Here is a 57,671-nt window from a genome sequence, read left to right on the forward strand (position 1 = left end):
AATACCCTCTGCGCCATCCGTAAAAATCAATTTAGCCAAGGCAGCCTTTAGCTGTGCCCTGCGGGTTTCCAGGTTGTTTAAACCCGGAACATCTTTAGGTAATGCCTGAAAAATGACTTTCGCTCCGTTACCGGCCAATTTAATCATTTGATCCAGCGTTTCCGGGCGCATCATTTCGCATTGCGGAACAATCAACACCTTGTACGGCGCAGCAGTCGCGTTAGTACTGATCAATGCCTTGTTAACCGTTGATTGTTTTAACAGTCGATCGGATGCAAAATCAAAAGAGTAACCCGATTTGGAAAGCGCTTTCGATAATTTATAAAAAGCCGTTGGATGTAACCACTCGTCAACATCATGTACTTTTAAGGCCATATCTAAACCTTTAGCCTTGTTCCATACATCATATATTGGCCAGTAGATTAAAAGTTCGTTGTCTGACTTTCCTGATTGAAGAATAGATTGACAACGGGCGATGTAATTATTCAATCCCTGAGCCTGCGGCCATAAACTGTTGTTCGGATTCATTTCTACCGAGGCATAAAACAGCCATCCCGGCCAGGATACATTTGCTGGCGAATTGGTGGTGCCGTGATAAAAAATATGGTTTATGCCTGCCAGAAACAACTGTTCTGCTTCTGGTTTACATTGCGAAAACGATGTTTTAAAATGCTCGGTTAGCCAGGTAAACGTTTCGGAAGACACCAGTTTTTTGCCACCTGTATGTGCTGCAGATGATGCAAATTTGCTCATTATCGGATCGGGATCTACGTTACGGATATCTCCTGCATCGCGCCTAAGGCCTGGAATCGGGAAATAACTCGAACCAAAGGTTTCCGTTTCAGGAATATCAACCGCTCCATAAAGATCGAGCAGATTGCCTGGCGAACCATGCGACTGGTTTTTGGTCACCGATTTAAGCTGATGTGCCCAATTACTCCAGTTTTGCGTAAAATTATGGAGCAAAAGTTCATCCATGGTTTCGCGGTAATCAGATTTTAAACGGGCAATATTTGCATTCGTAGAATCTTTACCGGTTAATTCTTTAATATGAGTGGCCAGATCATAGCCCCTGTTTTTCTTAAATTCCTGAAAAAAAGTTGGCGTCCATGTTGCGCCATAAACTTCATAACTATCATTAAAAAACGAGCGAACACCTTGGGGTTTACCTCCAAAAGCGTCCGAAAATCTTTTAAGATAAACATCTACTGCATTTTTATCGAGGTGATCCAAAGTAAAACCTTCGCCGCCAGGTGCTGCACGTTTAACCATTTGTCTGGTTTTACCTGCAAAAGCAGCATAAATATCCCAGCTGCCGCTTCCAGGCGACCAATTTAAAAATCCATCAGTCTGAACTTTAGAAAGCAGGTTGAGCACCTCACCATTATTACCATATGCGGTTAAAGCCTGTAACTGCGCGAAATCCTGTTTGGCTTCTTTAACCTTAACGGCTTCAGTCAACTTCTCGCCACCTTTGAGCGTGTATTGCTGGGTAATCAGTTTGGTTGCTGCATGCTCTGGTTTAATCTGCGGACCGCCAAATGGCCATCCTGTGCCAGTGTTCATATCTACACCCAAGCCTAAAGTATTGGCTTTATTTATCGTGTAGTGTAGTATATTCATCCACTCTGGCGATAAAAACTGTAAATATTGCTTTTCAAAGCCCTTAGCACCATAAATTGGCGTAATTTCTACACCGCCAAGACCAGCATCTGCGTATTTTTTTAAAACCAGGTTCAAGTTCTGTTCGTCTACAGCATTTCCCATCCACCACCAGCGGGTCCAGGGTTTCATCTGCTTTTCGATAACAGGCCAATTGCCTGTATTTTTAACAGGCTTTTGTGCTTTAGCCAAACTAAAAGCTAATGTGCTTAACAGCAGAACAGAACAGAATCTTTGTAATTGCATAAGTTTAATCTAAATGGAATACCATTTCTAAAGGGAATGTTTTTGGGGAATTATCGGCATTGGTTTCCATAATATCGGCCATGTATGCCCACCATTTTTGCACAATCTGGGTGCTGCCCAAATCTTGTGAGGAGCTTCCGTTTTGTTGTTGCACAGCGAAAAGTGTGTTTGTTTCTTCATCTAAAAAGATAGAATAATCGCTGATCCCATTTTCTTTTAACAAAGTGGATAGTTCTGGCCAGATCTCATCATGACGCTTTTTGTATTCTGTTTCAAAACCGGGTTTAAGTTTCATCTTAAATGCAATTTTCATGTGATCATTTTATTATTTAATCGGGTTAAAACTTATATGTACTCATTAATACTCTATTATCTCAACAAAATGTTTGTCAGTCTGAGCGTAGTCGAAGACCCTTACGTTAAATAATTAAAAAAAGATTGTCCTTCCCTCGCCGTGGTTCGTGTCCGCACGAACCGCTAATATTATTTATTTTATACTCAAACTGAAATCGTTCAGTTTCGGTCTGTGAGGACACAGACCGAGGAACTAACCCACCATTAATTCACTACAAAGCTTCCGCCATGGTTCGTGTCCCCACGAACCGCTAATATTATTTATTTTATACTCAAACTGAAATCGTTCAGTTTCGGTCTGTGAGGACACAGACCGAGGAAAACTACCCCACCATTAATTCACTACAAAACTCAAATCTGCACTGTTATCTCCGGCTGATTTAATCCAAAGTATCTATTTTTTATATCATAAAACCAGCCTTCAGTTTTATCCAATTGATCTCCTCGCCGTGGTTCGTGTCCGCACGAACCGCTAATATTATTTATTTTTACTCAAACTGAAATCGTTCAGTTTCGGTCTGTGAGGACACAGACCGATGAACTACCCCACCATTAATTCACTACAAAACTCAAATCTGCACTGTTATCTCCGGCCGATTTAATCCATAATATTTTATTCTTGGTATCATAAAACCAGCCCTCAGTTTTATCTAAACGATCTGGTGTTTTTAAAACTTTTAGTTTTTGCCCATTCTCCGAAACCGTTGTAGGATCAGCTTTTTCTGTCCAATGTATTTTAGCCAGATATTTATGCTTAGCAGACTGAAAACTACCTGCTGGTTTAGTTACTTTCAGCGTTAAAGTCGACGCTGTTAATGAGGAAGTGACCTTGGTTAACGCAAAGTTTCCTGTTTTGTAGGCAGCACTTAAATTATCGTCTTCGTACATATCACATTTAGAAGTTCCATAAGGAAAAACGTCAAGCGTAATCACATCAACAGGTTTTTCACCACTGTAGGCCATTTCTGGCTGCATCGGAATAATACTTCCTGCCTTAACAAATAAAGGAATGGTATCCAAAGGTGCTACCACATGGTGATAACTTTTACCTTCGTATTTTTCATTTGTCCAATAGTTAAACCAGGTACCTTCTGGTAGATAAACCGAACGGGTAATGGCACCTTTGGTGGTTACCGGAGCAACCATTAAGTTATCTCCAAACATATACTGATCACCAATTTCGTATACATTTTCGTCATCCTGATGGTTAAGTACCAAAGCCCTCATCATTGGCAAACCGGTTTCGTATTGCTGATGCATACTGGTGTACATATAAGGGAACAAACGGTAACGCAAGAGATCGTATTTCTTGAAATTACGTAAAGCGTCATCACCATATTTCCAGGGTTCTTTATAACCGGGGTGATCCATTCCAAAAACGAGTGCAATCGGGCTGAACATCCCAAACTGGACCCAACGGATATACAGCTCCGGATCTGCCTGATGCTCGAAACCGCCCATACAATGTGCCCAGGAACCTACACCCGAAAGACCAACATTTAGTCCGGCTTTAATTACCGGAGCAAAGTATTGCCATTCGCTTGGCCAATCGCCTGCAAAAATATACGGATAACGTTGAATGCCCGAATAACCCTCTCTGGTTTGATTTAATCCCCTAAAACCATTAAACTTTTCGAACTCCAAAAACGGTGCTTTGGCATAAGCTATTGGAAAAAGATTGTGCAAACGTTCTGCATCTTTCCCTGTTGGGCCAACCTTCTCACTTTCGTTGGCTAAAGATCCAAACGCACTACCTTCATCCGTTTTCAGAAATTTAGCACCTAATTTTGCTACGCGCATTACGCCGTTATCCCACCACCATTGCGTTGCCTTTTCATCAAAAAAGTTTACAAATTCGCCGGGTTTACCGTTTTCGGGATAAGTATAGCCCTGCGCCCTGGCCTGATCTAACAGGTTTAATTTTTTGGCATTATCAAACCGTGGACGCAGGTGCAATCCAACCATTTTATAATTCAAGGCGTAAATGCTATCGAACATCGATTTTGGATCTTTAAAGGTTTCTCTCCATTCGAAAGAAGTTGCACCTTTACCTCCATTTTCGCCGAATAAGCGCCAGGTAGAATCTAACCAAAGCAGATCAACCGGGATACCTAACGACCTGTATTTCTTTGCAAGCTCAACCACATAATGATCGGAACTTTTTGCCTCATAACCCCATGTACCTCCACTATATGTACCGGCATGTAAGCCCAAGGCAAACTGCGGCAACATGGGCGATTTGCCAGTAATATTTGTATAATGATCTAAAATAGCCGGGAAAGTTGGCCCATATATGAAATAATAATCCAATTCACCATCAGCTGCTTTAAAACTGTACTGATCTTTTTTAGAAGCGCCCATGTCCCATTCGGTAGCAAAAGAATTATGCAAGAAAATACCATAACCTTTTGTACTCATAAAAAACGGAACCGGACAATAATTGGCTTCCAATATATTATAAGCGCCAATGGCGTGCGGCAAACCTTTACCACGCCCAACATTTAAGGTTACTTTTTTAAAGCGGCGATCCATAAAATCCATGCGCTCGCCAAAACCAAAGAAATGCTCGTCGGCCTGCAGTTTTTTGCTTACCCCAACCTGTGTATTTTCTTTAACTACCGCTCCATTCACTTCGCTGCTCAGCAATTTACCCTTGGCATCAAAAACATCAATCCTGAAAGGGGCTTTGTATAATTTAACCACCAATTTTGAGGTGGCAAGCAAGAAATGATCCTTTTTATCAGAAACTTTAACCACTACATTAGCCCAGTTGTAATGAATCACCATCAGGTTTTCGTTGGCTTCGAATTTTCCGTTCCAGCTGGTTCTGATCCTGAAAATTTCTGGTGTACAGAACTCCAATTTCACTTCTCCCTTTGTGGTTAAAAATGAAATGGTATTACCCGTTTTTTTAAAACCAGATTTATAATCGCCAATACTTTGCGCCCTGGCGATGACAAGCATAAAAATTAAGGATAGGGCAAAAGCTAAAAATTTCTTCATCATATTTATTGTATTTCCAACTGGTTAATTACCAAGCCTGGATCGAGCATATAAATTTTCACAGTCGATTTACCTGTTTTATTAATCTCGTGTTTGGTTATGCCTGAAGCGTAACCCTGTAACACATTCTGTTTCCAGATATTATTTTCTGAAGCCGGAGAAATATTAATTACCTGCGGCTTGTCGTTATTTACAGAAACAGCATAACGCACTTTAATACCATTATTAACGCCCTGGGTAGGTAAACATTTCACTTCGATCTGGTGTTCGCCTTGTGTTTTGAAATCAACTTCGTAAATAGTAAAGGCGGCATTTTGAAGCGCTGTTTCCCCGAATGGCTTAAAAGTAAAAGGATAAAGAGAAATACCATCACCACCTAAACCAAGTCCTTTTAGGGTTTGTAAAGATAGTCCCTTCGGCACTGATTTCTCGGCATATTTAGCCGCACCTACAATAATCTTATTTTCAGATTTCGCGCTAATGTCTGATGATTTCGCAGCTACAGAATCGGCCACTTTTGGCATTCTAAAAACGGCTAAATCACGTGGCTTCCAGCTCATCATTCCGTTCCATTTGCCACCAGCAATTTCTTCATTGTATTTTTTGGTAATCAACTGAATCTGCTCAAAAGCAGCTTTTGATTTTTTCGAATAAGTTAAGGCCGATTGATCGCCGTTTGCCGCTAAAACCAGACTTTTCTTTGCATATAAAATCTTCTGGTTCATCAGCATGGCGCCTTCAACCGGGTATAAAATTAATTCAAAATAAGCATCTTTTAAGCGCGCTGGCATCTGATTATTTAAACTTTTGGCCTGATCATAAATCTTTTGATATGCAGCCAAACGTTCTTCGGCCTGGGCATCGGTAAAATTAACACTGGCCATATGCTCTGGCTTAGCAGCGTGCGCCAAGCGGTAATAAACAGCTTTTATTTCGGCAATGGGTTTTGCAAATTCAGCTCCGAAAGTCTCTGAAGCCCAGCTTTCAGCATATTGATCTGCGTTTTCGGGTTTCCACTGGTTTACATTCCAGGCCAAATCCATGGCAAACTGCATTTCCATTTCTGCAGGTTTAATATCGCCTACATTTACAACCCAAAGTCGGTCGGCTTTATACTGGTAAGCTTTGCTTAACTCATAAGAAATCAACGATGGAGAAATAGACGAAAGCCAGAGGTAATCTTGTGGCGCACCCCAGTAAGAAATATGGTAATACACCCCGCTTCCACCCGAGCGTTTTTGCTCTTCAGGGTTCGAAAGCTGACGGATATAACCATGGTTATCATCAGCCCAAACAATCGTTACATCATCAGGCAGTTTTAAACCAGCCTGATACAAAGAAAGCACCTCTTTGTAAGGGCAAAAAATCTGCGGAATGGAACTTACTGGTTTAGTAATATTCTTACTGAGAATAGTTCGTTGATCGGCAATTACCTCACCCAACAATTTCACTTTTTCATTTTTATCTTTCGGGCCTGGCATGCTGCCATCGTGGATACCGCGCATCCCCACAGTATAAACCGATTCGTAATTTTTTGCCTGTTTTACACGGTCGGTCCAATAGTTTTCAATTTCATTTTTATTCAGATCGTAACGCCACTCACCCGGTTTTTTTCCGTATTCGTGCTCAAAATTTTCAGCCCATTCGAAAACATTGTTCCGTAACATGGGCTCACAATGACTTGAGCCTAAAACAATGGCATATTTATCGGCCATTACGGGATTATTGGCATAATGATAAAATGCTTTGGTTGAAGGATGCATACCCGGCCAGATGTAGTTAGCTTTTAGCCTGAGTAGCAGTTCGAATATTTTAGTATAAGTTTTTGGGCCGATATCTTTCACATCGGTATCCATCATTTTAGCTGCCCAGGGCTGGATTCCCCAATCTTCATCATTGATAAAAATACCACGGTATTTAACTGAAGGCGATTCTACCAAAGGCTGACCAGCTTTTACGTATAACGATTTTTTTATTGCAGGTTTCACATCGGCCCACCAGCTCAGTGGAGATACACCAAGCATCCTCGACAGTTGAAAAACACCAAAAGCCGTTCCCCGCCTATCGCTACCGGCAATCACCAAAGCTTTTTTTACTCCTTTTAAAGGATTTTCAATCACTGAAATAGAAAAGGTTTCCCATTTGCCGTATAAAGCGGCTCTGTTTACTTTTCCAGTTTTAACCAATTGATCTATGTAAAGCGAATGCCCCATGGTACCAATAATGATGGGGTAAGCACTTAAAACAGGATTATTTCTCAAAACCGAAGTCATTGTTCCGGTTAATAAGTGAATATCGTCTTTAAACGCTTCGGCAGCGATACCAACAACTTCTGCATCTTTTTCATCGATATAAATAGAGGCTGCTTTTCCTCTATCCACAATGGGGAAAGATGAAATACTATTAATTTCAGAAACGGCAATGCCTATCCTTTGCGCCATATTTTGTTTAGGCAGAAAGAATAATAATAACATCAATACCGATAAGCCAGCTAGATTTCTGAAATTCATCTTAATTATTTTTTAAGCTTGTAAACCTCAGTTCCGGCCAATAAGAAACAACCCAAACCATAATCTTCAAAATCAGGTACACTGGTATAACTTACGGGCTGTCCATCTTTTGGTTCCTTACCTGTCCCTTGCATAAAACCGATAAAACCATTTTTTTGAACAGCATCTTTCGTCATGGCGTTCCATGCTTTGGTGATGACAGGCAGATAAGTAGCTTTATCTAAAATACCCTGATTTACACCCCAGGCCATACCATATACAAACAAAGCAGTACCTGAAGTTTCTTTACCGCCAAAATGTGTCGCATCGTGTAAGCTTACATTCCAGAAACCGTCAGCACGTTGAATCGGCACCAAAGCTTTAATCATTTCGTTATAGGTTTTTAAATATTCATTGCGGTGAGCTTCATTTTCAGGGATAATTTCTAATACGCGTACCAGCGCAGCAACTACCCATCCGTTTCCTCTAGACCAATAACAATCCTCGCCATTTGGTTCTTTATAAGGGGGTACAAAATCTTTATCGCGCCACCAAAGGCCATCTTTAGCATTGTACAAACCACCACCTTCAGTATTTTTGGAATGCATATACATTTTGTACATGTAATTGTAGTAAGTGGTATCGCTATATAATTTACCCAGTCTGGCAAAAACCGGCATCCCCATTTGGATGGCATCAATCCATGTCCAATCGTTTACCTTGCCTGATTTGATTACCAGATCAATAGAAGCTTTAATGTCTTTAATGCGTTCTGGTTGTTTATCAATCAGATAAAGATCGATATAGGTCTGCCCACAGGCCTGATCATCAGCATTTTTTGTTGTGATGCCATTTCTTAAACCCCAATTGTGTTTTTCACCCCATTGAACGGCATAATCGTAATATTCTTTCTCAGGATGGATTTTATAAAGATTCATCAATCCTTCGTAATACACGGCTCTTGTCCAGATATTGCTTGGCCGCTCCCTGTTGGTTATAATCGATTTCCCGGCATCAGGCCACTTATTCATAAAATAAGCATTTGTTACTTTTAATGCCTTTAAAACCTCTTTTTTATTAGGTATTTTCTGTGCCAAAAGTAGCTGGATAGATATACTGAATATTATTGCAGCGCTGAATATAAATTTCTTCATGGTGATATTTCGCTTATCTTAATTGGTTTTTGGTTTTACTTTTAACTCATCCGGACTATCTTTTGTAAAGGTATCGAACTGAATTTTCGACGGGCTTTCGAAGATATCTTTCACGGTATTAAAAGCCACTTCATATTTTGGATTAAACCCGGCAGACATCATATATTGCTGTAAACTGAAATAAAGTTGCTGCGCGGCAGGTGCATCTTTTAAATCAGGTGATAGATTGGCACTCGAAACCACTAATTTCCCCTTACCTACTTTTGCTTCGAAAACCAGTGCCAAACGGCGATTCAAAAACCAGGTATCAATTGGTTGAATAATTGGCTTAAATCCCGAAGGGAAATCTTCAAGGTTCATTACCTGCGATTTGTTTACGATTTCCCACCACTGCATATCGCTGTGGAAATCGGTCGGAAAATTATTAAAAGCGGCGTGTTTTGGATCACATAAAATACCTAAAGTGTGTGGCGGGCGCATTTTGAACCACGAGGTATTCCAAAAAACAGGTAGGAAAGTTTGCACCACTTCTTTTCCTTTCACTACTTTGCCTGCTGCATTGAGAAAGACATTGCCTCCCTCGGCCAAAACGGATTGGGCTTTGTCATCTAAACTGGTGCAGTAATACACATTGCTTTTAACCTGTTGCAATTGTGCAGGGTAAACCCAGAAACTCCAATCGTTGGCAAATTCAGTTCCATCAATGGTAATCTCCAGTTTTAGTTTTGTTGCTTTTGTAATATTATTTAACGGAAATTTAATTTCTCCGATGGTAATACAATTGGTAACTGCTAAGGTTTTAGGACTGAAACTGCCTTTTGCCACATTTGTGCCACTGTCATCTTTGAGTGTCCAAGAGAGTTTTGCATTTTCAATTGGTGCCTTTCCAAAATGTGCCACTTCTACTGCAGCTGCTAAGGTTTCGTTATTCGTAAAAACAAATTTTGAAACTTTTAGCAAAGGCACTGTACTGTTAGCAAAACGCTTGAATTCTTTAGCTGTGATATAACCCTTTTCATCCCAAAACGCATCTAAAACACCAACAAGTGCTGTTCCCTGTCCTGGGTAATCATTTAGCGACAATAACTGGTAACCATTGTAATTCGGCGTTCTCAATGCTTTTTCGATTTCATTTTTATAACAAAGGGCCTGTAATTTACCCGAAGCCATTAAAAAGTCATGCCCTTGATCGGCCATATCGTGGTCTTTAAGATCTTCCTGAAACATTTCGAAGTTTTTCGCACGATAAACACCTGTATATTTTTTTATTTCATCGAAATTAGGGAAAGCACAATACTGCCCCATTTCATGTGCTACAAAAGGCACGGTAAACTGTTCGATCTGTTTGGCATAGGTAGAAATACTTTCTGGTTTTCTACCCCAATCTAAACCCCTGGCACCTGCACGCACCATATATTCATTGTTTTGAATAACTGGCCAGCTGCCACCAACCGATGCCCCAGTGTACAATCTTCTAGAATCTTTAGCTTTCCAATAATTATTGAATTTAGTAAGGTACTCCACTTGCTTCCCCCGTGGTTCGTTGCCATAGGCCATCATGCAAAAGGATGCATAATTGCCATAGCTTTTAGCCATGCGATTGGTTTCGTCGTAGATAAACTGGTCGATTGGTTTTCCATCTCCGATAGATGTACCGTGATTGGCCCAGCTTGGTCCTTCTGGCTGAAGGTAAAAACCGACCTGATCGGCAGCAATAAAAGCTGCTTCTGGGGGGCAAAACGAATGAAAACGCATGTGGTTTAACCCGTGAGCCTTTGAAATTTTAAAAATGCGTCCCCATGCGGCAACATCCATTGATGGATAACCTGTTAACGGAAATTCGCAATTGTTAACGGTTCCGCGTAAAAAAACCGGACGGCCGTTAATTTCAAAAGTTCTGCCTACAGCTTTAAACTCACGCATACCGAATTGTAGCTTTTTCTCGTCTTTTTTGCCATCTTTCGACAATAAAGTAGCTGTTAAACGGTACAACGCCGGATCGAACTCATCCCAGGTGGCTATTTTATCGCCCATTGGCAAATTGATTTCCAAAGCACCGTCACCATTTGTAATTTGATAAACTGCGGTTACAGGCTTAACCTGAAGTGCATTTTTGGTATTGAAAGTTGTAGCAGCAAGCGTAATTTTTCCTGTGGAGGATTGCTTAGCATTGGCTTTAAGCTGGATTTTAACCTTGGCCGATTTGTTCTTTAAATCAGGGTAAACCTGAATATCTTCAAAATACACGGGAGAGCCGGCCACCAGTTCCATTTTTCCAACTACGCCATTCCAGTTTCCCTGTGTATGGTCGGTTAAACTATGTGAATCCTGCCCAACGTTTATGGTCTTGATGCGATTGTCTATTAAGAGCGTTATCGTATGTTTTCCTGCTTTTAAATTTGCCGGGAGTTCGAAATTTTGCGCAACTACAAAGGTATACTGTGTTCCAATTTCGATATCATCTATCCAAACCTTTGTTTCTGAATGGGGATATTCTAAAGATAACACCAGTCTTTTACCCTTCCAATTGGCAGGAATTTCGATATCTTTTTGATACCATGCTGCGCCTGTATAATGTTTGGCGGGAGTTAACCAGAAAGGTATTTTCAGGTTACCTGGTTTACGGTATTTTTCCAAACGGGGATGAAAAAAGTACGAGCTATCGTAAATACTTCCAGTCCATTTTGTTTTGAGGGTAATGTCATCGCCCTTTAAGTTTTCGGCCATTGAGCCTGGCAAATTAACGGATTCGGGAAGAACGGTTGAGTACCATTTTCCTTTAACCCCTTCATCTTTAGCATCAATTTTGAAACGCCATTTGCCAGCTAGCGAAATGCTTTGGGCATGTATCTGCGTGATGCTTAAAAATATAAAAGCAATGCCGATCAGCACTTTGAAAACTCGGTTAACCTGTATATGCATAAAATTAGACGGTTTATCACCGCTGGTATTTGGTTAGGCGGTTAAAATAATATAATATTGGCAGGAAAGCATCCTGTAGTATCCTGCCCGTTGGTTTATTTCAGGTAGCTATTCAGTTTATTGTTTTTTAATTTCTTCAGGCCTTCTACAACAGCTGCTGCATTTAACTTCGCTCCTGCTTCGTTAGTATGCGTATGGTCTTTCTCGGTAAAAAAGGTCTTCACTTCAGTTGCGCTTAAAGTGGCATATTTATCTTTAATGATCTGGTTTAATGGAATAAAATCGACTTTTTCGGCCTTTGCGACTTCTTCGGCCCAACCTGCATAACTATCGTTGGCTAAAACTATAACATTATCTTTAACCGGATTGCGCGGAATCGGTGAACATATAATCGCTGTTGCGCCTTTAGCTTTAATATCGCTGATGAATTTGCGCAGGTACCAGCCATAAGTATAAACCACTTCTTGCTTTTTCTTAATCGGGTTATAAATTTCTTTACTTTCCGTTCCGATGCCTTTTATGGTACCACGGGCACGGGAAGTATCGTCTAATGGGCTGCTATCATTATGACCAAACTGCATGATCACGAAATCTCCTTTTTTCACTTTTGCCAAAACACCATCCCACAAGCCATTGGTTTGAAAAGTACGACTGCTGGTACCGCCAAGTGCATCGTTTTCGAGATTGATTTTCTCGGAATTAAATAAATTTCCGATAAAACTTCCCCAGCCCCATAAAGCGCCGTCGCCTTTGCCTTTTCCATTTTTAACGGTCGAATCGCCAATGAGGAATAAAGTGGGTTTCGCCTGCTGTTTTAAGATGATACAGGAAGAAAAAACAATAAAAGCAGTTAAGAGAACAATGCTTAAATATGTTGTTATTGGTTTCATGCTTAGTTTATTAAATTTATCGTTAGCGGTTTGATTAAACAGATTATTTTGGAATCGTCATTTCGAGCGGAGGGCAACGAAGTCGAGAACCTGAAGGCTCAGCGAAGCTAAATCTATCTAGATAGATCTCTCCATTCCGCTATGCTACAGTCGAGATGACGCATTTTTCGGTCATTGCCTTTGGTCTTTCAGCTTTAGTCTTTCTCCTTTATTAAAGCAGGTACTTTTTCAAATTACAGTCTTTCAATTCCCTGATTCCTTCTACAACAGATGCGGCGTTAACTTTTGCGCCTTCTAAATTTGTGTGGGTATGGTCGCCCGGGAAATACAGTTTTACTTTATCCGGACCAAGCGCATCATATTTATCAGCCGTTATTTTATTCAGGTCTACAAAATAGGCATTTTCTTCTTTGGCTACATCAGCGGCCCATTTCCCAAAATCGTTATTGGCTCGAACCACTTTACCATCTTTAAAAACATTCCTTGGGATCATCGAAAGTACAATCGGTGTAGCGCCTTTTGCTTTGGTTTCACGAACAAATTTGCGGATATACCAGCCGTAAGTATGTACAGTTTCTACCTTTCCATCGGGCCAGGTTAATACTTTGGTTTCTTCGCCAGTTCCTTTTAACACACCTCTTCTTCCTGCTTTTGTGGTATCAGGAACACTTCCATCGTTGTGACCGAATTGCATGGTAACAAAATCACCCGGTTTTAATGTTTCCAAAACTTTGTCCCATCGGCCTTCTGATAAAAAAGTGCGTGTACTTCTTCCGGCCATGGCATTATTCTCTACATGGATTTTTGTCGTATCAAATAAGGACGCAATCGGTGTTCCCCAGCCCCAGGTTTCTTTGTTTGAGTTGCGGACTGTAGAATCGCCAATGGTATGAAGAGCGGGTTTATGCTGCGCAATAAAGGCGAAAGATGAAATGATGATGATCATTCCCGCCAGGATAAAGTTATATTTTTTCATTCTTGTTTGGTTAAAATCTGTTTATGGTACTCAATTAGTTTAATGTTTGGCTTTGGTGGTTTATTCATATCGTCGCCCATATAAAAACTGGTATGTGGGGGCTGATTATAGCCCACATTTTGCCAGGCAATACTCAAACGGTATTGCGGATCGTGCATGAAGGTATAAAAACGGTGCGTTGTTGGAATGGTAGTGGTAAATATCCTCAATTCGCTGGCGTCGGCGGTGCGATAAATCACTTCTTCGCGCCAATCGCCTAAAATATCAGCCGATAAAGCCGGGGTTGATTTAGTGCCATTGTTTGATAAACAGTTATACATCCTTGCATTGAGCAACCTAACCGTTTTGGTATTTTCGTAATCCCATTTATCGATAGCCGTAGCATTTAGAATTTCACTCTGGCAATCCCCATCCCAAAAAATACCAAAGTTAACACTCGGGGTAATCGACGAAATTTTGTTTCCCTTAGCATCGAACATTCCGGTTATGCCTGCACCTGCAACCCAGCATTCTGAACCTCTATACCTTGGATCGATATTTAAAGCTAGTCCCCTACCAGGTCCTTCGCCATCTTCGCCGGCTTTTACAGATGCTTTCTTCCATAATATTTCTCCGGTTCTGGCATCCCTGAAGCTTGCTCCGGCATCAGAAAATTTTTCCTGAATATCAAAAACCTCCAATCCTGGTCGGTCCGGATCCAGATCGCCAACATGTAATGCATCTCCGTGCCCTAAACCAGTGGTGTACAAGCCCTTTCCATTATCATCAATGGTCATGGCACCATAAATAATTTCATCTTTGCCGTCATTATCTACATCTGTAATGCTTAAATTATGGTTTCCCTGCCCGCTATAGCCCTTATTTCCGGGTTCGCCACTGTCAAAAGCCCACCTTTTGTGCAGGTTTTTACCTTTAAAATCCCAAGCGGTAATAAAAGTTCGGGTATAGTAGCCCCTGCTCATAATTAAACTGGGATGTTTTCCATCGAGATAAGCTATTGCAGCCAAAAAACGGTCCATTCGGTTTCCATATCCATCACCCCAGATTTTTTTTAATTCTTCGGTTGAGGGTTCGAGATTTGGCGAACGTGGGGGATTAAACTGCGTGGTGGTAATTTCTGCTCCGGTTAAGCCATCAAAAACAGTTAAAAACTCCGGCCCTGCTAAAATGTATCCATTTTTGTTCCGCCAATCTTTAGTGGTATCGCCTATAAACTTCCCTCTTCCGTCCATAGTGCCATCAGCTGTTTTACAGGCAACTTCTGCTCTGCCATCTCCATCTAAATCGTACACCATAAATTGGGTATAATGCGCGCCCTCACGGATATTCTTTCCTAAATTAATGCGCCATAAAAACGTACCATCTAATTTATACGCCTCCAGTAAGGGATCTGTTGTGATACCCGCCTGCGAGTTATCTTTTCCTATGCCCACCTGGTGTAAAACAATTTCATATTCCCCGTCGCCATCTAAATCTCCGACCGAAATATCGTTTGGGGTATAACCTGCCTGTGTTTTTAAGGGAATAGATAAATAAGGTTTTGCCTCCGTATTTTGATGCAAGGTGAAAGCAGCACTTTCTGTGTTTTCTTTCCCATTGATAATGGGTTTTACAAACCATTGATTTTCAACAGTAAAATCTATCTTTTTATCTGTAAAAATTGTTGCTCCGGTTATTGGTGTTTTATTCAGTTTTACAGGATCTGAATGGTTTGTTTTCCTGTAGAGATTAAAAGCAATGTCATCGGGATCGGTACCTAAAACCCGCCAGCTGACAAAAACACTATCGCCAGGCATGTGTACGGCCACAACACCTCTGCCGAGCGTTTCCATTTCACGTTGAGCGAAAAGCTGAGTAGTACAGAATAAGCTAATAATGAAGCAGGATGCTATAATGGTTTTAATCATAAAGGCTTATAATTCTAATTAAAATATAGGGTTGATTCATAGCTTATCTAATTGGTTATTGAACTTTATAGACTGTTTTGGCCGATACAGCTACTCCTTTATCAGTAATTCCATCGGCTTTGATCAAAATATCGGCTTTGTTATCGCCATTGAAATAAGTAATAGTTGCTTCGCCGTTTTCGTTGGTTTTTACAGCTGGGGACCAAAAAATAGTGGTTCGTAAATCTTTATTTGGTGTTGCCGGACTGCTATAATTTGGTGAATAGAAAGTCCTTGCAGCATAATAACCATTTAAATTGAGGTTTAGCAAGTCTAAATTTGGTCCACGCAAGGCCTCATCTTTCAAATTTAGGCTAATCAGGTACACATCTTTTCCAGTACTATTTAATAAATGCTGAATTCGAACCTGGTTAATCTGATCCATAGTTAAACTGTAGTAATCTAAGCGTTCGGTAAAGAGCTCCTCTCGGTTATTTACCTTAATAACAGGCCTAACTTTTTTTCCGTTGGCAAGAAAAGTGACTCCTTCGTTGCCCAAACTATCGTTTTCTTCTGCCGGATAACTTCCTTTGGCTTTTGTTAACAGGAAATGTTCCAATCCCTTGTAAGAATAATCGGCTGCCGTAATGTTGAAAACTTCCTCGGGATACCCGAATGAGGTAAGTACATCCTGAAACAGCATCACCTTGTTATTTTGAGCGGCTTTAATCTCAATATCGTTTAAACTGATCGAATCGCCAAACTTGTAAGTACGGTTATAATCCATGCGTTTACCGATTTCTACGTTCAGGGTATTCGAAATTCCAGATGAAATCGTTTTTAATGGCGCTAAATTTAAAGGTTTAATCAGCGTATCAATCTGCAGCCAGCCACCTTTTTTCCCTTTATCATCTTTTGATGAAATTTTCACCGCTTGATTGCCATACCAGCTGAGCCCATCCAGAAAATATCGTCCGCTCTGATCGGTTTTCGTCGTAAAGATTTTATTGCCTGTAAAATTGGTGCCAAACAGGGTAATGTTCATATTCGGAATGGGCTTATCGGCCAGTTTCTCTCTTACCAATCCTTTAATTGTGATGCCAGGCTCAGGCAGATAACTTATTTTAATAGCCGAATCGGCCAGTTTTCGCCAGATATAATCTCTCCAGCCCTGGGTAAGCAACAATAAGTCGAGCTGTTTTAAACGAGATGGATTTTTAGCATCAAAATATTGTGCAGCGTTTTTAATATCTCCCTTAACCTCCGATTGCAGCATCAGATACGAAACAATATCATTTCCATCATCCGGAATAAGTCCATCAACAGCAGCTAAGGAAAATGCCGTTTTAGCTGGCTGACCAAGAAAATTGGTTGCTTTTACCTTAATAAACACTTTCTCTCTTGGCTTATAAGCTGTTTTGTTTGGGGTTATCGAGAAATTGACCTTATTTTCGTCTTGTATAAAAATAAGCCGTTCACAATGAGGTCTGTTCTGGTCATCTAGCAGCGTTATGCTTGCAATACCATTAGGAAAACCTTTTGTTGGGATAGATACCGATACCGTAGCTTTAGTTAATTTGATCGATCCGGAATAAATATTATCGCTGGCATGTTTAATTACAAGCGAAATGCTTTTATCCTTCAACTCGCCGAACATTAACGCGTTGGCACTAATACTTGCTTTGATATTTAAAGAATCGGCAGTAATATGTAATGAGAGGCCTTTTTTAAGGCTTAAGGGCATTTCAGACGAAAATTTTTCTTTGCCATAAAAGCCCTCAACCTTATATTTCTCATCCGCTTTGGGCGTAAAAGCAAAAATGCCCATGCCCGCATCGGTACTTTGAAAAGTAGTTACGGTATCGCCTTTCGACGAAATTATACTACCTGTAGCTTTAATCCCGTTCCCAGCATCATCATTGGTTTTAAAGGCCACAATACTGGTTAATCCTTCAACCAGCGAGCCGCCCTCCGGAAAAAATGCAATCGATTTTTTCGAATTGGAAACATCTGTTTTTTTGACCGGATTACGCGTAAAATAAGAAGCGTTTTCGACAATATTATTGCTAATGTGGATCCGTTTCTGGAAAACAAAATCATCACCAAAGTTTCGCATCCAATTGGTGTAAGCCCTAATGCCGTACCAACCAGAAGGAATAGAATCTTTCAGCTTAAAATCTCCCTTTCCCAGTCCACCATCCAACCTGATCATTTTCCGGTCTAAAACTTCCGATTTTGGCGAAAGCAGCTCCACATATAAATTATTGCTGGTAGCGGTTAAACTGCTGCTTTTTCCATTTACCAAATAGGCGCTAAACCAAACATCTTCTCCAGTGCTGTAATAACTGCGGTCTACCTGTAGGTACGATTTCTCAAAAAAGAGTTTAACCGATTGTTTATCTGCAGCTTTTTGTTGCGCCGAACCACAGAGGGTTGCTGCACTTAAAAAGCCAAGCAAAGTATATTTTTTAAGATTCATAGTCCTTTTATCAAGCATGTGAACCAGCTATTTTGCACATAGAAGCCCTGCTGATTAAAATAGTCAATATTTGAATACTGAAGAAAAGAAGGCTCATCATGTGTTATTGGTTAGTGGATCATACGGCCACTGGGTAGCAGCCATTAAATGATTCATGTCGAATGTAAATAGTATATCTTTAAGGTGCATCCTGTAGTATCCTGCTTTTTGATGATGACAATATGTTATAAGAAAGATTTTAAAGGTTTCGGCAAAATAAATTTTAAACATCAAGTAAAAAGTTACTTTACTAAACCCTTTTACTACCTCCATCACTATTTCTGTTGCTTAGATCATTTTCCCTAATGCTAAGATTGTAGAATTTATCGACAAAATCAGCAATGAAGAAAAAAATAAATGTTCAAATGACGTTTATTATTTTAAATATTTTACTTTTACCATTAGATCTTCCAAATATTAAACCGTATGAAATTAAATTACCCTGTAAAAAGTGTGTTTTCGGCATGCATAGCGTATGCTGCAATTGGAATTGGATATATCCCAGAAATGCAGGCGCAAACTGCAAAAGTAATCAAAGTTAAAACAGACCATTCTATTGCCAAGGTGCAGCCGAATATGTGGGGTGTTTTTTTTGAGGATATTAACTTTGGTGCTGATGGCGGCATTTACGCCGAACTGATCAAAAACCGCTCTTTTGAATTTGCAAAACCGCTGATGGGCTGGACCATCCAGCGAAAAAGACCACAGGAAGGTGAAATTTTGGTGGTAAACCGCAAGGAAGTAAACACTGCCAATCCAAGATACCTACAGGTAAAAAAACAAACTGACGATTTCGAACTCCTAAACGAGGGCTTTAAAGGTATCGGCGTAAAAAAAGGGCTTCGCTACGATTTTTCGATCATGTACCGTCAATCAAAGCCTGGGGTTAAACTCGTACTATTATTAAAAGATGCGAACAATAAAATTATCGGACAGGGAAGTTTAACACCGGACCAAACGGGTGGCGACTGGAAAAAACAATCAGCAAGTTTTACCGCTACTGAAACCGATCCGAAAGCTAAGTTCTCAATCTTATTTCAAGGAAATGGAAACATTGATCTGGATATGATTTCGCTGTTCCCTGGCGATACCTGGAAAAACCGTCCGCAAGGATTAAGGGCAGATATGGTGCAATTATTAGCCGATATGAAACCAGGTTTTATCCGTTTCCCAGGCGGCTGCATTGTGGAAGGAACCGATCTTGCCAATCGTTATCAATGGAAAAAAACCATTGGCCCGATCGAAAACAGGCAATTGATTATGAACCGCTGGAATACTGAATTTGCCCACCGCCCGGCACCAGATTATTACCAGAGTTTTGGTCTGGGGTTTTTCGAATATTTCCAACTGGCAGAAGATATAGGTTCGGATGCATTACCGATATTAAATTGCGGTATGGCCTGTCAGTTTAATTCAGCTGAAGTAGCGGCTCTTGACGAACTCGATCCTTATGTACAGGATGCTTTGGACCTGATCGAATTTGCCAATGGCGATGTAAGTACCAAGTGGGGGAAAATGAGGGCTGATCTTGGTCATCCAAAACCTTTTAACCTAAAAATGATGGGTGTTGGAAACGAAAACTGGGGGCCACAATATCTGGAAAGAGTAGCCATTTTCACTAAAGCCATAAAAGCTAAATATCCCGATTTTAAACTGATCAACAGCTCAGGTACCGATCCTGAAGGTGATCGTTTTAACTTACTAAATACCACTTTAAGAAATAACAACGCCGATTTTATAGACGAGCATTATTACCGCCCTGCCGATTGGTTTTTAAAAAATGCTGGGCGTTACGATAATTACCCAAGAAACGGAAGCAAGATTTTTGTTGGTGAATACGCCGTTCATGCGGATAAAAATTTTGTTGGCAGCAACAGAAACAACTGGCAAAGTGCGTTGGCGTCTGCTTCGTTAATGACAGGCTTGGAACGCAATGCCGATGTGGTACAAATGGCTTCATACGCGCCACTTTTTGCCCATATTGATGCCTGGCAATGGGCACCCGATATGATCTGGGTAGATAATTTAAAATCGTACGGAACACCTGATTATTATGTACAGAAACAGTTTTCTACCAATAAAGGAACCGATGTAGTTTCGATTACGCTTGATGAGAAGAACATTATCGGCCAGGATGGGCTTTACGCTTCTGCGGTAACCGATCAGCACAAAAAAGAACTGATCATTAAAATTGCCAACAACTCCGATCAGGCACAAAACATCGATTTCGACCTGGAAGGAAAAATGAAACTAAAAAGCAAGGCCACTAACGAAGAAATAGCAAACAGTAACCTAAATCAACTCAACTCTTTCGAAAATCCCGAAGCGGTTAGCCCCCAAAAAAACGCCATCAACCTAAAAGGTAAAAAACTCAACATCACTTTAAAACCTTATTCTTTTAACGTTATAAAAATTCCATTTAACCAATAGATTTAACGAGATCATGATGAAAAAACTTATCTTATCTGCTGCTGTATTCTGCAGTTCTATTTTAGTGCATGCACAAAGCGAGACCCAGCTAACCATTAAAGCTGCTGGTGATCAGATGGTGAGCAAACACATTTACGGTCATTTTTCCGAACATTTGGGCCGCTGCATTTATGATGGTTTTTGGGTGGATGAAAATTCGACTATTCCCAATAAAGGAAGAATCCGTTTAGATATTGTAGATGCTTTAAAGAAGATAAAAGTTCCTAACCTGCGCTGGCCAGGCGGCTGTTTTGCCGATGAATACCATTGGAGAGATGGCATAGGGCCGAGAAATCAACGTCCGAAAATGGTAAATACCAACTGGGGCGGCGTAACTGAAGACAATAGTTTTGGTACACACGAATTTCTAGACCTCTGTCAGATGCTCGATTGCGAACCTTACATTGCAGGTAATGTGGGCAGCGGAACCGTTGAAGAAATGGCCAAATGGGTAGAATACTTAAATTTTGATGGTGTAAGTCCGATGACGGCTATCCGCAGCCAAAATGGTAGAGAAAAACCATGGAAAGTTTCTTTCTGGGGTGTGGGTAACGAAAGCTGGGGTTGCGGAGGAAACATGACGCCTGCTTATTATTCCGATTTATACCGCAGGTATGCCACTTATGCACGTAATTATCCGGGCGCTCCACTAAAAAGAATTGCCAGCGGTGCAAATTCCGACGATTACAACTGGACAGAAACCTGCATGAAAAACATCGGCAACCAGATGTGGGGATTAACTTTACACTATTACACCATCCCAACCGGAAACTGGGGCAAAAAAGGATCAGCTACCAAATTTGATGAGGCACAATACTTTTCGACCATGAAAAACTGTTTAAAAATGGAAGAACTGGTAACCAAACACTCCGCAATAATGGATAAATATGATCCTAAAAAGAAAGTGGCCTTAGTGGTCGACGAATGGGGAATCTGGACGGATGTAGAACCTGGAACAAACCCTGGTTTCCTGTATCAACAGAACAGTTTACGCGATGCATTAATTGCTGGCACCACTTTGAATATCTTTAATAACCACTCCGATCGTGTTAAAGTAGCTAACCTAGCACAAACAATTAATGTGTTACAGGCCTTAATTTTAACCGAAAAGGATAAAATGATCTTAACCCCTACTTATCATGTTTTTGATCTGTACAAAGTGCATCAGGATGCCAAATATCTACCGATTGCCTTTACCAGTCCTGATTATACTGTAGGCGATCAAAAAATTCCGGCTTTAAATGTTTCTGCCTCTCAGGATGCAAGCGGCGCTATTCATATTTCGTTGGTAAACTTAGATCCAAACAAGAAAATTGCCTTAAGTACCGTTTTAGATGGTTTAAAATGGAGCTCCGTTACCGGACAGATTTTAACCTCAGCCAAACTTACTGATGTAAATACATTTAGCGATTCTAACAAAGTACACAATGCAAAATTTACAGGCGCAAAAAAATCAGGAAATTCGCTTAAAGTTGAGTTGCCTGCGCAATCGGTTGTGGTACTCGAATTAAAATAAAATGATGAAAAAACGCATATATCTTTTTATAATCTTACTATCGGCTTTTTTTAATGCCCAGGCACAGTCGAAAAAGGAGGTTTATCTCTTTGCATATTTTAAAGGTAACGGGGAAGACGGGTTGCACCTGGCCTATAGTAACGATGCATACAAATGGACCGCGCTTAAAAATGACCAATCATTCCTAACACCTAAGGTAAGCAAAGATAAATTGATGAGAGATCCTTGTATTATCCGAGGGGCTGATGGCTTATTTCACATGGTTTGGACAGTAAGCTGGAAAGATAAAGGTATTGGTTATGCCAGTTCGAAAGACCTGATTAACTGGAGCGAGCAGCAGTTTTTACCGGTAATGGCTAAAGAAGATGGTGCAAGAAATACCTGGGCACCTGAAATCACTTATGATAGCCGCACCAAAACTTATATGATTTATTGGGCTACAACGGTTACAGGCAAGTTTAATGAAACGGCCTCAACTGAAGAAAGCGGTTACAATCACAGAATGTATTACGTTACCACCAAAGATTTCAAAACCTATTCGGAAACCAAACTGCTTTACGACCCAGGTTTTAATGTAATTGATGCTACTATTGTAAAAAACGGGAAACAGTTTATTATGTTTTTAAAAGACGAGACCCGCGAGCCTGCTCAAAAGAATATCAAAATAGCATATGCCGATCAATTAATTGGTCCTTACAGCAAGGCGGGAAATCCAATTACAGGAAATTATTGGGCCGAAGGACCAACAACCTTAAAAATTGGCAATAACTGGATGGTGTATTTTGATAAATACCGCGACCATAAATATGGCGCAATCCAATCTGCAGATTTAAAAAACTGGACCGATGTTTCTGATAAAATCTCCTTACCAAAAGGTTTAAGGCACGGAACCATATTAACAATTAAGAAAAAAGAACTGGAAACCTTATTAAAGCAATAAAACATGCTAAAGAAGTATAAAACTTTCTCAAACAAGATCCTGAAACAAGTTCAGGAGGACGATCGCATTGGATAATCCACCCGTGATCTGTGTCCGCACAGACTACTTTGTTAAATCACATCAATTTACCTGCCACGCGTCATGCTGAACTTGTTTCAGCACCCCATCAAACTTGGTATAAAACTCCATAATAGATCCTGAAACAAGTTCAGGAGGACGGTCGCCTTTAATTCATCGTCATTTCGACCGCAGTGGAGAAATCTATCTTGATAAATCCCCTCCACACGTCATGCTGAACTCGTTTCAGCACCCCATCAAACTTGGTATAAAACTCCATCATAGATCCTAAAACAATTTCAGGAGGACGATCGCCTTTAATTCATCGTCATTTCGACCACAGTGGAGAAATCTACTTTGATAAATCTCCTCCACGCGTCATGCTGGGCTCGTTTCAGCATCTTTACATCTACACATATCCACTTCAAAAACCTTCCTCATAGATCCTAAAACAAGTTCAGGAGGACAGTCGGTCTGAATAATGCTAGTGGTCTGTGTCCCCACAGACCACGGAATAAGGCGAAATGACGCCAGCTATCTATCTCACCAACCTCACCTCATATATATTTGCAATAGCTGATCCCTGATCGGCAACAAATTTCAGTTCTAAATCTGCTTTTAATAGTTCTTTGGGGATTTGGTATTCCTGTGTATAAAAAATATCACCTTTGCTTCCATCCAGCTTTACATTTTCAGTTACAACGCCATTAATCAAAATAGAAAAGTTTTTATTCTTTTCTTTTCCGTAAAAAGTTAAGCTCAGCTTATTTGCCGATAAATCTTTGTTTTTAAGCACATAACTAAACCATGCTTTTCCATTTCTAAAATGCCTTTCCTGATACGTTCCGTTATCAGTTTGCTCACCCTTAAAATTGTGGTCTGATTCTGGCTGCTGTTCTCCAGTGTTGATCAGATCGACGGTACGCTGTTCCGTTTTCATTTTTTCTTCTTCTGCCAACTTAATCGCCTTTGCACGTTCCGGCAATGCTTCTGCGCTGCTGTAAGGGAAATAAACCACATACCGCTTTTCGGCCAGGGTGTAAAAAGGAACCAATTTTAAAGATTTGTATTTTGGCTGATAGATCGCATTTTGAGCACTGAAGGTTAAACTGTTTTTATCAGTCAAAGTAATTTCATTTGCTAAGGTATTTTTAGCGCCTGTAACGAGTGGTGCATCGCTAATCGGGAATAATGGCCCTGAAGCAATATGCCCCATCCTACTGCCATCGGCTAATAAATTAGGTTGATTTAATGTATCCATCGCCGCAGCGAGCACAACCGGGCCACGAAGAAAGGCCACCCAATCAGAACCATCGGGCATAAACTCAGTGGTGGTGTGCATGGGCAAGGAAATGTTAAGTACATCACCGGTAGCCCAAACACGATCGATACTGGCATAACCATTTGTTTCGCTTTTGAATGTTACTTTTTTCCCGTTGACGAGCACAGTCATTTTTCCATTTTCTACCCAAGCCGGCTGACGAAGATGTAGGGCAAAACGTTGCTTGTTCTTTAACTGAAGTTTGATCGTTGTATTTTCTGCATCAGGAAAAAGCGTTTGTTGTGTAAGCTGAATACCTTTTTCCTTCCAGTTTAAGGTAGAGGGAATGAAAAGATTTACATACACATCATTCTTGCCATGAGCATAAATCAACTCTCCATACTTACCATGGTTTTCCAATCCGGAGCCTACACAGCACCAAAAACTCTCCTGCGGGCTCGAATAAGTACGGTAATGCCCCGGCCGCATCGGCGTAAAATATACAAAACCACCTCCTGGTCTTTGAGAAGAAAGGATATGATTGTAAAGCGTACGTTCGTAATAATCGAGATATGTGTTAGAAGGCGCGGCCAAAAATAGCTGTTTGGTAAGCTTCAACATATTGTAGGAATTGCAGGTTTCTGGCCCTTCCCGCGATTCAGTCATCGAAGAAAAGTTATTGGCCGGATGAAAGTGCTCTCTAACACTATTTCCACCTATGGCCACCGTTCTATGTTCTACTACTGTTTTCCAAAAGAAAGCAGCCGCATTCGCCCAGGAAGGGTCTTTATCCAGCAAGGCGATCTGCTCAAAACCGATTACCTTAGGAATCTGTGTATTTGCGTGCAGACCATTAAGGGCATCCGTATTTTTTAGCAATGGATTTAGTATAGATTGATCCGAAAAGCGTTTCGCTAGTTGAAGATACTTTTGATTACCCGTTATCGCATAAACATGGGCGAAAGTTTCATTTAATCCACCATGTTCGCTTTTTAGAAGTTCTTGTACTTGCTGATCAGATAAATTCGAAACCAGATCTATACACCAATCGGTGAGTTTTAGGAGCATTTCCTTTGCTTTTGCATTACCCGCAACCGCATAAGCATCGTAAAGCCCAGCATAAATTTTGTGGATATTGTACAAAGGAACCCACTTTCCATTCAGCGAAAAACTCGACGACCTGATGTTGCCAGCTTTGATCTCCTTCCAGATTTCTTTCCCACCTGGAATGCCTGCCAAATAGCCATCACCATTTTTTACCTGGCATTTATCCAGTTCGGCAATCATGTATTCCATTCGGTCTTTAACCTTGGCATCACCAGTTGAGGCATACATTAAAGCCAGAGCGGATAAATAATGTCCGCCGATATGCCCGTCTAAACCTGTGTTTTCCCAGTTTCCGTAAGATACTGCTTTAGGTTTTAATCCTGCCTCCTTTAAATAAGGAGCCAAAAGCCTGTCCGCATCTAGCGAAAGCATGTATTTTTTATCGGTTTCCTGTGCCTGCTTAAACGGCCCTTCGAGCAAACGGACTTCCGATAAATTGAATGGTTGCAAGCTGCTTTGCGCAAAGGCAGCACTACAGGATATTATTAGCAGGAAAGCAGTGATTATCTTTTTCATTTATAACTTATTCTAATTCCCATCTGGTTTAACTACACTACTTTTGGGGCTCTCTGGCCAGTGCCAATCTGCAGGATTATCTGGTTTTGCCGGATCAAATTTTGGCAGATCATCAACCAGGTATTTCGCAATGCTTAATTTCTGTTCTTTAATCCCTAAGATAACACATTGTGCAATTTCATAAGCCCCATAAGGATTAAAGTGTGTGTTATCGGCCAGTGCCTTATCCTGGCCAGGATAACTGTTAGCAGGATAATGAACAAATGCTTTTTTTGATGGCTCCTCGCCCAAAGCATTAAACAAAGTCGATGTCATGGCATTCAGATCAATTAAAGCAACCTTCTCTTCGGCAGCTACTTTACGTGCAGCATCCGGAAAGTCGCCAAGAGTGTTTACGATTTTTCCATCCGGGCCAAAAGACCTTCTACTGGTTGAGGTAACCACAACAGGGATTCCTCCTTTTTTCTTTACTTCCGAAATGAATGTTTTTAACCTTTCGGTATACGATTTATAAGCACCATCATTGGGTCCTTTATCTTTTTGATCATTGTGTCCAAATTCAATAAAAAGGTAATCGCCAGGTTTCATTATACTTAAAACCTTCGTTAATCTTTTGCTCCCTAAAAATGAGCCCAATGTTAAGCCCGATTCTGCATGATTGGCAATGGCAACACCAGGTTTAAAAAAACGGGGAATCATCTGCCCCCACGATGCCCATGGTTCATCGTCCTGGTTCACCACGGTCGAATTTCCAGCCAGGAAAACAGTAACCTGATCTTCAACCTTCGTAATTTCGAGTGCCTGTAGTGCGGTTTGATGGTCGAATTCCAAAGTCAGTTTATCATCCCAATCGAGTTTGGTGAGTTCGCGCGGCTTCAGCGAAACCAATTGCCCATCAGCAATATGTTTATCTTTAACATTTACAATAAAAGTTTTGGTTAACGATTGTCCTGTGGTGGTTTTTACATCTTCCAGCATTAACCTTCTCGATTCAGCTTTTACTGTGCTTAATGCGGGGCCTTTCTGATCGCCAAGTGTAACTGTTATTTTGTAATTCCCTTCAGGAACGGCTACCGAAAAATAAAAAGGATTATCACTTTTTACCAGATCTGATGTTAAAAAATTCCCGCCATAATCTACCCCCTCAACTTTCGAATCAAAATCGAAACCATAACCCTTTTCTTTACTATAAACATCAGTTGGCAAAACTGGTGTATAACCTTTAGCAACCTTTCCGGTACCAAAATCAAATTTGTAATTGTTTTTTTCCTGGGCCTGGGATAGATTGACAATTAAACCAAGAAAAATGAATGGTTTAATAAACTTTTGAATGCTCATATGCTTAAGGTTTGGAAGAGCTGTTTGATGAATAAATCAATCATGATCGCTTTCCTATAAAATCTGGTTAAATAAACGTCTACCCGACATTTATAAACGAATATAAAAACAATTCTCAATTAAAATGAAAATGAATAGCGTTTTTAAAATTTAAGCATTTTTTTAATAAAAGTGTGCTGTCTACAAACACAAAAAATAACAAACATTTAATTACTGATACTAATTAATACTACAAAGATAAACAATTCAAAACGCAACATAAATTTCTTCAATTTTTAATTAAAAATTTACAAACACAAAAAATATGAAGTAGCAAGACTAAAAACTCTATTTCGCGAACTTAAATAAATAAAAATTCAATGATTTTCAGTAAAAAAAGTATAAAAATTAAACACAAAGCATAACAAATCAATCAATTACAAAATAAAATTCATAAATTAACCCATTATTAATATTAACCCAATGTAAGGCCGCTTCTTTTGTATATAAAATTTAAATAAACCATATATAGAAGCATAATTGAAAATATTAATAAGAATTTTGTTCATAAAATTCATTTTTAAATGAACTGAACAGGTGCTTTACAATTGACTGTTCACTTCATTCATTTATAAATTTTTAAAACAATTTGACTTAATCAAGTCGTATATTAGTCTAATTAATCATACACACTATCTCTAGCGCTAAAAAGCTGTGTTATTGTGTATTACGGCCTGCATAAAGAACCATTATGCTGCGCTTAAATCATCCACCAAACAGAAGATTAGAATCAAAATCTAAAGCCATGAACAAACACGCCATTATTGGAGTAACTCCCTTCGAAATCCCTGATAGCAGATTGGTTTCCAATTTACAAAAAGCAGATTGCTTTCCGGTTCTCAGTCTTGGGCACAACATAACCGAAACCGAAAACGCACTTCATTCACTTGTAGAATTGGGTATTTCAGATTTTGGTGTAAGCATCAATTCGGCGGTATTTGCCAACATTGATCTTCCTGCCCAGGTAAGTTTAATTATTGCTCCGTATGATTTCGTGATAAAGCGTAAAACATCTGCAAAAATTATCTATCAGGTTTATGACCTCGAATCGGCACTGGCTGCACAAGCAAAGGGTGCCGATGGAATCATAGTTAAAGGAAATGAAGGTGCTGGCCGTGTGGCCTACGAATCTTCTTTTGTACTTTTTCAACGGATTATTAAAGAAATTACACGTATTCCGGTTTGGGTTCAGGGTGGTGTGGGTATCCATACTTCCGCTTCATTAATGGCTCAAGGCGCAGCAGGGATTATTTTAGATAGCCAACTCGCCTTATTCCCAGAATGTTCCGCTCCTGAAGATTTAAAAACTGTTTGTGCTAAATTAAGCGGAACAGAAACCAAACTGATCGATAAAGCCCGCGTATTGGCCCGTCCAAATTCGCCGGTATTGGCAGAAGATATAGATTATAATGGTCTTCAAAAACATTTTAAAGGTTACAATCTGGAAACAAATTATCTTCCAATGGGTCAGGATATTGCCCTATCGATTGATCTGGTTACCAAATATAAAAAGCTTGATAAGTTGATTTTCGGCATAAAGGAAGCCATTTACGGCCATTTAAAACAAGCCAAAGCCATCAATATAATAAAAGCGAATAACTCGCTTGCTAAAGATTTAAACATCACCTACCCTATTGCGCAGGGGCCGATGACCAGGGTAAGTGATGTAGCGCCGTTTGCAGATGCAGTTTCGGAAGCTGGTGCCTTATCATTTATCGCGTTATCCTTATTAAAAGGAGCATCGGCAAAAAACCTAATTGAAGAAACCAAAAAATTGGCTGGCGAAAAAACCTGGGGTGTAGGCATTTTAGGTTTTGCACCACAAGCGCTTAGAGATGAGCAACAGGAATATATATTAAATGCGAAACCTCCTGTTTTACTAATTGCAGGTGGAAGACCATCGCAGGCTAAGCCCTTCGAAAAAGCCGGGATCAAAACTTTTCTCCATGTACCCTCTGCTTCTCTTTTAGATATGTTTTTAAAAGAAGGTGCTAAACGTTTTGTATTCGAAGGCCGCGAATGTGGCGGTCACGTTGGCCCCCTATCCAGCATGGTATTGTGGGAAAAACAGATTGAACGTTTGTTAAAGGAAGAAAATCCTGAAAGCATCAGTGTTTTCTTTGCCGGTGGCATTCACGATTCTTTTTCTACTGCATTTATTTCAGTAATGGCTGCTCCTTTGGCTGCCAAAGGAATGAAAATCGGTGTATTAATGGGTACCGCTTATCTATATACCAGGGAAGCTGTAAGCACAGGCGCCATTTTGGATAAATTCCAGCAGGAAGCCATGCAGGCAAATGAAACTGTACTGCTCGAAACTGCTCCAGGGCACGAAACCAGGTGCTTAAATTCTTCATTTGCCACTTTCTTTAACGAAGAAAAACAGAAACTTCAGGCAGAGGGAATGGATAAAAAAGAAATCTGGGCAAAACTGGAAACGCTAAATGTTGGCCGTTTACGTATTGCCGCTAAAGGAATAGAAAGACGCGGCGATGAACTGGTAAAAATCGATGAAGCTGAACAAACTGACCTGGGCATGTACATGATCGGTCAGATTGCACCTATGCATAAAGAGGTGATGTCATTGCTTGATCTTCACCAGGATGTAGCCGACAACAACTATTCACATATTTTAGACGCCACACTTTCATCACCTCCTGAAAATAAAACCAAAGCTTTAGATGTAGCTATTGTAGGTATGGCCTGTATTTTCCCTGGAGCTAAAAACCTCGAAGAATACTGGCGTAACATCATTCTAGGCAAAGATTCGGTAACCGAAGTACCGGATGAAAGATGGAATAAAGAACTATATTATAATCCAGATTCTACCGCAGGAGACATGTCGCACTCTAAATGGGGCGGTTTTATCCCGAGGATAGATTTTGATCCCTTAGAATTTGGTATTCCACCGCAGTCGCTTGCGGCCATAGAGCCTACCCAACTGCTTACCTTAATGGTAGCCAAACAGGCCATGCAGCACGCGGGTTATGCCGATGGTGGTGTAGACAATGAAAATGTATCTGTTATTATCGGTGCTGAAGGTGGAAACGACCTCGCCAACAGTTATAGTTTCAGAGGTTTTTACAAACAGGTTTTTGGCGAAATGCCAGCCGAAGTAGATGCCATATTACCAAAAACAACAGAAGATTCTTTCCCGGGTATTTTGGCGAATGTAATTTCGGGCAGGATCACCAACAGGTTAAACCTGGGCGGTCGAAATTATACGGTTGATGCAGCCTGTGCTTCATCTTTGGCAGCAATAGACCTGGCTTGTCAGGAGTTATTTTTAGAGAAATCGGATATGGTTTTGGCTGGTGGAGCAGATCTGCACAACGGCATTAACGATTACCTTATGTTCTCGAGCACACATGCCCTTTCTAAAAAAGGAAGATGTGCCACTTTTGATGCCGAAGCAGATGGAATTGCCCTCGGCGAAGGGATTGCCATGATCGTATTAAAACGATATGACGATGCTTTACGCGATGGTGATACGATTTATTCTATTATTAAAGGTGTAGGTGGATCGAGCGATGGAAAAAGCCTCGGTTTAACTGCGCCACGCAAAAACGGGCAGGTAAATGCTTTAGAAAGAGCTTACAGTCAGGCTGGAATTACGCCATCACTGATTGGCCTGGTAGAAGCACATGGTACAGGAACCGTAGTTGGCGATAAAACTGAAATCAGTGCATTAACTGATATGCTTAACCAATCGGGCGCAACCGCCGGACAAACACATTTAGGCTCCGTAAAAACGCAGATTGGCCATACCAAATGTGCTGCTGGTATTGCTGGATTGATTAAAGCATCGCTATCGGTTTACCATGGTATTAAACCACCTACCATCAATTTAAAAACACCAAATAGTTTCTACAACGCCCAAACCAGTCCATTTGCCTTTCATACCGAAGCTGGTTTATGGATGGAAGAAAAAAGATATGCTGGCGTTAGCGCCTTTGGTTTTGGCGGAACAAATTTCCATGCGGTATTGGAAAGTGCTCAGAATACTGAGAACAAAAATTCGATCTTAAAATCGTGGCCTTCTGAACTGTTTGTTTTCAGGGGCGATACTTACGAAGAAGCCAAAAACTACATAATTTCGGTAAAAAATCTCTTGGATCTGAACGATCAGATCGAACTGAAAGATATTGCATATAGCCTTGCAACGGTTAATGCAAAACCTGTTCAATTGAGTATTGTTGCCAATCATGCAGAAGATCTGGTAATGAAAATCGACCTTGTTTTATCTGGTGTAGAAAGCAAAGACACCTACCTTACTCAAAAACAGAATGGTAAGGTTGCTTTTATGTTCCCAGGGCAGGGAAGCCAACGGGTAAACATGGCAAGGGATCTTTTTGTGGTTTTCCCTGAAATGAGAAAACTGCTGAAAGCTTATCCTGAATATGAAAAAATCCTTTTCCCAAATACTGTATTTAATGATGCGGATGCGAAAGCACAAAAAGAACGCATAAAAGATACCCGCATGGCACAACCGCTATTGGGTATTGTTGATCTTGCAATCGCTAACTTCTTAAAATCATTGGGTATTATGCCTGATATGGTTGCGGGCCATAGTTATGGTGAATTGCCTGCGCTTTGTTTTGCTGGTGCTTTTGAAGAAGAAGCCCTGGTTCACCTAAGCGCAGAACGGGCAAAATCTATTTTAAATGCAGTAGAAAACGGCGATCCAGGCACTATGCTTGCCGTGAGTGCAAAACAGGAAGATCTTGCGCAATACCTGGGTGATATTAAAGAAGTTTATCCGGTAAACTTTAATGCACCAACACAATGTGTTATTGCGGGCAGTACAGCAGCTATCGGCCAGCTGGCTGCAGTGTTAAAAGAAGCCAAAATATCTTTCCGCCCGCTTGAGGTGGCCTGTGCTTTCCATAGTCCATTGGTGGCCAAATCGAAACAGCTTTACCAACAAGTGCTTTCTGGCGTAAACTTTAATGATCTAAAAATTCCGGTATGGTCTAACACCACGGCAAAAGAATATCCAACTGAAGCAGCCGCTGTAAAAGAACGTTTGACCGACCATTTAATAAAACCTGTCCTTTTTGTTGATGAGCTTAGGGATATGTATGCTGCCGGCGCCAGGGTTTTCGTAGAAGTTGGCCCTGGCAAGGTGCTAAGCGGTTTAACAAAAGCTTGCATCGGTAAAGACGAAGTGATTTTACACACTGAAGATCAGGGTCAGAATAAACTCAGCAATTTGTTGGGCACACTGGCTGGTTACATGGCTACCGGTCGCGAAATCAAACTCGAAAAATTATTCGAAGGCCGTTCTGTTAAAAGCATCAAATTGGATGAGCCTTCAATTTATAAAAAAAGTCCTGCTATCTGGTATGTGAACGGTCAACACGCTGTTCCATCAACAGGTAAACTTCCGGCAAATGGTGCATCTCCTATTACTAAACCGATCATCCTTATGAATAACACCTCTACACCAACTGAAAATCAACAGGTTAATGGCTCAGCCAAAGACTTGATGATGCAGGAGTACCTGCACAGCATGAAAATGCTGATTCAGGCACAACGCGATGTAATGCTTTCCTTTTTAGGACAAGCTCCCGCCATGCCTTCGCAAATCGTTAATCAGCCCCTAACATCATATCAGGCACCTCAACCAGTCCGTATCGAAAATCAGATTACGGCAAAACAAGAAGTGCCTCAGGCGCAAACCATCGAAGTAATAACACCTGCGGTTGCACAAAAAGACTTAAAACTGGTGCTTTTGCAGATCGTAAGCGATAAAACCGGCTATCCGCAGGAAATGCTGGGCATGGAAATGGATCTGGAGGCCGATTTAAGTATCGATTCGATTAAACGCGTAGAAATTATCGGTGCTTTACGTACCGAACTGGGTGGTTTTTCTCAATTGAACCTTCCGGAAGATAAAATTATGGAGCAGCTTGCCGGACTTAAAACCTTAAACAGCCTTGTAAATTGGCTTACAGAAAATACCGAACAGCCAAAAGCAGTGAGTGCATCTGCTGTAGCAGTAACTCCAATAATTGAAGCAGAACAGATAAAATTTTCATTGGATCAGTTAAAATCGGCCATTCTTGATGTGGTGAGCGAAAAAACCGGTTATCCAAAAGAAATGCTGGGCATGGATTTAGATCTTGAAGCTGATTTAAGCATCGATTCGATCAAAAGGATGGAAATTATCGCCTCACTTAAAGAAAAAATCGGTTTTGGCTCACAAAGCGAACAAGCTGATGATTTAATGGAGAAACTGGCCGCAATTAAAACCTTAAACGCCCTGATTAACTGGATTGCCGATGTTGAAACAGAAAGCTCGGAGGTGCTTACAGAAGCAAAAAAGCTTATTGAGGAGAGCATCGATGACCAAACGGTTAAAGAAAAATTATCCCGTTTAAGATTTGAGCTAACTCCTGCTGCATTGACCATTACCGAAGCAGCCATTTTAAAAGGTCAGCGTTTTGCCTTAACCGATGATGGTGGCGGACAGGCGATCAAAATCAAGAAAGTGCTCGAAAAACATGGTGCCATTGCCGATCTGGTGAACTTTGAAGACTCATTGGATGGCTATCAGGGCCTCATCATTTTGAACATGTTCGAAGCTCAACAAAAAGTAGGCATTCTCGACCATTTCGCAACCATTAAAAAACTAAATTTTGATACTGTAAAATGGGTTTATCTAATTGCAGATACCAAACAGTATTTTAATGATCAATCTGATATTTCTTTCTTACGGAATTATCAAGGTTATTCGGGTTTCTTTAAAAGTTTAGACCGTGAATACGAGCATACCAAATGCCGTTTTATCAGTCTCGAAACCAAAATGTCGCCAGATGAAATCACGAATATCACCTTAAATGAAATCCTGAATCCGGATAAACCTTCGGAGATCATTTACAACGACCATAAAAGACACATTATGGAACTTGTACCGCATCAATTGAGCACCGAAACCGATGCGCATATCCATCTGGATAAAGATGCTGTAGTAATGGTTTTAGGTGGTGCGCAAGGTATAACCGCCGAACTGATGATCCATTTCGCAAAAGATTACCCTTGCAGGTACATTTTGGTGGGCCGTTCTGCAAACCCTATTGCCTCCGCAAATGAAGCCAGCTCTTCGTTAAAAACCAAAGATGAGATCAGACAGTATGTGATTAAACAGGGCGAGATTAAAAAACCTGCCGAGATAGAACAGGAAACGAATCGGATTTACAAAAACAACCAGATTTTACGCTGTATTACAACTTTAGAGGAAGGCGGATCGACAGTAGTTTACGAATCGTTAGACCTTAAAGATGAAGAAGCGTTAACCCGTTTGATCAATCAGGTTTATGAAGATTATGGTCGCATAGATGGCGTGGTACATGGTGCAGGTTTATTGGAAGACAAACTGTTCCACAGCAAAACTCCTGAATCTTTCGGACGTGTTTTCGATACCAAAGTAACCCCATTAAGGGTATTGGCGGAGCAATTAAGGCCAGAAACCCAATTTGTGATCCTTTTCTCAAGCATTGCTTCTGTTTATGGAAACCGCGGGCAAACCGATTATGCCGCAGCAAACAGTGTAATGGATAAATATGCCTGGGCCTTAAAACAAAAAATTCAAGGCAAGGTAATGGCTATTAACTGGGGACCGTGGAAAGGTGCAGGTATGGTTTCGCCAACATTAGAAAAAGAATACCAACGCAGGGGAATTGCATTGATCCCTTTACAGGATGGAATGGAAACTTTCCTGAACGAACTTAAATATGGTAAAGAAAGCCAGGTACTAATCATGGCCGGAAACACCTGGACATAGAAGGATCGATGTCGATACTTTTAGCCCCGCCAAATTCGTCATTGCGAGAAGGCTTTTTCAGCCGACGAAGCAATCTTACAACGATCGCTACCAGCTTGCGCATTAAGATTGCTTCGTGCCTCGCAATGACGGCCTTACGATTAGAACTGTCATCCTGAGCTTGTCGAAGGACCGTTTTTAAATGTCTTACAAAGCGTTTCGACGGGCTCAACGTGACAATTTGATTGAATTATAATATGATACAGCCTAATGACGATCGCGTTAGTTAAACAGGCTAAAAATAGATAGTAGAATAAAATTAATAGAACTAAGATTCGAAAGATCCCCCTAAGCGAACAAGATGAAGAAAAGCGACGTAGCAATTATTGGAATGTCTTGCATTTTTCCGGGTGCGAAAGATGTGCAGGCCTTTTGGGAGAATATTATCAACCGCGTAGATTCTACACAAGAGGTTCCGGCTGATCGGATTGATCCTGTTCATTTCGACAAAACAGTTAGCGGGGTAGATCGTTTTTATTGCAACCGTGGCGGTTTTATTCCCGATCATCAATTTGATCCACAACGTTTTGGCATTTTACCCTTGGCTGTAGAAGGTACCGAACCCGATCATCTGTTAACCTTAGATCTGGTTCACCAAGCATTAGAAGATGCTTCAGTATTCGAAAAAAAATATTCCCTCGATAAAACCGGGATCATTATTGGCAAAGGCAATTATGTGGGACCTGGAGCAACCCGCGCCATTGAAATTGTACGTACAGGCGAACAGATTTCGAGTGTATTAAAAGACTTAATGCCACAACTTACTGATGCAGAAATTGAAAAGGTAAAACACGAATTTCAATTGCGTAAAGGCCGTTTTAGTGCCGATACCGCAATGGGATTGATCCCTAATTTAGTGGCTTCGCTGGTAGCCAATCGCCTTAACTTAGGCGGGCTGGCTTTTACTTTGGATGCTGCCTGTGCCAGTTCGCTTATCGCAGTAGATCATGGAGTGCAGGAACTGAATAGTGGCCGTTGCGATATGATTATTGCAGGCGGTGTACATTTAGGCCAGAATGCAGCCTTCTGGAGCATTTTTTCTCAGCTGGGCGCTTTATCCAAACAGGAAAAAATAAGACCATTCGATCAAAATGCCGATGGACTGATTATTGGCGAAGGTTGTGGTTTTGTTGTGCTCAAACGCCTCGAAGACGCAATCAGGGATCAGGATAAAATTTATTCAGTAATTAAAGGTGTGGGCGTTAGCAGCGATGGAAACGGAACCAGTGTAATGAGTCCCTCGGTTAAAGGCCAATTGAAAGCAATCACCGAAGCCTGGAAAAACGCTGAACTGGAAAGTAAAAATATTGGCTATTTAGAAGCCCACGGAACAGGTACCCCACTTGGTGATAAAACCGAGGTTGAAACCTTAAAACAGTTTTTTGGGCAGGATACCGATCTGCCAAAAGCAGGTATCGGTTCTGTAAAATCAAATATCGGTCATGCCATGCCCGCAGCAGGTATAGCAGGATTGATCAAATCGAGTTTAGCACTCTACCATGGCATCATTCCTCCTACCTTGCATTGCGACGAGCCCGTAGCGCAGCTGGCTGAAACCCGTTTTTCTGCCGTGCAAAAAGCGGCAGACTGGAATCAATCGGGCTTACCAAAATTAGCGGCTGTAAATGCATTCGGTTTTGGAGGGATCAATGCTCATGTAGTTTTAAGTGCTTACGAAACGCCTAAAAAAGATGAGGTATTGGTTATTGCAAGGCCAAGTCACGAAGCTTTGATCGAATCGCTCGAAAATGGAGATTATAGCATTGGGAATGGAAATTTCCGTTTGGTATTGTTCAACCCAAGCCCCGAGCGGATTAAAAAAGCTTTAAAAATTGTGGCTAAAAATTCTCCCTGGAGAAATAAACAGGACATCTGGTACACCAATGCGCCATTATTGGCGAACGATGGGAAAATTGCATTCGTGTTCCCTGGTTTAGATGGACTTGCGGGTGGCGAGATTAAATCGGTAGCCGATTATTTCAACATCAGTATCGACGAAAACGAAAAACAGGACAGCCTTTTAAGCGAGGCCCTGAACATCCTCAACAAAAGCAGCGTTTTAGATCAGGCTTTAAAACAATTGGGCATTAAATCTGATATGAATGCAGGGCACAGCCTTGGCGAATGGCTTGCAGCAAGATCTTCAGAACTGGCAGAAGAAAGTTCGGTAATGAATTTACTGAATGTGCTTAACCCCGAAACTTTTGAACTGAAAGATTCGCGTTTTATTGCCGTGGGTTGCGGTTTAGACACCCTTCAACCCATTATCGAAAGTATACCCGATTTATACCTTTCGAACGATAACTGCCCCCAACAGGTCATTCTTTGCGGCAGCAAAATCGCACTTGAAGAACTTGTTCCGATACTAAAGGTGAAACAGATTTTTCATCAGATTTTGCCTTTCCAATCGGGTTTCCACTCGCCCTTTGTAGCCGATAAATTGGGATTAATTCTCGAAGGCATGCAGGATATGCAGTTCCAGAAAACCACTACACCGCTCTGGTCAGCTACTACTTTAGAAACTTATCCCGAAGGTTTTGAAGCCATCCGTCGGTTAAGCGCCGAACATTTAATTAAACCGGTGCGTTTCCGCGAGCTTACTGAAAAATTATATGCAGAAGGTGCACGTGTTTTTATCCAGGTGGGTTCGGGCGGTTTAGTCGGCTTTATCGACGATACTTTAAGGGGAAAAGAAATCAGCGCCATCAGTGCCAATGTGCCGATCCGTTCGGGTATTACGCAGTTGCAAAGGGTTTTGGCAGCACTTTTTATCGAAGGAAAAGAAATTGGCCTCAATTATTTGGGCAACATCAAATCAACCCCTCCGCAAAAAAACAAAGGCATTAAACTCGAGCTGGGTTCGCCGATTATCCATAACCTGCAAACGCTTAAAGGTTTAACCATTAAGCAAGCTCAACCAACACCGTCTAAAACTTTTGTAGAGGATAAACATCCTGTTTTACAGGCTTTTAACGAGAATGTGATGGAAATGATCAACATGCAGAGCGAAATGATCGAACTGTTCGAAAATGCAGCTTTACAGGTCGATCAGCCAAGCAACTGGGCACCAGCCAAACCAATAAAACCCGTAAGGCAGCCCTTTAGCCAAAAACTTGATGTGAGCCTTGAGAACTGCCCTTACCTGATCGATCACTCCCTATTGAGGCAACCCAAAGGCTGGCCAACGGTTGAAGATATGGATCCGGTAATCCCAATGACCATGATTTTCGAAGTGTTTGCTGAAATCGCCAACGCGCAATCGCCAGAAGAAAAGGTGCAAAAAATCATGAATATGCGGGTTTTTCAATGGATGAATGTGGTTAAACCTTTTCAGGAGATTGTAACTGGCGAATGGAAAGACGAGCAAAGCGTTTACCTTAACCTGGAGCGTTTTGCTAATGCAGAAGTGCAGCTGGCTGCACAGTTAAGTGCCGCACCAAACAGAACTTTCGATATTGGAAAATTATTGGATATCGATCGTACTGCCGCACAGATTTACGATGCACACATGTTCCACGGACCAGATTACCAGGGCATTAAAAAATTAATTGCAGTGGGCGAAAAAGGAATTACAGGCATCATCGAAGCATCTGGCGGAAAAGGCTCATTGCTTGATAATGCCGGTCAGCTGTTTGGTTTATGGCTTCAACTCACTTTAGAAAAAGATAGGATTGCTTTCCCCGTTAAAATTCAGGAAATAGAATTCTTTGGCGATATGGCCGACCAGCAAGGTACTTTCGAATGTACCTGCGTGCTCACCGAAATTAACGATGAATTTGCCACTGCCGATATCGTAATGAAGCGAGATGGCATCACCTGGCTTATCATTTCGGGATGGCAGAACCGCAGATTGGAAATAGACGAACCGCTTTGGAACGTGTCCATGTCGCCACTCCATAACCGTTTATCAGAAGAGATTGCACCTGGCGTCTTCCTTTTCGGCAATGCTTACTCACGTGTGGTATCATGGGATTTTATCCTGAAAAGATATTTCAACCAGACAGAAAAGAAACATCACAACAACCTTTTACCCAATAAAAGAAGAACGTGGATGATCAGTCGCGTGGCGGCGAAAGATGCCGTTCGGAATTTATTAAATACACAGAAAAACCAGGCCTGTTACCCCATTACTTTCGAAATCTATTCGGATGAATTCCGCAAACCTTATGTTAAAGGCGGTTTAACAGAACACATCAATATCTCGATTGCCCATAAAGGTACCGATGCCGTTGGCATAGCACGTTTTAACGAACCTGTTGGTATCGATATCGAACATATTGAAGAACGGAGCGCCGGTTTCTTCGATCTTGTGTTTAACGATCACGAAATGGCCCTGCTCAAAAGCCGCGACAAAATAGAATGGGCAACCCGGTTCTGGGTAGCTAAAGAAGCTTATGGGAAATACCTGGGCAAAGGTTTACAGGGCAATCCCAAAGCCTATACCGTTGAAGTAATCAACGGCGAAGAACTATGCATCAATAACATCACAATCAAAACAATCAAACATAAAAACTATATCATCGGATGGACACTATAACTACAAAATTAAGCAGCGAAGAAATCTTCAACCTCATGAAACAATTCATCACCGAAGTAATCGGCGAAGAATTTGTTGAAGAAATGGATATCACCCCTGAAAGTTCTTTCACCAAAGATCTGGAAATGGACAGCATCGAAATTGTATCTTTTTCCGAAAAAATCAAAGCGCATTTTGGCGAGCAGATCGATTTTACGGGCTGGTTATCATCAATGGATTTAGATCAGCTGATCAACTTAAACTTAGGCATGATCATCTCTTACATCGAAGAATGCCAATCATAACAGTAAACGGCAAATCGGTTCATATTCAGGAGCTAAATAAAGAAGCTACTGAAACCATCGTCCTCGTTCACGGGATGTTCAGTAACCTGTCTGTCTATTATTTTAATATCGCGCCGCTTTTGGCCACAAAATATCATGTGGTACTGTACGACCTAAAAAGTCATGGTATGAGCGAAAAGGCTTTGGAGGGATATGACCTGGAGAGCATGACAAACGATCTGTTTGCATTAATGGAGGTTTTAAACCTTAAAAAAGTGCATTTAGGTGGTTATAGTTTCGGTGGATTGATTGCTTTAAAAATGGCCATTCGCTTTCCAGAACGCATTAACAAACTGGCCATAATTGAAGCACCAGATCCAAATGATGATAAAACAAGGGGAATTATTGATGAGTACAGCCGTGAATTTTTAGAACATTACGTTGAAAATTTCACTGACACCACAAAAGTGAAAATGGGCAAAAGGCAGATGGAGCGCAACCACCGCATGTACGAGTACCTTTTTTATCAAACTTCGATTAAAACCGACATGGAGCTGGAAAAGGACTTTTTTGGCAGCCCTGCAATCGAAACCATAAAACAGTCTACCCTATTGTTGTATGGCACCGATTCCAATTGCCTTAACGCAGGTAAACATTTAGACGGAATGATTAAAAATGCCTCGTTAATTGCTGTGCCGGGGGATCATAATATCCCGATACAACAACCATTGGTAATCGCCGAAGCATTGTTAAACTTCTTTCAGGAAATATAAAATTAAACACACATGGCAAAATTTGTATTTGTTGTTCCTCCACTAACTGGCCATATTAACCCTACACTGAGTATGGGTACTGCCTTGCTTGAAAGGGGCCACCGTGTAGGATGGATTACGCTAGATGAATCATTAGGGGATAAACTTCCTGCTGGAGGCGAGTTATTGTTGATCAGTTACGACCAAAACGACCAACAGAAAAAAGATTCAGAAAAATACCTAGACATCATCACCAAAAAGATTGTTTACGGTATCGATAGCATCAAATTTCTGTACGAGGAAGTATTGATTCCGCTTAACAGGCATAGTTATGATGGTATTGCCGATATACTGGATCAGTTCAAGCCCGATATCGTGATAACCGATCATCAAATGTTTGCCGGAGCAATTGCCGCAAGCAATAAAAATTATCCTTATGTAACCTCGGTTACCGCGCCTGCAGCCATAAAAGTAATGGACGAGCTGCCCAAAGTGCATGAGTGGGAAGTAAACCAGATTGTAGCCCTGCAAAAAGAATTCGGTATAAATATCACAGATTCTATTGCCTGCTCTGATCTTGCCACTTTGGTATTTACCTCAAGGGATTTTTTCGGGGAGATGGATTTACCTGAGCATTTTAAATTTGTAGGCCCCGTATTTAACCTTCGTAAAACTACAATTCCCTTCCACTGGGAAGCATTTCATAACAGCAAACCAAAAATATTGGTCAGCATTGGTACCACCTTCGATCACGAGCATAAAAAAGCCTTTTTTGCCAAGGTAATTGAGGCTTTCGCAAATGAAGACTTACATGTGGTTGTGGTTTCTGATCCTGCTTTATTTGAAGAATGGCCAGCTAATTTTACGGTGCAGCGCCAGGTACCACAATTAGAACTTTTGCCTCACCTTGATGCTGTGGTTTGCCATGGAGGACACAATACCGTTTGCGAAACCTTGATGAATGGACTGCCTATGGTGGTTATTCCAATAGCATACGATCAAAGCCATGTTGCCGGACGTGTTTTCAGGGTAGGTGCCGGAGAGCGTTTAAACTTTAACCGTTTTAAAGCCGATCACCTTAAAGAAGCGGTACACAAAGTGCTGCAGAACGACAGTTATAAAATCGCTGCACAACAAATTAAACAATCCTTTATCGAAGCTGGCGGAACAGAAAGCGCCGCCGATTTATTGGAAGCTTTAAGCAACAAAACCTCAAACGTATTCATCAGTTAAATTATACATTATGTCAAAATTCCTTTTCGTTGTCCCGCCTTTTTTTGGCCATATCAGTCCAACATTAAGTATTGGCGCCAGTTTGCTGGCCCGCGGCCATGAGGTAAAATGGCTGGGTATCACCCCTCTTGCGCAGGTACACCTACCAGAAGGTGGCGAATTTATTTATCCTGAAGAGGATTTGGCAGAGTATGCGGATGAAATACAACGCATTTTAAAACGTCAGGATGATGGCCCTGCGTGTTCTGGTCCGGAGGTAATGAAACTGGCCCTCGAAGAAACCTATGTTCCTTTTGCCAAAATGATGATGAAAGGGCTCAACAACTTTGTTGACGCCTGGAAACCCGATGTAATTATTAATGACTGCATTACCTTTGCCGGTGCGTTAAGTGCGTACTTAAAAGGTATACCATCAGTTACCACTACACCCGTTCCACCTGATGTGATGGGCGATACCGCCAACAGTGCGCCCAAAATATTCGAATGGCAACAAAACTTAATTAAAGGTTTACAAAGAGAAGTAGGCATATATAGCGACGATATCCACATCCATTCGCACCAATTAAATATGGTTTTCACCTCACAGGCATTTGCAGGTTTCGAAGAAAAACCACCACACATGCATTTTGTTGGCCCGGTAAAAGGCAGACCAAATTTAGCACCATTTGATTGGGAAAGGTTAAGTCAGGCTACGACGCCTAAAGTTTTTGTTTCGTTGGGTACGCTGTTGGTTGATATCCGTAAGGAGTTTTTCCAAAAACTGATTACAGCTTTCGAAAACCAGCCAGTAACCATTGTTGCAGCAACCAATCCCGACATCTTCGAAAAATGGCCTGATAACTTTATTGTAAGCGGTTTTGTGCCACAATCAGAACTAATGCCACACATGGATGCGGTAATCTGTCATGGGGGCTTTAATACCGTAAACGATACTTTCACCAATGGTTTACCGATGTTGATCACGCCTATCGCCTATGATCATTTTCATACTGCTAAACTAATTGAGCAAGCGGGTTGTGGGGTTAGCATCCGTTACAAAAGGTTACGGATCGGTGATTTAAGAGACACTGTTTTCGAGCTTTTAGAAAATCCGAAATACCGCCAGGCCGCACAAAAAATAAGAGAAACATTTATCGAAGCTGGTGGTAACGATAAGGCGGTGCAATTGTTGGAAGATTTTGCAAAAACGGCACAAGTTGTGGAAACCAACAGCTTGTAAACCTTCGACCGTCATCTCGACTGAAGCACAGCGAAACGGAGAGATCTAACCAGAAAGATCTCTCGGCTGCGTTGCACTCCGCTCGAGATGACGACTTTCTATCAGAATAATACTAAAAAATGAAAAGAAAACTGTTATTTGGCGAAAGGATGTTATACGGTGATGGGAAAAGCCCGTTTAACATTGTAATACCTTTCAAAATCAGGGGAGAAATCAAGGAAGATGATTTGAGGTTTGCCTTATTCAAAATCCAGAAAAAACACCCCTGGTTAACCGCCGCTATACGTTTTGACGAAGATAAAAGGCCTTGGTTTGTAACCAATCTTACCGAAACCTTTAGCATTCCGGTTCGCATTGTAGACCGGTTAAATGATGGGCATTGGGAACAGGAATCTACCTATGAATGGAAAACTGTTTTTGATGCTTCAATTGCACCACTTTGCCGCATTACATGGGTTAAAGGTAAAGCCGTATCTGAATTTTTGATGGTATATCACCACTGTCTTTGCGATGGCACTTCGGCACTTTCTATTTTAACAGAATTGCTTCAGCTTTTGGATGACCCTGATGCCGATATTGGCAAAGAAATTCCAATTATGGGTATAAAGGATGTGATTCCTAAAAAGGTACTAAACAGTTACCGCAACCGGACCAAAAACGGACTGATCGGCAAAATTGCCACATTAGCACTTTGGATCATCCCGATCAAAAAAGTAGCTGTAGCGCGAAAAAACGATTTTATGCTCCGCTGGAAATTCGATCAGGATCTCACTACACAGCTCATCCAGTTTTGCAAAACCAATCAGTTCACCGTAAATACTTTGTTGAGTGCCGCAGTTTTAACGGCCTTTAAAGCGGTGAGAAAAGAAAAAGCATTTAACAAAATATCATTACCGGTTGATATCCGGAATTTTAACCCCATCATTAAAAAAGACCACATTTTTGCCTTCGGATTAATGATTGTACTTTCTTTATTGCCAGAAAAAGACTTTTTAAGCAATGTTAAAGCCTTGCAAAAGGACGTGAACGATAAATCGGCCAAACTAAATCCTTATAGTTTGATGATGATGATGGAAGCCTGTCACCCTGCGTTAAACAACTTCACCAATTTCTTAAAGTATGGAAAATCGAGTAATGATTGTATGTTTTCCAACCTGGGTAAAATCGACATCCCGTACCGGTATCAAAACTTTGAAGTAGAAAGCATTTTCAGTCCTTCAGTAATGGGCCCTTTGGGAAATACGACCACCATGATCGTCTCAACTTACCGCAATCAAATGGACTTTACTTTTGTGGCCAGCGAGGGTTATGTTCCATTCGTTGAAGCTGAGGCCATCAAAGAAAAAGTAGTGGCTATCTTAAAAGCTCAGGTTGAAAAACCGATTGAAATATTAACCGCAACTGCATGAAAAGAAGATTAATTTTAGGAGAAAGAATAATGCATGTAGATGCCAAAACACCGCTAAACTGTGTTTTTGGCGCCAAAATTTCAGGTAAAATCAATGAAGAAAATTTGCATAACGCACTGTTTAAAGTCCAGCAGAAACACCCACTGCTGCAAATGAATATCGATGCTACAGGCAAAACACCATATTTCGTACGGAACGAAAATATCAGCAAAATACCCGTTAGAATTGCTGATCGTTTAACAGACGAGGATTGGTTAAAACAATCAAAAATAGAGTGGTATAAACTTTTTGATACCCCAAACGAGCCGTTAGCCAGGTTAGTTTGGCTAAAAGCCGAAACCGAATCAGACCTTTTGCTCGTGCTTCCACACTGTATTTGCGATGGAACTGCCATTTCAAATTTAATGCGGGAGCTGATGACTTTGATTGATGATCCTGAACAAGATCTGGCCCCATATGCTTCATTTCTTTCTGTTCGCGACCTCTTACCAGAAGATTTTGTAATTAGTAAAGCGAGCCATTTTAAAGGAAAAATTTTTGCAACACTTGGCCGTTTGTTTTTCTTTTTAAAAGCTACTTCAAACAATAACATAGACCGGAGCAATTACGCCGTTCATTGGAAAATCAGTGCTGATGAGACCAAACAACTATTGGTTAAATGTAAGGAAGAAAACACAACCGTGCATGCCGCCATCTGTGTGGCCTTTATGGAAGCTTTTAAACACGTGCAAGGCACCAAAGCCCATGGCAAGGTGATCTGTCCGGTTGATATCAGGCGCTTTGTAGAAGCCATAAAAAAAGATACCATGTTTGCCTTTGCACCCATTGTAGAGTTAAAAATCGCACAAGGCGAAAATGATTTCTGGACAAAAACCAGAATCTTAAAAACCGATCTGGAAGCAAAAGTGGCAGAAATGAAAGTTCACGACCTGTTAAACATGAGTGAGTATTTCCATTCATCGGTAAATAAAATGATTGGCTTTTTGAAAACAACCAAGGGCACACACGATGTGACGCTCAGCAATATGGGGCTTTTAAACATCCCAAAGGATTATCAGGATTTTTCTATTGAAACCATTTATAGTCCTACGGTTGCTTTCCCATGGAAAAATGCCAATACTTTAGTATGTAGCACTTTTAACGGACAGCTGGATTTCTCTTTTATGTCAAACGAATCATTCCTTCGGGAATTTGAAGCCTGGCAGATCAAAGACAGGGTAATGGAGCTGATTAAGGAAAATTTAAACGAATTGGTCAATGTCTGATAAAGTGGAATACGATGAGCAGACGAAAGTGTCGAACTGGCGAAAGTTTGTGCGCAAAAACCTGCTGATACACCTTATCCCAAACACGGTATTAAATACTGTAGTGCCATATTTTGCTTTTAAAGCACAAAACTCGGTGCATTTATTTAGTGGCGAGCAAAATCTGGCCAGGTTTTTATTGCCGATGTCGTTGCTCCTCCCCTTTATGATTACCCTTGATATTTTAAAAAAAATAAAACTGTTGCAGCACTCTGGCGCCATTAACTATAAAGTAGACGAAAAAATTACGGGTTATCCTTTTATATTGAAAAAAGCAGGTTTAAATGGCTTGTATAGCATTTTGGTGGTATTTGCATTGATGCTCGCCCTGCACTTCTCTTTCCCTAAAAATCACGATTTCGGAATTACCCCTTCTGCTGTATGTGCAGGATTGTTGGCGGGTTTATATTCCATTACCTTTTTTTATCTCGCGATTAGAAGGTTTAGGATTGATGCAGTAACGTAATATCATTTTGAAAACAATTGTCATTCTAAACACTATGAGAATAAAAGAGTGTCGTCATCTCGACTGAAGCGTAGTCCCGAATTTTCGGGAGAGAGATCTGTTAAATATAGATTTAGCTTCGCTGAGCCTTCGGGTTCTCGACTGCGTTGCACTCCGCTCGAAATGACGATCTCAGGTATAGCCATTATTCCAACCAAACCATTTGTGTAAAAGCTCCATTGGTTGCAATATCCCAGGCCTCTACCCTTACCCAATGCCGGCCTTTTAAATTAACTGCCCAACTGTAATCCTTTTTTCCAAAAGCCTGCGTATCGTTTAAATTAACACGGCTACGATAAACCTTTGCCCCATCACCCGATACAATTTCGACAAAACTTAAGGGGAATGTCCAGTTGAGTTGCATATTTATCTTTGCTTTTCCACCATGATCAACCTTCAAAGTCTCTCCTGCACCTTTTCCATTAACATTAAAACTCGGGATCAGTACCTCACCTGTCGATACAAAAAACTTTCCTTTCCGCATTACATCTAAAACAGGCTGCCAGCCATCGGCATAATTAGGTATCTTATCCAACTGCAAATAATTCACGTTTAAGTGGGCATACATTTCATTTTGCTCAGTGATGGTAAAGATATCAGCCTCTGAAATAACATGTTTTTTCAAACCCCAGTTGGCCATATCATCCATCAGGTTCAGTACCCGTTTACTTAAGGTCGGCAACGAAAGATCTCCTGGAATGGCCTTCCAGGCTGCGCCCATAAAAGTCTCCGATTTAAAAAAGTCTTCTTCTTTATATTTGTCTGGGTAACCTGTCGAAGCCTTTGTTCGGGCATGGGCAGTCCAGGCCAAGCCATGTTCTTGTTCCAGTAATTTGAGCATTTCTGCTTTATCATTAATGCGGTAAACTTTACCATATTTCGGGTCGTTGGTTTCGAAAGGCAGATCGCTTTTTCTCGACATAATCCAATAAATTGGTTTAGGAAAAAATGCCAGCCAATGTCCACCATAAAAATTATTGGCTTCTTCTCCTGGTAACAATAAAAAATTTGGATCAGATAATCTTTTAGTCTGTTTAAACAAGGCATCTAATTCTTTTAAACGAACAGAATCTGGTCCTTTAGGATGTCCTGGTCCGTGAAATTCGGCAAGCTTAACAATATTTAAACCCGCCCTTTTCAACACCTCAACAAATTCGGGCTTTTCTGGCACGGCTTTTCCGCTCAGCACTACGTCAGAAATAAACTCATTGTGGAAATGGCTAGCCATTGTTTTATAACCTGCCAAGGGCACATAAGTATCATTGTGCGTAAACTTTTTAACTTCGTCCAACGCTGCTCCTGCCTTCCCCGTGCTCAATAAACAGAAAAAATTAAGGCGCTGTTGGGTATTGGGTGGTGCATTAAACCATGGTACATAACGTTTATCGCCCAATGGATCCTGCCTGATCCCAATACCAAAGTCGGGGATTAAGTTTAAATAATTACTGCCTTTCCACGTAAACTTAAGGTTAAAAGCTTCGTCCAAGGGATAGAAATATTGATGTGGAGCAGGAAAAACGGCCAAACTTCCGCCATTATTTTCGCCGATAACGGTACGGTATTTTACTTCAAGATTTTTACTCGCATCTGTTTTAACCGCTTTCTCATTCTGAAGATTACCTTTCACGTCACTCCAGGCAATATTAGACCAGATCTCTTTTTTGCTCGTTAATCCGGCATCGTATAAAATAGCTGTAGAATCTTTTGGGGTTGATACCACAGCAGCTACATTAAACAAAGGGCTTCCATTGTAAAGTGTTATTTCTAACGCACCGCTAAAGGTCTCGCATCGAATTCCATTTATTCGCACTACAGTTTGCGAGCCCTTTGTTGAAACACTGGCTGCCCCTTTTTCGAATTTTACAACATTTGTGGTATATGGTCTGGTTGGAACCCGGTCGAAAAAAACATCCCAGCCCCCACTGTTTGGATTTAAAGTGCGTTTACCTATTCTCAGCACAAATCCAGGGTCAAGATGAGCAGCAACTTCTTTTAAGGCGCCTTGCTTACCTAACAATAAACTTTTAAACAATGGTTTAGTACGATCAAGATCTAAAATCATTTTACCTAAGGTCCCTTTACCAGCTGGCCAGGTGAGCACGAGTTCTTTTTGATGGGAAGAAACAGTAGTTCCGTTAGCTTTAAAGGCTTTTAGATTTACCTGGCTCTGTGCACAAAATGCTGAAAAGCATATTATCAATAATATAGAAATACTGTTTCTCATACAACTTAATCGTTTTAGTAAAGGTAATAATTAACTTCAAAACATAAATTATCTGCTAATTAGCAATGCATTTCGTTCATTATTTATTTTTTTTCCAAAAAACAAATAACATTACTTAACTTAATCTGGAATTAAAGCCAAACATTTTGCACCCTATACTGATCAGAAATAATGTAAAAATCCTTGGCGAAGGCAGCCAGGTAATTGTATTTGCCCATGGCTTTGGCTGTGCGCAAAGTTCCTGGAAATTTATTACAGATGCTTTTCTCCAAGACTACAAAGTCGTACTATTTGATTATGTTGGATCAGGAAATTCGGACCTCAGCCAATACGACCAAAGAAAATATGCTACACTCGAAGGATATGCCTGTGATGTAATCGATATCATAGAAGCACTTGATTTGACCAACATCATATTTGTTGGGCACTCCGTAAGCAGTATGATTGGTATGATTGCCGCATTACAGATGCCGGAAGCATTTAAAAAACTGATTTTTATTGGCCCTTCGCCAAGATATTTAAATGATCGTGATTATATCGGTGGATTTAATACTGAAGATATTGAAACCATTTTTGAGCACATAGCAGATGATTATGTAGCCTGGAGCAAGCAATTGGCACCGCTGGTGATGGATAACCCTTCCAAACCTGAATTAACTGATTTTTTACAGGAATGTTTTGAAGCCACCAACCCAGATGTTGCCCTGGCCTTTGCAATGGCCACCTTTAAAGCCGATTACAGAGATAAATTAAAAAATCTCGAAGTGCCAAGTCTTACCCTGCAAAGTACGAACGATATAATGGCTCCTTTATCAGCCGGCGAATTTATCCATAAAAATACCCCAGAGAATTTTTTGGTTGTAATGAAAGCTACAGGGCATTTTCCGCACATTAGCGAACCAGAAGAAACCATCAGGGAAATAAAAGATTTTATTGAAGATATTAGTTTAAAATCGGCATCTGATCATTTGTATGCTCAATAGAAACCACCAATAACATAATTCGTATTCAATTGATAATGAGATACAAAAATACTAATAAAGTTACAAATCTGTCATCAACCGTCTGATGTATTTTAAAATGCTAAACGCTATCAATGACAGACTCCTAAAATTGCGCGTCATTTCGACTGGAACATGGGTTCCGGATGTTCAGGAGAGAAATCTTTGAACGATGTTAAAAGATCTCTCCACAACGGTCGAGGACGATAATTTACCCCTTCAGAATAACAATCCCTCAGGTTTTGCATTTCAAAAAGATTTGGAAATGAACAGACAATGATTCTTGGAGGCCTGCTGTCCCGCTCTTTGTTCCAAGTCCTCGCCCTCATGCTTCGGTCTCCGGGCTTTACACGTCGATCGGGTTTAGGAACAATGGTTTATGCTGCAAAAGCTAAAAATAAATATAAAAACCAGACGCGATTTGCAATTACAAAACAGCTAAACCAGGTCACCAATCTTTGCCAGCCAAAACCTCGGAAGTTAATCTGCAGTCAATCCGAACTTTCTCTAAAAATCAGGGCGTTATGATGACAAGGTCTTAAGCATTTGCTTCTTCTCTGTACCTTGTGCTCACGAGTAAATCAAAACCACCTTTTTAAATCGGTGAGGCAATATCATCATGTCTGGTGATTCCAGCATCCTATTAATCCGCTTCTACATTATTAACGAAACCCACCAATTATTTAGTAAATGTCATTACTTCCATATCAATACAACTGTAGGCGCTATTTTATTAAAATAATAATGAACAAAATGAATAAAATATATATTTGTAAAAACTATTCAAGTTTTGATCACGTATGTACCCACGTTCGTCTAGGATTTTACCCCTCCAATACCTAGATTAAGCTAAAAATAATCCAATAACATACCAATAAACCATTTTCGTAAAAAAAAGAACAAAATGAACAAATTTAAAACAATCGCTATTGCAGCATTAAGCTTATTGTGCATTTACACGGCTAAAGCACAATCTTTTAAAGAACCTGTTAGCTATAAACTTAAAAACGGCATGAATATCATTATTTCGGAGAATGAACGTTCGCCAAAGGCATATTCTAGCTTTACCTTAGATACTAAGGCCATTGAAGGTAAAAAAGATGGTATAGTGGAGTTGTTAAATGCGGTGTTAAACGAAAACTTAAGTAAAAACTCAAATATTAGCTTTAAAGATAACAGCGGTAAGCTGGCTACACTAAAGGCAGATCTTGATAAAGACCTGGCAACAATGGCTTCGGTAATTCAACATGCAAACTTCGACCAGAAAACCTTTAATACGGCTAAAGCTAAATTAATTGCCAGTTTAAAATTGCAGGATTACGATTATGACCAAACGGTAAATGAAAATTCGGTTAATGCATTAACCTTGGCCGATGTTAAAAACTTTTACAGCCAAATCTCTCCGGAAAAAACATTTTTAACGATTGCCGGAGATGTTGAATTAAATAGAGCCAAAGCTTCAGCTAAAAAAGCCTTTGGCAATTGGAACCAAACACAAGAACTTGCATTAACTGTGGCAAGGTAATATTAAAATTAAATTTTAGGCCCTTTGATTAATTTCAAAGGGTTTTTTTATGCCCAAAATGTTACACGAGATTAGGCTTAAACCGCCTGTATTAAAGGAATCATTCAATATATTCGCTTTAAACAAACCATTATTGCTGAAAAAACCGACAGATGAAAAAAATCTATACACTCCTACTTCTTGTTACCATAAGTTTATCGCTACAGGCACAGGTTGTGGTTAACCGAAATCAGGATATTGATAAAATGGTTAAAGCCGTAAACCAGGATTCGCTAAAATCATATATCAGTAAAATGGTTTCTTTCGGAACAAGAAATACGCTTAGTGATATTAAAAGTAAAACGAAAGGAATTGGGGCTGCCAGAAATTGGGTCGTAAATAAGTTTAATCAGTTTGCCAGGCAAAGTGATGGCAGGCTTACCGCATACCTGGATACCATTACCTTTAAACCCGATGGCAAAAGAGTAGATCAGCCTACACTTTTAGGCAATGCAGTAGCTGTACTAAAAGGCACTGACGCAAACGACAAACGTGTTTATGTGGTGAGCGGGCACCTTGATAGCCGTGTTACCGATGTAATGAACAGAACCAGCGATGCACCCGGCGCCAATGATGATGGTAGTGGTGTTGCGGGCGTAATTGAGGCTGCAAGAATCATGAGTCAATATAAATTTTCTGCCACCATAATTTTTGTCGCCGTAAGCGGTGAAGAACAATCGTTGTTAGGCTCTGGTTTTATGGCTGCAAAAGCAAAAAAGGAAAACTGGAATGTAGATGCCATGTTAAACAATGATATGATTGGCAGCAACAACAGTAGTGAAACACAAATTATCGACAATACAAGGCTCCGTGTATTTAGTGAGGGCTTACCCAGCTTCGATCTGGATAAAAATGCAAAGAGCATCCGTCAGTTTGGTTTAGAGAATGATGGTAAAAGCCGTCAATTGGCACGATATGTTAAAGAAATAGGCGAGCGTTATGTAGATCAGTTAGAAGTTAAATTAATTTACAGGAACGATAGGTTTCTCCGTGGCGGAGATCATACCCCATTCGTAGAAAATGGATTTACAGCGGTGCGCATAACTGAAATGAACGAAAACTTCGATCACCAGCATCAAGACCTTAGAACGGAGAAAGGCGTTAGGTATGGCGACCTTCAGGAATTTATGGATTTCGAATATTTACGTAAAAATACAGGCGTAAATATTGCGGTTTTAGCCAGTCTGGCTAAAGCCCCGTCTAGCCCTACCGAAGTAAAAGTGGATGTAAAAAACCTGAGCAACTCTACCTTTTTATATTGGAAAGCACCTGCTAATGGCGCAGTAAAGGGCTATTATGTTTTAATGCGCGAAACCAGCAGCGCTGTTTGGGAAAAGAAATTTTTCACTTCTGCCACTGAATTACGATTACCTTATAGCAAAGACAATTATTTATTTGCGGTACAAAGTATTGGAAATGACGATACTGAAAGCTTACCAGTAGTGCCGGGCATTGGCAGGTAATAAAACATTTAGGGTTTACCGTTGTTTAAACTCAAATTTAGCGCATGAAATTTAAACCTTTAGCTTTTATTGTAAATATAGCCATCACACTGGGTGTTGGTGCTTTAGGAGGGTGGGCAACCGCTCAATCGGTTAAAACGTGGTACCCAACCTTAAATAAACCATCTTTTAATCCACCAAACTGGCTTTTTGCACCTGTTTGGACTACACTATATATACTTATTGGTATTGCGGCTTATCTGGTGTGGATTAGGCGAGATAAAATTGTTCATTTCCCGAGAACAGTTGCCATTTATTTAATCCAGTTAATTTTAAATTTGGGCTGGTCGTTTATTTTCTTTTATCTGCACGAGATAGGTTTTGCCCTGGCCGAAATTATTTTACTGTTGATCATCATTGTCATCAATGCATCCATCTTCTATAAAATAAACAAATGGGCGGGTTTAATATTTATCCCCTATATCCTTTGGGTAAGTTTTGCATCATTTTTAACATACAACATTTTCATATTGAACTAATTTTAAAAGAAAACCCTATTTTTAGGGAGTGGTAGCTTTTAAAAGATCCTTGCTGATACTGTTCGTTCTGTGCTGTAACCAATTGCAGGCGCAAAAGGTAGGCCTTGTGTTTAGTGGTGGCGGTGCAAAAGGATTGGCGCACATTGGCACATTAAAGGCTTTGGAAGAAAACCACATCCCTATCGATTACATTACTGGCACATCGATGGGTGGCATAGTTGGCGCCATGTATGCCGCAGGTTATAGCCCTGCGGAGATAGAAAAAATTGCACTGAGCAACAACTTCCAAAATTGGGTAAATGGACGATACACCAGCGATTACACCTTTTACTTTCAGAAAAATGCCCCCAATGCCTCCATGCTCACCGCAAAAGTGGCTATTGATACCGGTTTTCATTTTAGCTTCCGCTCTAACCTGATTAACGATATCCCCTTAAATTTTGCCTTCCTTGAGCTTTTCGCTCAGGCATCGGCCGTTTCTAAAGACAATTTCGATAATCTTTTTGTTCCTTATCGTTGTATGGTTGCAGATGTACTTTCACAAAAAAGCATCACTGTAAGCAAAGGAAGTTTAGCAGAGGCAGTAAGGGCAACCATGACGGTTCCGATTATCTACAGGCCCATTAAACTAGATGGAAAATATGTTTTTGATGGTGGACTTTACAATAATTTTCCAGCTGATGTAATGGAAAGAGACTTTAAACCTGATTTTGTGATCGGTGCCAATGTTTCTTCAAAAACCTATAACGAATACCCTAAAAACATCGACGATCGTTTAATGAACCGCTTTTTGGTATACATGTTTCTATCCAAATCAGACTCTACCATGATCGGGAAAAACGGTGTATACATCCAGCCCAACCTGGCTACTTATAGCGTAACTAATTTTGCTCCCGTAGAAGAGCTGATTAAAAAAGGCTATGATGCAACAATAGCCGATATGCCAAGAATTAAAGCTTTAATCAGCAAAAGAGTGAGCGATGAAGAACTGGCAAAAAGAAGGGAAAAATTTAATGCAAAAAAGCCTGATTTAAAATTCAGCAACATCATCGTAACCGGCGTAAACAGTCAACAGAAAAAATATGTAGAAAGACTTTTCAAAAGCGATAAAGTTACTTTTAACCTGCAGGATATTAAACGTGGATATTATAAGCTAGTTGCCGACCAGACTTTCGAAACCGTATTTCCTAAAATTTCATATCAGGCTGCAACAGACAGTTATACTTTTGAGGTGGTGGCACAGCCAAAAAAAAGCTTTAAACTCGAATTAGGCGGCAATATATCTACAAGGCCCATCAGCAATGTTTTTTTGGGTGCCCAGTACAATTACCTCAACCGAAAATCGTATACTTTTGGAACCAGCTTCTACTCTGGCCGCTTTTACGAATCGGTACAGGTTAATGGCCGGGTAGATTATCCAACCAGACTACCCTTGTTTCTGGCCGCGGAGTTAACCTATAATCACTGGAATTTTTATAATACCAGCCAGATATTTATCGAAAACCCACGCCCCATTTACATCGAACAATCTGACCGTAAGATTGACCTTACGATGGGAATGCCTTTAAATTACAATACCAAAATTGTTCTTCATTCTACTTTTATAAACAATAATGATCGCTATAGCCCAAACAATACCTTTGCGGTAGGCGATTTATTAGACCAAACCATCTTCAACGGTTTCAGGGGCTCGTTAAACTTCGAAAAAAATTCGCTAAACAGAAAACAATATGCCACCAATGGACAGAGCTTTTCGCTAAGTTTCAATTACACCACAGGCCGCGAAAACTATAATCCCGGGAATATTTTCCGCAACACCCCAGGTTTTGTAAAAATTCCGGGCAGCAGTCATTTGCGCCAATGGGGAAGTATAAAACTTACCCAGGAAAATTACTTTTTACACCTTAAAAAATATACATTGGGTTATATTGTGGAAGGCGTTTTCTCTAACCAACCTTTATTTAGCAACTATTATGCAACACTGTTAACTGCTCCGGCCTTCTACCCCCTGCAAGATAGCCGCTCGCTCTTTCTGGATAAGTTTAGGGCAACAACCTATGCCGCTGGCGGAATAAAAAACATTTACAATGTTAAAAAAAATCTCGATTTTAGATTGGAAGGTTATTTATTTTTACCCCATAAAGAGTTTGAGCTGAATAATTTCCAGGATATAAATTACGCAAAGCCGATTACAAAATTACGCTATGCGGGTACCGCTGGTCTGGTTTATCACTCCCCGCTGGGGCCGGTTAGCCTAAGTTATAATTTATATAATGATGCTGTTAAAAGAAATGGTGTATTATTGCATATCGGTTATTTAATTTACAATAAACGTTCTATCGAATGAAACGAATCTTACTCTTGCTTTCGCTGTGTTTAACCGGGTTTTTCAGCCATGCACAAACCGCAGCAATCAATAATTTTCTGGTAAAAGAAAATTTGCTTAAAAACAATAAACTGGCCATAATTGCGGCCGATTCGTTAAACAACCCCAACGAAAATATTAACGGAACCTACACCTTTAGTGTAAGTGGTTTTACACAGGTATTAAAATTTAACGATGGCATAGCCGTGCTACCTTTACCAATTGATAAATCTACTTTCGTTTACATCAAACATCAAAACGACTCTGGTACGCATAGTAAACTGGTATATGTGTATAAAAAAGATACCGATTTAAGTCCTTATGCCATAAATAGTTTATGGCTTTTCATCATTCCTATTATATTGGTAATTATTGCCTTTGCCTTCCGCAAACTGATCATATTTGTGGTCATTGTTTTTCTGGTATTTGTGTATTTTAACCACAGCAATGGTTTAAACCTTTCTACCTTTTTTGAAAGTATATTCGATGGGTTAAAGAATTTGATTTGATGGGCGGAAAAAAGAGTTGTCAACTTTTATAACTTGGCTCTCCCGCCAAAATCGTCATTGCGAGGCTTGGCTAGAGCGAGCCGAAGCAATCTTTCCCATAAATTGAAATGCGTTCTATTTTTTAGAAAAGCAAGGCCTATGGTACTTCGGTTACACCAGTCCCGCCCTTTGCTTAATCCCGATAAAATTATAACGATAAAAAAATCACTTTAAATCGGGATAATGCTGTCGGTCGGGTTTATTTTACCACAGATAGCAGCACTGTATCCCCGCCCTAAATCTATGGTGTGGACACATCTTTTTGAGATTATTTTTAGGCGTTTTGCTAGCTTCCTCGAATAACACATTGTTTTGACCGAAGAACCCCGTCAATCCCAAGGGCCCGGGAAATCAAAAAAACAGTTGTAGGAAAGAAAAAATAGTGCTGCCAAACCTAAACGCAGTGGTTTTGTGTTCATAAACGCTAATTTAAAACTTTAAATAAGTATTGAACACAAAACGAAGTGCCGCTGTTTTTTTGATGTGTGTAGGATTGTGTAAAAGGCCCATTGTTGGATTGACAGAGCGTTTTGGGTACTTTGGCGCTCCAAAGTACCATGCCCCGCGGCAAAGAGCGGAAAAGACTGCTTTCCGAAAAAGAATCATGCTCACGCTCGTTTCTAACGGGCGTGAAAATAACAAATCGTTTTTAACGATTAACTTTATCGTTTAGCGTATAAAGGTCTAATGCAAATTTTCTTTTTAGAAAAGCAAGGCCTATGGTACTTCGGTTACACCAGCCCCGCCCTTTGCTTAATCCCGATAAAATTATAATAATAAAAAAATCATCTCAAATCGGGATAACGCTGTCGGTCGGGTTTATTGAACATAAGTCCCTCATTGGACATCTGAGGCAAAACTTAAGTGATCGGTGAGGACACAGACCAAGGCAGTAAAATTCTTTCGTGTTAATCTGTGCATCTGTGGCAAAAATAAATAGGTTTGTGAAAATACAGAGTTAGTCGTCATTGCGAAAAGGCTCCTGCTCACGCTCGTTTCTAACGAGTGTGAAAATAACAAATCGTTTTTTTAACGATTCATTATTGTTATTGCTAAAATTTTTAGTAAATTCGCTTGATGGAAAATCTATTTTTAGTGTGTTTAGTGCCTCCTGTTTCAGTTGTAGAAGACATAGACGAGATTAGAACATACATTTCAGAGAAATTTAATGTGCATGAATCATTAAAACGGCCCGCACACATCACCTTATACCCACCGGTAAAGCTTTCGGCTTATGATGCAGAAAAAAAGTTTTTTAAAGCTTTAGAAGATGCTTCTTTCTTTGAGCCATTTACACAGGTACTCCGAAACTTCAATTCATTTCTGGAGCATACCTTTTATCTCGATGTTGAACAAAATGAGGGATTAATGCGCTTGGAAAAACAGATTACCAAAGCATTACAACCTTTAAAATTGATCGCGAAAAAAGAAAAATTCAATCCACATTTAACTTTGGCATTCAGAGATGTAAAACCACCCGTTTTTAAACAGCTTGCTGCTGATTTTAAAGACCGGAAATTTAAACGCGAATTCCCGGTTTCATCCTTTTCTGTTTACAAACACATAGATAAAAGATGGCAACCCTTTAAAGAATTTTC

General features: G+C 40.4%; 32 protein-coding genes (2 of these 32 cut by a window edge). 19 read left to right on the forward strand and 13 right to left on the reverse strand.

Going from position 1 to position 57,671, the window contains the following annotated elements:
* The 10 genes from AC1RJ8_RS21555 to AC1RJ8_RS21600 all read right to left on the reverse strand — a co-directional run.
* Positions 1-1,908: the 5' portion of a glycosyl hydrolase gene (locus tag AC1RJ8_RS21555; RefSeq protein WP_492955601.1), read on the reverse strand. The gene continues 864 nt to the left of window position 1, outside the view; 1,908 of the gene's 2,772 nt are visible here — the first part of the coding sequence; its start codon is at positions 1,906-1,908; its stop codon lies off the left edge, out of view.
* Between the two features lie 4 nt (positions 1,909-1,912).
* The gene (gene rhaM, locus AC1RJ8_RS21560; RefSeq protein ID WP_055906177.1) at positions 1,913-2,221 is read right to left on the reverse strand and encodes an L-rhamnose mutarotase; all 309 of its coding nucleotides are present in this window, start codon (positions 2,219-2,221) and stop codon (positions 1,913-1,915) included.
* Between the two features lie 593 nt (positions 2,222-2,814).
* Entirely contained in the window at positions 2,815-5,268 is a 2,454-nt protein-coding gene (locus tag AC1RJ8_RS21565) for a glycoside hydrolase family 31 protein (RefSeq protein WP_492955602.1), read from the reverse strand.
* Between the two features lie 2 nt (positions 5,269-5,270).
* On the reverse strand, positions 5,271-7,775 hold the full coding sequence (locus AC1RJ8_RS21570; protein WP_492955603.1) for a glycosyl hydrolase 115 family protein: 2,505 nt from the start codon (positions 7,773-7,775) through the stop codon (positions 5,271-5,273).
* Positions 7,776-7,780: 5 nt separating this feature from the next.
* The gene (locus AC1RJ8_RS21575) at positions 7,781-8,908 is read right to left on the reverse strand and encodes a glycoside hydrolase family 88/105 protein (protein WP_492955604.1); all 1,128 of its coding nucleotides are present in this window, start codon (positions 8,906-8,908) and stop codon (positions 7,781-7,783) included.
* Positions 8,909-8,926: 18 nt separating this feature from the next.
* Positions 8,927-11,830, reverse strand: coding sequence for an exo-beta-1,4-galactosidase (locus tag AC1RJ8_RS21580; RefSeq protein WP_492955605.1), 2,904 nt, complete (start codon positions 11,828-11,830; stop codon positions 8,927-8,929).
* 95 nt (positions 11,831-11,925) lie between these two features.
* On the reverse strand, positions 11,926-12,720 hold the full coding sequence (locus AC1RJ8_RS21585; RefSeq protein ID WP_492955606.1) for a rhamnogalacturonan acetylesterase: 795 nt from the start codon (positions 12,718-12,720) through the stop codon (positions 11,926-11,928).
* Positions 12,721-12,931: 211 nt separating this feature from the next.
* A complete protein-coding gene (locus AC1RJ8_RS21590) occupies positions 12,932-13,696 on the reverse strand; it encodes a rhamnogalacturonan acetylesterase (RefSeq protein WP_492955607.1) in 765 nt (254 codons plus the stop codon).
* On the reverse strand, positions 13,693-15,603 hold the full coding sequence (locus AC1RJ8_RS21595; protein WP_492955608.1) for a rhamnogalacturonan lyase: 1,911 nt from the start codon (positions 15,601-15,603) through the stop codon (positions 13,693-13,695). Before AC1RJ8_RS21595 ends, AC1RJ8_RS21590 begins: the two co-directional genes overlap by 4 nt.
* Positions 15,604-15,658: 55 nt before the next feature.
* Positions 15,659-18,061: a carboxypeptidase-like regulatory domain-containing protein gene (locus AC1RJ8_RS21600; protein WP_492955609.1), complete on the reverse strand. Its 2,403-nt coding sequence runs from the start codon at positions 18,059-18,061 to the stop codon at positions 15,659-15,661.
* A 465-nt stretch (positions 18,062-18,526) separates the two neighbouring features.
* Between AC1RJ8_RS21600 and AC1RJ8_RS21605 the strand changes: the two genes are divergently transcribed.
* The 3 genes from AC1RJ8_RS21605 to AC1RJ8_RS21615 are packed head-to-tail and all read left to right on the forward strand — an operon-like array spanning position 18,527 to position 23,025.
* Positions 18,527-20,530, forward strand: coding sequence for an alpha-L-arabinofuranosidase family protein (locus AC1RJ8_RS21605; RefSeq protein ID WP_492955610.1), 2,004 nt, complete (start codon positions 18,527-18,529; stop codon positions 20,528-20,530).
* Between the two features lie 13 nt (positions 20,531-20,543).
* Positions 20,544-22,085: an alpha-N-arabinofuranosidase gene (locus tag AC1RJ8_RS21610; protein WP_492955611.1), complete on the forward strand. Its 1,542-nt coding sequence runs from the start codon at positions 20,544-20,546 to the stop codon at positions 22,083-22,085.
* A 4-nt stretch (positions 22,086-22,089) separates the two neighbouring features.
* Positions 22,090-23,025, forward strand: a complete 936-nt coding sequence (locus tag AC1RJ8_RS21615) for a glycoside hydrolase family 43 protein (protein WP_492955612.1) — start codon at positions 22,090-22,092, stop codon at positions 23,023-23,025.
* 595 nt (positions 23,026-23,620) lie between these two features.
* On the opposite strand, the gene AC1RJ8_RS21620 is transcribed toward AC1RJ8_RS21615, so the two are convergent.
* Together AC1RJ8_RS21620 and AC1RJ8_RS21625 are read right to left on the reverse strand one after the other, a co-directional pair.
* Complete coding sequence (locus AC1RJ8_RS21620; protein ID WP_492955613.1) at positions 23,621-25,966, reverse strand: beta-L-arabinofuranosidase domain-containing protein; 2,346 nt, start codon at positions 25,964-25,966, stop codon at positions 23,621-23,623.
* 12 nt (positions 25,967-25,978) lie between these two features.
* The gene (locus AC1RJ8_RS21625) at positions 25,979-27,304 is read right to left on the reverse strand and encodes a rhamnogalacturonan acetylesterase (RefSeq protein ID WP_492955614.1); all 1,326 of its coding nucleotides are present in this window, start codon (positions 27,302-27,304) and stop codon (positions 25,979-25,981) included.
* A 784-nt stretch (positions 27,305-28,088) separates the two neighbouring features.
* On the opposite strand from AC1RJ8_RS21625, the gene AC1RJ8_RS21630 reads away from it, so the two are divergent.
* The 9 genes from AC1RJ8_RS21630 to AC1RJ8_RS21670 all read left to right on the forward strand — a co-directional run bounded on the left by AC1RJ8_RS21630 (position 28,089) and on the right by AC1RJ8_RS21670 (position 46,351).
* Positions 28,089-35,129 carry an SDR family NAD(P)-dependent oxidoreductase gene (locus AC1RJ8_RS21630; protein ID WP_492955615.1) on the forward strand — a complete coding sequence of 2,347 codons (7,041 nt, stop codon included), beginning with the start codon at positions 28,089-28,091 and terminating at the stop codon, positions 35,127-35,129.
* 340 nt (positions 35,130-35,469) lie between these two features.
* Positions 35,470-39,705, forward strand: a complete 4,236-nt coding sequence (locus AC1RJ8_RS21635; RefSeq protein WP_492955616.1) for a beta-ketoacyl synthase N-terminal-like domain-containing protein — start codon at positions 35,470-35,472, stop codon at positions 39,703-39,705.
* 35 nt (positions 39,706-39,740) lie between these two features.
* Positions 39,741-39,989, forward strand: coding sequence for a phosphopantetheine-binding protein (locus AC1RJ8_RS21640; protein ID WP_225876570.1), 249 nt, complete (start codon positions 39,741-39,743; stop codon positions 39,987-39,989).
* Positions 39,977-40,741, forward strand: a complete 765-nt coding sequence (locus tag AC1RJ8_RS21645; protein WP_492955617.1) for an alpha/beta fold hydrolase — start codon at positions 39,977-39,979, stop codon at positions 40,739-40,741. The genes AC1RJ8_RS21640 and AC1RJ8_RS21645 overlap by 13 nt, the downstream gene beginning before the upstream one ends.
* A gap of 12 nt (positions 40,742-40,753) precedes the next feature.
* The gene (locus tag AC1RJ8_RS21650; protein ID WP_492955618.1) at positions 40,754-41,953 is read left to right on the forward strand and encodes a glycosyltransferase; all 1,200 of its coding nucleotides are present in this window, start codon (positions 40,754-40,756) and stop codon (positions 41,951-41,953) included.
* Between the two features lie 10 nt (positions 41,954-41,963).
* Complete coding sequence (locus AC1RJ8_RS21655) at positions 41,964-43,172, forward strand: glycosyltransferase (RefSeq protein WP_492955619.1); 1,209 nt, start codon at positions 41,964-41,966, stop codon at positions 43,170-43,172.
* A 119-nt stretch (positions 43,173-43,291) separates the two neighbouring features.
* Positions 43,292-44,581 (forward strand): phthiocerol/phthiodiolone dimycocerosyl transferase family protein, encoded by a 1,290-nt coding sequence (locus AC1RJ8_RS21660; protein ID WP_492955620.1) that lies wholly within the window; start codon positions 43,292-43,294, stop codon positions 44,579-44,581.
* Entirely contained in the window at positions 44,578-45,846 is a 1,269-nt protein-coding gene (locus tag AC1RJ8_RS21665) for a condensation domain-containing protein (protein WP_492955621.1), read from the forward strand. Before AC1RJ8_RS21660 ends, AC1RJ8_RS21665 begins: the two co-directional genes overlap by 4 nt.
* Positions 45,839-46,351 carry a hypothetical protein gene (locus AC1RJ8_RS21670; protein WP_492955622.1) on the forward strand — a complete coding sequence of 171 codons (513 nt, stop codon included), beginning with the start codon at positions 45,839-45,841 and terminating at the stop codon, positions 46,349-46,351. The genes AC1RJ8_RS21665 and AC1RJ8_RS21670 overlap by 8 nt, the downstream gene beginning before the upstream one ends.
* 184 nt (positions 46,352-46,535) lie before the next feature.
* Here AC1RJ8_RS21670 and AC1RJ8_RS21675 read toward each other — a convergent pair whose 3' ends face one another.
* A complete protein-coding gene (locus tag AC1RJ8_RS21675; RefSeq protein WP_492955623.1) occupies positions 46,536-48,614 on the reverse strand; it encodes a CehA/McbA family metallohydrolase domain-containing protein in 2,079 nt (692 codons plus the stop codon).
* A gap of 146 nt (positions 48,615-48,760) precedes the next feature.
* Here AC1RJ8_RS21675 and AC1RJ8_RS21680 point away from each other — a divergent pair, with 146 nt between their 5' ends.
* The 7 genes from AC1RJ8_RS21680 to AC1RJ8_RS21710 all read left to right on the forward strand — a co-directional run.
* Positions 48,761-49,597: an alpha/beta fold hydrolase gene (locus AC1RJ8_RS21680; protein WP_492955624.1), complete on the forward strand. Its 837-nt coding sequence runs from the start codon at positions 48,761-48,763 to the stop codon at positions 49,595-49,597.
* Between the two features lie 922 nt (positions 49,598-50,519).
* Complete coding sequence (locus tag AC1RJ8_RS21685) at positions 50,520-51,140, forward strand: peptidase M16 family protein (RefSeq protein ID WP_492955625.1); 621 nt, start codon at positions 50,520-50,522, stop codon at positions 51,138-51,140.
* 152 nt (positions 51,141-51,292) lie between these two features.
* Positions 51,293-52,642: a M28 family metallopeptidase gene (locus tag AC1RJ8_RS21690; protein ID WP_492955626.1), complete on the forward strand. Its 1,350-nt coding sequence runs from the start codon at positions 51,293-51,295 to the stop codon at positions 52,640-52,642.
* Between the two features lie 44 nt (positions 52,643-52,686).
* Complete coding sequence (locus AC1RJ8_RS21695) at positions 52,687-53,160, forward strand: TspO/MBR family protein (protein ID WP_492955627.1); 474 nt, start codon at positions 52,687-52,689, stop codon at positions 53,158-53,160.
* 49 nt (positions 53,161-53,209) lie between these two features.
* Positions 53,210-55,507, forward strand: coding sequence for a patatin-like phospholipase family protein (locus AC1RJ8_RS21700; RefSeq protein ID WP_492955628.1), 2,298 nt, complete (start codon positions 53,210-53,212; stop codon positions 55,505-55,507).
* Entirely contained in the window at positions 55,504-56,034 is a 531-nt protein-coding gene (locus tag AC1RJ8_RS21705; RefSeq protein WP_492955629.1) for a hypothetical protein, read from the forward strand. The genes AC1RJ8_RS21700 and AC1RJ8_RS21705 overlap by 4 nt, the downstream gene beginning before the upstream one ends.
* Positions 56,035-57,150: 1,116 nt before the next feature.
* Positions 57,151-57,671: the 5' portion of a 2'-5' RNA ligase family protein gene (locus AC1RJ8_RS21710; protein WP_492955630.1), read on the forward strand. The gene runs 49 nt beyond the window's last position; 521 of the gene's 570 nt are visible here — the first part of the coding sequence; the start codon lies at positions 57,151-57,153; its stop codon lies off the right edge, out of view.

The sequence above is a fragment of the Pedobacter sp. GW822-FHT03F06 genome, assembly GCF_058801365.1.

Bases quoted from the DNA above. Each gene is read 5' to 3' on its own strand.
- rhaM (WP_055906177.1), bottom strand. From the start codon at position 2,221: ATGAAAATTGCATTTAAGATGAAACTTAAACCCGGTTTTGAAACAGAA.
- AC1RJ8_RS21565 (WP_492955602.1), bottom strand. From the start codon at position 5,268: ATGATGAAGAAATTTTTAGCTTTTGCCCTATCCTTAATTTTTATGCTT.
- AC1RJ8_RS21570 (WP_492955603.1), bottom strand. From the start codon at position 7,775: ATGAATTTCAGAAATCTAGCTGGCTTATCGGTATTGATGTTATTATTA.
- AC1RJ8_RS21575 (WP_492955604.1), bottom strand. From the start codon at position 8,908: ATGAAGAAATTTATATTCAGCGCTGCAATAATATTCAGTATATCTATC.
- AC1RJ8_RS21580 (WP_492955605.1), bottom strand. From the start codon at position 11,830: ATGCATATACAGGTTAACCGAGTTTTCAAAGTGCTGATCGGCATTGCT.
- AC1RJ8_RS21585 (WP_492955606.1), bottom strand. From the start codon at position 12,720: ATGAAACCAATAACAACATATTTAAGCATTGTTCTCTTAACTGCTTTT.
- AC1RJ8_RS21590 (WP_492955607.1), bottom strand. From the start codon at position 13,696: ATGAAAAAATATAACTTTATCCTGGCGGGAATGATCATCATCATTTCA.
- AC1RJ8_RS21595 (WP_492955608.1), bottom strand. From the start codon at position 15,603: ATGATTAAAACCATTATAGCATCCTGCTTCATTATTAGCTTATTCTGT.
- AC1RJ8_RS21600 (WP_492955609.1), bottom strand. From the start codon at position 18,061: ATGAATCTTAAAAAATATACTTTGCTTGGCTTTTTAAGTGCAGCAACC.
- AC1RJ8_RS21605 (WP_492955610.1), top strand. From the start codon at position 18,527: ATGAAATTAAATTACCCTGTAAAAAGTGTGTTTTCGGCATGCATAGCG.
- AC1RJ8_RS21610 (WP_492955611.1), top strand. From the start codon at position 20,544: ATGATGAAAAAACTTATCTTATCTGCTGCTGTATTCTGCAGTTCTATT.
- AC1RJ8_RS21615 (WP_492955612.1), top strand. From the start codon at position 22,090: ATGAAAAAACGCATATATCTTTTTATAATCTTACTATCGGCTTTTTTT.
- AC1RJ8_RS21620 (WP_492955613.1), bottom strand. From the start codon at position 25,966: ATGAAAAAGATAATCACTGCTTTCCTGCTAATAATATCCTGTAGTGCT.
- AC1RJ8_RS21625 (WP_492955614.1), bottom strand. From the start codon at position 27,304: ATGAGCATTCAAAAGTTTATTAAACCATTCATTTTTCTTGGTTTAATT.
- AC1RJ8_RS21630 (WP_492955615.1), top strand. From the start codon at position 28,089: ATGAACAAACACGCCATTATTGGAGTAACTCCCTTCGAAATCCCTGAT.
- AC1RJ8_RS21635 (WP_492955616.1), top strand. From the start codon at position 35,470: ATGAAGAAAAGCGACGTAGCAATTATTGGAATGTCTTGCATTTTTCCG.
- AC1RJ8_RS21640 (WP_225876570.1), top strand. From the start codon at position 39,741: ATGAAACAATTCATCACCGAAGTAATCGGCGAAGAATTTGTTGAAGAA.
- AC1RJ8_RS21645 (WP_492955617.1), top strand. From the start codon at position 39,977: ATGCCAATCATAACAGTAAACGGCAAATCGGTTCATATTCAGGAGCTA.
- AC1RJ8_RS21650 (WP_492955618.1), top strand. From the start codon at position 40,754: ATGGCAAAATTTGTATTTGTTGTTCCTCCACTAACTGGCCATATTAAC.
- AC1RJ8_RS21655 (WP_492955619.1), top strand. From the start codon at position 41,964: ATGTCAAAATTCCTTTTCGTTGTCCCGCCTTTTTTTGGCCATATCAGT.
- AC1RJ8_RS21660 (WP_492955620.1), top strand. From the start codon at position 43,292: ATGAAAAGAAAACTGTTATTTGGCGAAAGGATGTTATACGGTGATGGG.
- AC1RJ8_RS21665 (WP_492955621.1), top strand. From the start codon at position 44,578: ATGAAAAGAAGATTAATTTTAGGAGAAAGAATAATGCATGTAGATGCC.
- AC1RJ8_RS21670 (WP_492955622.1), top strand. From the start codon at position 45,839: ATGTCTGATAAAGTGGAATACGATGAGCAGACGAAAGTGTCGAACTGG.
- AC1RJ8_RS21675 (WP_492955623.1), bottom strand. From the start codon at position 48,614: ATGAGAAACAGTATTTCTATATTATTGATAATATGCTTTTCAGCATTT.
- AC1RJ8_RS21685 (WP_492955625.1), top strand. From the start codon at position 50,520: ATGAACAAATTTAAAACAATCGCTATTGCAGCATTAAGCTTATTGTGC.
- AC1RJ8_RS21690 (WP_492955626.1), top strand. From the start codon at position 51,293: ATGAAAAAAATCTATACACTCCTACTTCTTGTTACCATAAGTTTATCG.
- AC1RJ8_RS21695 (WP_492955627.1), top strand. From the start codon at position 52,687: ATGAAATTTAAACCTTTAGCTTTTATTGTAAATATAGCCATCACACTG.
- AC1RJ8_RS21705 (WP_492955629.1), top strand. From the start codon at position 55,504: ATGAAACGAATCTTACTCTTGCTTTCGCTGTGTTTAACCGGGTTTTTC.